The sequence below is a fragment of the Pseudoxanthomonas sacheonensis genome (assembly GCF_010093305.1).
GTDB lineage: Bacteria > Pseudomonadota > Gammaproteobacteria > Xanthomonadales > Xanthomonadaceae > Pseudoxanthomonas_A > Pseudoxanthomonas_A sacheonensis.
Genome location: NZ_PDWS01000011.1, coordinates 57672 through 112028, shown reverse-complemented (window position 1 = coordinate 112028; position 54357 = coordinate 57672). Strand labels below are relative to the sequence as shown.

Annotated in this window: 60 protein-coding genes and 1 tRNA gene (1 of these 61 cut by a window edge); 34 read left to right on the top strand and 27 right to left on the bottom strand. The window is 64.4% G+C overall.

All coding sequences use genetic code 11. The features are described 5' to 3' along the window. Positions 1–593 precede the first annotated feature (593 nt). Positions 594–679 (bottom strand) — tRNA-Leu (locus tag CSC73_RS11100). A 290-nt stretch (positions 680–969) separates the two neighbouring features. Here CSC73_RS11100 and CSC73_RS11095 point away from each other — a divergent pair. After that, on the top strand, positions 970–2418 hold the full coding sequence (locus CSC73_RS11095; RefSeq protein ID WP_163840497.1) for an MFS transporter: 1449 nt from the start codon (positions 970–972) through the stop codon (positions 2416–2418). Between the two features lie 134 nt (positions 2419–2552). Here the strand turns inward: CSC73_RS11095 and CSC73_RS11090 are convergent, their stop codons facing one another. The 14 genes from CSC73_RS11090 to CSC73_RS11025 all read right to left on the bottom strand — a co-directional run bounded on the left by CSC73_RS11090 (position 2553) and on the right by CSC73_RS11025 (position 13197). Then, positions 2553–3140 (bottom strand): cysteine dioxygenase family protein, encoded by a 588-nt coding sequence (locus CSC73_RS11090; RefSeq protein ID WP_163840496.1) that lies wholly within the window; start codon positions 3138–3140, stop codon positions 2553–2555. Between the two features lie 76 nt (positions 3141–3216). Then, complete coding sequence (gene metX, locus CSC73_RS11085) at positions 3217–4329, bottom strand: homoserine O-acetyltransferase MetX (protein ID WP_163840495.1); 1113 nt, start codon at positions 4327–4329, stop codon at positions 3217–3219. 71 nt (positions 4330–4400) lie between these two features. Further along, positions 4401–4826, bottom strand: a complete 426-nt coding sequence (locus tag CSC73_RS11080; protein WP_163840494.1) for an organic hydroperoxide resistance protein — start codon at positions 4824–4826, stop codon at positions 4401–4403. A 123-nt stretch (positions 4827–4949) separates the two neighbouring features. Next, positions 4950–5432, bottom strand: coding sequence for a MarR family winged helix-turn-helix transcriptional regulator (locus CSC73_RS11075; protein WP_163840493.1), 483 nt, complete (start codon positions 5430–5432; stop codon positions 4950–4952). A gap of 250 nt (positions 5433–5682) precedes the next feature. After that, positions 5683–6702: a tetratricopeptide repeat protein gene (locus CSC73_RS11070; RefSeq protein WP_163840492.1), complete on the bottom strand. Its 1020-nt coding sequence runs from the start codon at positions 6700–6702 to the stop codon at positions 5683–5685. Continuing rightward, positions 6702–7121, bottom strand: coding sequence for a cytochrome c-type biogenesis protein (locus CSC73_RS11065; protein WP_163840491.1), 420 nt, complete (start codon positions 7119–7121; stop codon positions 6702–6704). The genes CSC73_RS11070 and CSC73_RS11065 overlap by 1 nt, the downstream gene beginning before the upstream one ends. A 110-nt stretch (positions 7122–7231) precedes the next feature. Next, on the bottom strand, positions 7232–7822 hold the full coding sequence (locus CSC73_RS11060) for a DsbE family thiol:disulfide interchange protein (RefSeq protein ID WP_163840490.1): 591 nt from the start codon (positions 7820–7822) through the stop codon (positions 7232–7234). Further along, a complete protein-coding gene (locus tag CSC73_RS11055; RefSeq protein ID WP_163840489.1) occupies positions 7819–9738 on the bottom strand; it encodes a heme lyase CcmF/NrfE family subunit in 1920 nt (639 codons plus the stop codon). The genes CSC73_RS11060 and CSC73_RS11055 overlap by 4 nt, the downstream gene beginning before the upstream one ends. Beyond that, complete coding sequence (gene ccmE / locus CSC73_RS11050; RefSeq protein ID WP_093280371.1) at positions 9739–10206, bottom strand: cytochrome c maturation protein CcmE; 468 nt, start codon at positions 10204–10206, stop codon at positions 9739–9741. Then, complete coding sequence (gene ccmD, locus CSC73_RS11045) at positions 10203–10367, bottom strand: heme exporter protein CcmD (RefSeq protein WP_163840488.1); 165 nt, start codon at positions 10365–10367, stop codon at positions 10203–10205. Before ccmD ends, ccmE begins: the two co-directional genes overlap by 4 nt. After that, on the bottom strand, positions 10364–11107 hold the full coding sequence (gene ccmC / locus CSC73_RS11040; protein ID WP_163840487.1) for a heme ABC transporter permease CcmC: 744 nt from the start codon (positions 11105–11107) through the stop codon (positions 10364–10366). The genes ccmD and ccmC overlap by 4 nt, the downstream gene beginning before the upstream one ends. Before the next feature lie 13 nt (positions 11108–11120). Then, positions 11121–11804, bottom strand: coding sequence for a heme exporter protein CcmB (gene ccmB, locus CSC73_RS11035; RefSeq protein WP_163840486.1), 684 nt, complete (start codon positions 11802–11804; stop codon positions 11121–11123). 189 nt (positions 11805–11993) lie between these two features. Further along, positions 11994–12644: a heme ABC exporter ATP-binding protein CcmA gene (ccmA, locus tag CSC73_RS11030; protein WP_163840485.1), complete on the bottom strand. Its 651-nt coding sequence runs from the start codon at positions 12642–12644 to the stop codon at positions 11994–11996. Positions 12645–12720: 76 nt separating this feature from the next. Further along, the gene (locus CSC73_RS11025) at positions 12721–13197 is read right to left on the bottom strand and encodes a DUF3293 domain-containing protein (RefSeq protein WP_163840484.1); all 477 of its coding nucleotides are present in this window, start codon (positions 13195–13197) and stop codon (positions 12721–12723) included. A 92-nt stretch (positions 13198–13289) separates the two neighbouring features. Between CSC73_RS11025 and CSC73_RS11020 the strand changes: the two genes are divergently transcribed. The 3 genes from CSC73_RS11020 (at position 13290) to CSC73_RS11010 (ending at position 15941) form a co-directional block, all read left to right on the top strand. Then, the gene (locus CSC73_RS11020) at positions 13290–14438 is read left to right on the top strand and encodes a pyridoxal phosphate-dependent aminotransferase (protein WP_163840483.1); all 1149 of its coding nucleotides are present in this window, start codon (positions 13290–13292) and stop codon (positions 14436–14438) included. Positions 14439–14563: 125 nt separating this feature from the next. Then, entirely contained in the window at positions 14564–15361 is a 798-nt protein-coding gene (locus CSC73_RS11015; RefSeq protein ID WP_163840482.1) for an amidohydrolase, read from the top strand. Positions 15362–15383: 22 nt separating this feature from the next. Then, a complete protein-coding gene (locus CSC73_RS11010) occupies positions 15384–15941 on the top strand; it encodes a DUF488 domain-containing protein (protein WP_163840481.1) in 558 nt (185 codons plus the stop codon). A gap of 74 nt (positions 15942–16015) precedes the next feature. Here the strand turns inward: CSC73_RS11010 and CSC73_RS11005 are convergent, their stop codons facing one another. Genes CSC73_RS11005 through CSC73_RS10995 form a run of 3 tightly spaced genes read right to left on the bottom strand, consistent with a single transcriptional unit; the run spans position 16016 to position 19186 of the window. After that, the gene (locus CSC73_RS11005) at positions 16016–16393 is read right to left on the bottom strand and encodes a hypothetical protein (protein ID WP_163840480.1); all 378 of its coding nucleotides are present in this window, start codon (positions 16391–16393) and stop codon (positions 16016–16018) included. A 30-nt stretch (positions 16394–16423) separates the two neighbouring features. Continuing rightward, entirely contained in the window at positions 16424–18319 is a 1896-nt protein-coding gene (locus CSC73_RS11000) for an ABC transporter ATP-binding protein (RefSeq protein WP_163840479.1), read from the bottom strand. A 48-nt stretch (positions 18320–18367) separates the two neighbouring features. Continuing rightward, positions 18368–19186: a dimethylarginine dimethylaminohydrolase family protein gene (locus CSC73_RS10995; RefSeq protein ID WP_163840478.1), complete on the bottom strand. Its 819-nt coding sequence runs from the start codon at positions 19184–19186 to the stop codon at positions 18368–18370. A gap of 142 nt (positions 19187–19328) precedes the next feature. Between CSC73_RS10995 and CSC73_RS10990 the strand changes: the two genes are divergently transcribed. Beyond that, positions 19329–20843, top strand: a complete 1515-nt coding sequence (locus CSC73_RS10990; RefSeq protein ID WP_163840518.1) for a fumarate hydratase — start codon at positions 19329–19331, stop codon at positions 20841–20843. 175 nt (positions 20844–21018) lie between these two features. Beyond that, positions 21019–21654: a glutathione S-transferase family protein gene (locus CSC73_RS10985; RefSeq protein ID WP_163840477.1), complete on the top strand. Its 636-nt coding sequence runs from the start codon at positions 21019–21021 to the stop codon at positions 21652–21654. Positions 21655–21766: 112 nt separating this feature from the next. On the opposite strand, the gene CSC73_RS10980 is transcribed toward CSC73_RS10985, so the two are convergent. Further along, positions 21767–22885, bottom strand: a complete 1119-nt coding sequence (locus CSC73_RS10980; RefSeq protein ID WP_163840476.1) for a sterol desaturase family protein — start codon at positions 22883–22885, stop codon at positions 21767–21769. Between the two features lie 124 nt (positions 22886–23009). Between CSC73_RS10980 and CSC73_RS10975 the strand changes: the two genes are divergently transcribed. Further along, entirely contained in the window at positions 23010–23450 is a 441-nt protein-coding gene (locus CSC73_RS10975) for a CoA-binding protein (RefSeq protein ID WP_163840475.1), read from the top strand. 61 nt (positions 23451–23511) lie between these two features. On the opposite strand, the gene CSC73_RS10970 is transcribed toward CSC73_RS10975, so the two are convergent. After that, a complete protein-coding gene (locus tag CSC73_RS10970; RefSeq protein WP_163840474.1) occupies positions 23512–24672 on the bottom strand; it encodes a phospholipase A in 1161 nt (386 codons plus the stop codon). A 108-nt stretch (positions 24673–24780) separates the two neighbouring features. Then, complete coding sequence (locus tag CSC73_RS10965; RefSeq protein ID WP_163840473.1) at positions 24781–25266, bottom strand: DUF456 domain-containing protein; 486 nt, start codon at positions 25264–25266, stop codon at positions 24781–24783. A gap of 230 nt (positions 25267–25496) precedes the next feature. Here CSC73_RS10965 and CSC73_RS10960 point away from each other — a divergent pair, with 230 nt between their 5' ends. Next, positions 25497–25706: a cold-shock protein gene (locus CSC73_RS10960; RefSeq protein ID WP_093280354.1), complete on the top strand. Its 210-nt coding sequence runs from the start codon at positions 25497–25499 to the stop codon at positions 25704–25706. Between the two features lie 77 nt (positions 25707–25783). Here the strand turns inward: CSC73_RS10960 and CSC73_RS10955 are convergent, their stop codons facing one another. Continuing rightward, positions 25784–26890, bottom strand: coding sequence for a M35 family metalloendopeptidase (locus CSC73_RS10955; protein ID WP_163840472.1), 1107 nt, complete (start codon positions 26888–26890; stop codon positions 25784–25786). Positions 26891–27072: 182 nt separating this feature from the next. Here CSC73_RS10955 and CSC73_RS10950 point away from each other — a divergent pair, with 182 nt between their 5' ends. Continuing rightward, complete coding sequence (locus CSC73_RS10950) at positions 27073–27720, top strand: hypothetical protein (protein ID WP_163840471.1); 648 nt, start codon at positions 27073–27075, stop codon at positions 27718–27720. Positions 27721–27778: 58 nt separating this feature from the next. Here CSC73_RS10950 and CSC73_RS10945 read toward each other — a convergent pair whose 3' ends face one another. Together CSC73_RS10945 and CSC73_RS10940 are read right to left on the bottom strand one after the other, a co-directional pair. Continuing rightward, a complete protein-coding gene (locus tag CSC73_RS10945; protein ID WP_163840470.1) occupies positions 27779–28243 on the bottom strand; it encodes a glycine zipper 2TM domain-containing protein in 465 nt (154 codons plus the stop codon). A gap of 144 nt (positions 28244–28387) precedes the next feature. Further along, positions 28388–28822 carry a hypothetical protein gene (locus CSC73_RS10940; RefSeq protein WP_163840469.1) on the bottom strand — a complete coding sequence of 145 codons (435 nt, stop codon included), beginning with the start codon at positions 28820–28822 and terminating at the stop codon, positions 28388–28390. 77 nt (positions 28823–28899) lie between these two features. On the opposite strand from CSC73_RS10940, the gene CSC73_RS10935 reads away from it, so the two are divergent. Continuing rightward, positions 28900–29691: a tRNA threonylcarbamoyladenosine dehydratase gene (locus tag CSC73_RS10935; RefSeq protein ID WP_163840468.1), complete on the top strand. Its 792-nt coding sequence runs from the start codon at positions 28900–28902 to the stop codon at positions 29689–29691. A gap of 94 nt (positions 29692–29785) precedes the next feature. On the opposite strand, the gene CSC73_RS10930 is transcribed toward CSC73_RS10935, so the two are convergent. Both CSC73_RS10930 and CSC73_RS10925 read right to left on the bottom strand, forming a co-directional pair. After that, positions 29786–30556: a TatD family hydrolase gene (locus CSC73_RS10930; RefSeq protein ID WP_163840467.1), complete on the bottom strand. Its 771-nt coding sequence runs from the start codon at positions 30554–30556 to the stop codon at positions 29786–29788. A 9-nt stretch (positions 30557–30565) separates the two neighbouring features. Then, entirely contained in the window at positions 30566–30787 is a 222-nt protein-coding gene (locus CSC73_RS10925; protein WP_093280348.1) for a DUF6116 family protein, read from the bottom strand. A 169-nt stretch (positions 30788–30956) separates the two neighbouring features. Here CSC73_RS10925 and CSC73_RS10920 point away from each other — a divergent pair, with 169 nt between their 5' ends. The 6 genes from CSC73_RS10920 to CSC73_RS10895 all read left to right on the top strand — a co-directional run bounded on the left by CSC73_RS10920 (position 30957) and on the right by CSC73_RS10895 (position 37361). After that, positions 30957–31775: a glycine zipper 2TM domain-containing protein gene (locus tag CSC73_RS10920; protein WP_163840466.1), complete on the top strand. Its 819-nt coding sequence runs from the start codon at positions 30957–30959 to the stop codon at positions 31773–31775. Between the two features lie 136 nt (positions 31776–31911). Continuing rightward, positions 31912–33075: an acyl-CoA dehydrogenase family protein gene (locus CSC73_RS10915; protein ID WP_163840465.1), complete on the top strand. Its 1164-nt coding sequence runs from the start codon at positions 31912–31914 to the stop codon at positions 33073–33075. A 182-nt stretch (positions 33076–33257) separates the two neighbouring features. After that, entirely contained in the window at positions 33258–33815 is a 558-nt protein-coding gene (locus CSC73_RS10910) for a GNAT family N-acetyltransferase (RefSeq protein WP_163840464.1), read from the top strand. Beyond that, positions 33812–34453, top strand: coding sequence for a glutathione S-transferase family protein (locus CSC73_RS10905; RefSeq protein WP_163840463.1), 642 nt, complete (start codon positions 33812–33814; stop codon positions 34451–34453). Before CSC73_RS10910 ends, CSC73_RS10905 begins: the two co-directional genes overlap by 4 nt. Before the next feature lie 91 nt (positions 34454–34544). Beyond that, a complete protein-coding gene (locus tag CSC73_RS10900; RefSeq protein ID WP_163840462.1) occupies positions 34545–36806 on the top strand; it encodes a thiamine pyrophosphate-dependent enzyme in 2262 nt (753 codons plus the stop codon). 12 nt (positions 36807–36818) lie between these two features. Beyond that, entirely contained in the window at positions 36819–37361 is a 543-nt protein-coding gene (locus CSC73_RS10895) for an NADPH-dependent FMN reductase (protein ID WP_163840461.1), read from the top strand. Positions 37362–37391: 30 nt separating this feature from the next. On the opposite strand, the gene ygfZ is transcribed toward CSC73_RS10895, so the two are convergent. Further along, a complete protein-coding gene (gene ygfZ / locus CSC73_RS10890; RefSeq protein WP_163840460.1) occupies positions 37392–38258 on the bottom strand; it encodes a CAF17-like 4Fe-4S cluster assembly/insertion protein YgfZ in 867 nt (288 codons plus the stop codon). 39 nt (positions 38259–38297) lie between these two features. On the opposite strand from ygfZ, the gene CSC73_RS18560 reads away from it, so the two are divergent. The 18 genes from CSC73_RS18560 to CSC73_RS10800 all read left to right on the top strand — a co-directional run. Beyond that, positions 38298–38468, top strand: a complete 171-nt coding sequence (locus CSC73_RS18560; protein WP_163840459.1) for a DUF1674 domain-containing protein — start codon at positions 38298–38300, stop codon at positions 38466–38468. Between the two features lie 79 nt (positions 38469–38547). Continuing rightward, the gene (gene sdhC, locus CSC73_RS10880) at positions 38548–38943 is read left to right on the top strand and encodes a succinate dehydrogenase, cytochrome b556 subunit (RefSeq protein ID WP_163840458.1); all 396 of its coding nucleotides are present in this window, start codon (positions 38548–38550) and stop codon (positions 38941–38943) included. Beyond that, the gene (sdhD, locus tag CSC73_RS10875) at positions 38940–39326 is read left to right on the top strand and encodes a succinate dehydrogenase, hydrophobic membrane anchor protein (protein WP_163840457.1); all 387 of its coding nucleotides are present in this window, start codon (positions 38940–38942) and stop codon (positions 39324–39326) included. Before sdhC ends, sdhD begins: the two co-directional genes overlap by 4 nt. Position 39327: 1 nt before the next feature. Further along, positions 39328–41121, top strand: a complete 1794-nt coding sequence (gene sdhA, locus CSC73_RS10870; RefSeq protein ID WP_163840456.1) for a succinate dehydrogenase flavoprotein subunit — start codon at positions 39328–39330, stop codon at positions 41119–41121. Positions 41122–41236: 115 nt separating this feature from the next. Further along, a complete protein-coding gene (locus CSC73_RS10865; RefSeq protein WP_163840455.1) occupies positions 41237–42019 on the top strand; it encodes a succinate dehydrogenase iron-sulfur subunit in 783 nt (260 codons plus the stop codon). Between the two features lie 80 nt (positions 42020–42099). Beyond that, positions 42100–42522 (top strand): MAPEG family protein, encoded by a 423-nt coding sequence (locus tag CSC73_RS10860; protein ID WP_163840454.1) that lies wholly within the window; start codon positions 42100–42102, stop codon positions 42520–42522. After that, a complete protein-coding gene (locus CSC73_RS10855) occupies positions 42519–42773 on the top strand; it encodes an FAD assembly factor SdhE (protein ID WP_163840453.1) in 255 nt (84 codons plus the stop codon). The genes CSC73_RS10860 and CSC73_RS10855 overlap by 4 nt, the downstream gene beginning before the upstream one ends. Next, positions 42724–43176 carry a hypothetical protein gene (locus CSC73_RS10850; protein WP_163840452.1) on the top strand — a complete coding sequence of 151 codons (453 nt, stop codon included), beginning with the start codon at positions 42724–42726 and terminating at the stop codon, positions 43174–43176. Before CSC73_RS10855 ends, CSC73_RS10850 begins: the two co-directional genes overlap by 50 nt. Positions 43177–43182: 6 nt before the next feature. Then, positions 43183–44427, top strand: coding sequence for a lipoprotein-releasing ABC transporter permease subunit (locus tag CSC73_RS10845; RefSeq protein ID WP_163840451.1), 1245 nt, complete (start codon positions 43183–43185; stop codon positions 44425–44427). Continuing rightward, positions 44420–45154 (top strand): lipoprotein-releasing ABC transporter ATP-binding protein LolD, encoded by a 735-nt coding sequence (gene lolD / locus CSC73_RS10840; RefSeq protein WP_163840450.1) that lies wholly within the window; start codon positions 44420–44422, stop codon positions 45152–45154. Before CSC73_RS10845 ends, lolD begins: the two co-directional genes overlap by 8 nt. Positions 45155–45345: 191 nt before the next feature. Continuing rightward, on the top strand, positions 45346–47730 hold the full coding sequence (locus CSC73_RS10835) for a DNA internalization-related competence protein ComEC/Rec2 (protein ID WP_163840449.1): 2385 nt from the start codon (positions 45346–45348) through the stop codon (positions 47728–47730). Positions 47731–47732: 2 nt separating this feature from the next. Next, the gene (locus CSC73_RS10830; RefSeq protein ID WP_093280329.1) at positions 47733–48398 is read left to right on the top strand and encodes a MotA/TolQ/ExbB proton channel family protein; all 666 of its coding nucleotides are present in this window, start codon (positions 47733–47735) and stop codon (positions 48396–48398) included. 8 nt (positions 48399–48406) lie between these two features. Beyond that, positions 48407–48829, top strand: a complete 423-nt coding sequence (locus CSC73_RS10825) for an ExbD/TolR family protein (RefSeq protein WP_163840448.1) — start codon at positions 48407–48409, stop codon at positions 48827–48829. Then, on the top strand, positions 48826–50571 hold the full coding sequence (gene msbA, locus CSC73_RS10820; protein ID WP_163840447.1) for a lipid A export permease/ATP-binding protein MsbA: 1746 nt from the start codon (positions 48826–48828) through the stop codon (positions 50569–50571). Before CSC73_RS10825 ends, msbA begins: the two co-directional genes overlap by 4 nt. Continuing rightward, a complete protein-coding gene (gene lpxK / locus CSC73_RS10815) occupies positions 50568–51590 on the top strand; it encodes a tetraacyldisaccharide 4'-kinase (protein ID WP_163840446.1) in 1023 nt (340 codons plus the stop codon). The genes msbA and lpxK overlap by 4 nt, the downstream gene beginning before the upstream one ends. Positions 51591–51766: 176 nt before the next feature. After that, on the top strand, positions 51767–52552 hold the full coding sequence (gene kdsB / locus CSC73_RS10810; protein ID WP_163840445.1) for a 3-deoxy-manno-octulosonate cytidylyltransferase: 786 nt from the start codon (positions 51767–51769) through the stop codon (positions 52550–52552). Further along, a complete protein-coding gene (locus CSC73_RS10805) occupies positions 52549–53040 on the top strand; it encodes a low molecular weight protein-tyrosine-phosphatase (protein WP_163840444.1) in 492 nt (163 codons plus the stop codon). The genes kdsB and CSC73_RS10805 overlap by 4 nt, the downstream gene beginning before the upstream one ends. Next, positions 53037–54357, top strand: partial view of a redoxin domain-containing protein gene (locus CSC73_RS10800; protein ID WP_163840443.1) — the 5' portion only. 101 nt of this gene lie beyond the right edge of the window; only the first 1321 of its 1422 coding nucleotides appear in the window; the start codon lies at positions 53037–53039; its stop codon lies off the right edge, out of view. Before CSC73_RS10805 ends, CSC73_RS10800 begins: the two co-directional genes overlap by 4 nt.

Below are 54357 nucleotides of genomic sequence, written 5' to 3'. Positions count from 1 at the left end.
GTTCGCTCATGCGAGACGACGTAGAAGATGAATTTTTCGAAGCCATGAGGCGCAGGCGAGAGCCGAATTTATTTTCGCATGCCGCTATGCGGTTGCCGCCTCGCCTTCAACAGTGCGGACGTAATTGTTCAGGGCTGAAAATTTCATCGTCATTGCAGAAAACTCTGTCCGAGTCGCTTGCCGACTAAGTGACTCTGGCGTCGTTTTTTTTCGACGCTTTTTTTGAATGAGTCGGTCCCCTCGTCGTTGTCATCCCGAGCGCAGCGAGGGAGCTGTTTCTACCATCAGCAAAGCGGATCCCTCGCTGCACTCGGGATGGCAGGTCTTCAGCAAAGGGCTAGACAGGCGATGCGGGGAAACCCCCATTCCAGGAATGCCTGCAGAAGTGGGCCGGTCAAAGAGACATCTATACGCCAGGTCAGAAGCCCGAAAAACAAAGGGGCCAGCATCGCCCGCTATCGCGAATAACGCCCCTTCGACATCGGGGATCTCTGAATAGGCTGAGAGGGAAACAGGCTCCGCCCCTACGTGTTGCAAAAAAATCCGGCCGGGCTCTTCAAACAAAAGGCCCAGCCTCGCGGCTAAGCCTTTTTTGGTGCCGAAGGTGGGACTCGAACCCACACGCTTTTAAGGGCGGCGGATTTTGAGTCCGCTGCGTCTACCATTCCGCCACTTCGGCGCGGCCGCGAAGTATAGCGGAGTGCGCGGCGATTGCCCAATGGCGGCGGCGTTGTCGGGTGGGAAGGGCGGGTCCGGATAGGCCGGGATGCTGCACCGCGGGATGCATTCCAGGGAGTATTGGGTATCTTGACAGCGCTGTCAGCCAGCGCCTTGCATGGCGGCCGGCAACGGAACTCCAACATCGCCTAGTATTGCGCGTCGGGCCACGGCCGGGTGCGCTGCATTGCGCTGGGTTTCTCACGCCGTCTCCGACCGACATTACAAACCTTCCGGGAAGACAACAACAATATGGCCACACAACAGACCCGCTGGTCGCAGTTCGGCGTACTCATCACGGTATTTTTCTTCTGGGGATTCGTTGCAGCCAGCAACGACATCCTGATCCCGGTATTCAAGACAGCATTCCATCTCAGTCATGCCCAAAGCCAGTACGTTTCCTTCGCTTTCTATGTTGCCTATACCGTCGGTTCTCTGATCTATTTCTTCGTGTCCAAGCTCATCGGTATGGATGTGCTGAACCGCATCGGCTACAAGAACGGCATTGCGCTTGGACTGGTGATCTCCGCCATCGGCACTTTGCTCTTCTACCCTGCCGCCAATCTGGGTTCGTTCAACCTGATGTTGTCTGGCCTGTTCATCGTGGGATTGGGTTTCTCGCTGCAGCAGATCGCGGCCAATCCGTTGGCGATCGTCATGGGCGACCCGCACACCGGTTCGCAGCGGCTGACCATGGCCGGTGGCGTCAACAACTTCGGCACCACCATCGGGCCGCTGCTGGTCAGTGTGGCGATCTTCGGCAGCGTCGCCGCCGGCGGTACCGAAGCCAGCATCGAAAGCGTGAAGACGCCTTACCTGGTGCTGGGTATCGCGTTCATCCTGGTCGCCGTGTTCCTGAAGTTCTCCTCGGTGCCGGACCGCATCGACCTGGACCAGGTCACCGAGTCCGAAGCCCAGGACAACAGCAAGCTGCTGCATAAATCCTCGGCATTCGGCTACCCGCAGCTGGTGCTGGGCATGCTGGCGATCTTCGTGTACGTGGGCGTGGAGGTTTCCACCGTGGCCAACCTGCCGGCCTACCTGCAGGAAAGCCTGGGCATCTCCACTTCCTCGGTGGCGCCTTATGTGTCGCTGTACTGGGCCAGCCTGATGATCGGCCGCTGGACCGGCGCCGCCGGAGCCTTCAATGTCGGCGCTGGCGCCAAGCGCCTGCTGACCCTGATCCTGCCGTTCCTGGCCTTCGGCGTGTTCCTGGCGGTCAATGCGATAGCCAGGCACGAAGTGTCGCAGTTCCTGGGCTATGTATTCGTCATCGCCTTGATGATCCTGGCCACGCTGGCCAGCCGTGGAAGCCCGGCGCGCATGCTGCTGTATTTCGCGGTCTGCGGCATCGCCGCGTTGCTGATCGGCATGTTCACCACCGGCAAGACCAGCGCGGTGGCCTTCATCAGCGTCGGCCTGTTCTGCAGCACCATGTGGCCCTGCATCTTCGCGCTGTCGATCACCGGACTGGGCAAGCACACCAACCAGGGCAGCAGCCTGCTGATCATGATGATCATGGGCGGCGGCGTCATCAGCGTGCTCCAGGGCCTGGCAGCGGACAAGATCGGCATGCAGATGAGCTATATCGTCGGCGTGGTCTGCTTCGCCTACCTGGCTTTCTATGCGCTGCGCACGGTGGGCATCCTGCGCTCGCAGGGCATCGACCTGGACAAGATAAGCGCGGATGGAGGGCACTGAGACTTGCGGGTTTGCCGGATCGGCGAGCCCGTAGCCTGTTTGGATAGATTGGATTGGCGCCGAGCGGCAAAAGCGTAATTGCTGGGATGACGACGATCTATTTCAGCGAGAGCCGCTGCAATGCAGCCCGGCGATCAGCTCGGCACGATCTGGTCGGTGCCCAGCAGGCGCTCGCCACGGCTCTGCCATTCGGCGTCGTCGCCGGTCGGCGTGAACACCCCGCAGCGGACCATGGTGCGCTGGTAGACATGCAGCGACACGGCGATGGCCTTGTCGCTGGGGTTGCGGATGGTGTGGTACTCGTGCGGCGGAATCAGGCTGCCGGCCGAGCCGGTGCCGGCCTCGATGGTGCCGGCTGCGACGAAGCGGTAGCGGTCGTCGTCGCGCTCGGCCAGTTCGTACTGGGTGATTTCCAGCCGGCCCTTCCAGACGCCTTCCACGCACCACATGCCGGAATGGTCGTGGATCTTGGTGCCCTGGCCGGGCCCCCAGGTCATCGCCACCACGCTGTAGCCGTGTTCGGGGCTGGTGTAGAGCTCGCGGCGCGCGTAGTGGTCGGCGATGGGCTCCAGCACGCATTCGGGTAGGGCCACGTCCTGGTCGCAGATCATTTCGCACAGGGTCTTGCGCAGGGCGTCGGTGATGGCGCGGTCGTCGCCCAGAACGACGGCCGCGTCCAGCGAGGCGATCAGTTTGTCGTGGCCGGGGAAGTCGAGGGTCATGGCGCGGATCCGGCGGAAGGTGTGCGGCCATTTTAGCCGTTACAGTCCGCCGGAGGCCGCTCCCACTTGTTTTGGGCTACAGGGAGTCCAGAAACCCTTGTACGGCCGGCCCGAAGCGCTCGATATCCACCAGGAACGCGTCATGCCCCTGCGGCGATTCCAGCGGCTGGAACTGCGTATCGGCCCCGCCCAGGCGCAAGCCTTCTGCGATCTGCTGCTGTTGTTGCAGGGGGAACAGGATGTCCGTGGTCGCGCCGATGGCCAGCGCTTTTTCCACCTTGATCCGCGCCAGTCCCTGCAGCACGTCGCCACCGGCGACTTCGGCCAGATCGAACCAGTCCATCGAACGGCTGAGGTAGAGATAGCAGTTGGGATCGAAGCGGCGCACGAAGCGGCGCGCATGGCCTTCCAGGTAGCTCTCCACCTGGAATTCCAGGCCGAAGGGCTCTTCGTCGGGACGGTCGGATTCCAGCCGTACCCGGCCGAAGCGGCCATCCCATTCCAGCGCCGAACGGTAGGTGATGACGCCCAGTTTGCGCGCCATGCGCATGCCAGATTCGGGATAGGAGGCGTCGTCGTAGTTGCCGTTGTTCCACTTGGGGTCCAGACGGATCGCCTCGCGCTGCAGCGAACGGATGGCGATGGAGAACGGGAGCGCCTGCGCGCTGCCGGAAATATTGATGTGGGTGCGCGCCAGGCCGGGATGGCGCAACAGGAACGCCAGTGCGGTCATGCCGCCCATGGAATTGCCGATCACGCAGGCCAGTCGTTCGATGCCCAGGCCTTGCACCACTTCGCGCGCGGCATCGGCGCCGTCTTCTATCGATAATTCGGGAAAATCCAGACGGTACAGGCGGCCGGTGGCCGGATCGACCGAAGCCGGACCGGTGGAACCCTTGCAGCTGCCCAGCGAATTCACGCACACCACGAACCAGCAGCCGGTATCGATGGGTTTGCCTGGTCCGACCATCGGTTCCCACCAGCCGGCTTCGGGATTGCCCGCATTGCTGGCGGCGTGGGCATCGGGCGACAAGCCGGTGACGATCAGCACGGCGTTGTCGCGTGCTGCGTTCAGTACGCCCCAGGTTTCGTAGGCAACGCGTGCGCCGCGCAGTTCGCCGCCGCGCTTCATGGGGAAAGGCGAGGGCAGGGGGTGGAAGCGGGTGCCCGGCGGAATGAATTCGGTCATCGAATCAGTTTAGCAGCGCGCCACCCGGTTCGAGCCGGGTGGCGCGCCGTGCGCAACGGCGCTGTGCGGGATCACACCAGCGTCAGCGTCACATCTATGTTGCCGCGGGTGGCGTTCGAGTACGGGCACACTGCGTGGGCCATCTGCACCAGGGATTCGGCCTGTTCGCGCGGCAGGCCGGGCAGCGAGATCTTCAGCTCGACTTCGATGCCGAAGCCATTGGGAATCTGGCCGATGCCGACATTGCCTTCGATGGAAGTATCGGCGGGCAGGGCGATTTTCTCGCGGCCGGCGACGAATTTGAGCGCGCCGATGAAGCAGGCCGAATAACCGGCGGCGAACAGTTGCTCGGGGTTGGTACCGTCGCCGCCAGCGCCGCCCAGTTCGCGCGGGGTGGTCAGTTTGACGTCCAGCACGTTGTCGGAGGAGACGGCACGGCCGTCACGGCCGCCGGTGGCGGTAGCGGTGGCGCGGTAGAGGACTTTTTCGATGGACATGGATAACTCCTGAGTGGTGAGGGGCGGCTTGGAAAGGACCGGCGGCCGCTACTGGTTTGTATTTTGCACTATTAAATAGCGCGCTATATATTTATCGGAAGAGGTTTCATTGGGTTGTCCGTATCAGTCGGTCTGCGTGTTCGCGATCAGGTTGCCGCGCAGCGATTCGAGGCGCGACTTGATCTGTCCAAGCTGGTCGACGCCAAGCGCGGCTGCGCAGAACACGCCTTCCGGAACCTCTGCCGCCCGGGTCTTGAGCGCTTTGCCGCTGCGGCTGAGTGCGATCACCACCTGGCGTTCGTCGTCGGCGGAGCGGGTACGGGTGAGCAGGCCGGAGACTTCCAGACGCTTGAGCAAAGGGGTCAACGTGGCCGAGTCCAGGAACAGGCGCTCGCCGATCTCCGACACCGTCAACTCATCGCGTTCCCACAGCACCAGCATGACCAGGTACTGCGGATAGGTCAGGCCCAGCGGGGCCAGCAGCTTGCGGTACACCTTGTTCATGGCCAGCGAGGCCGAATACAGGGTGAAGCACAACTGGTTGTCCAGCTTCAGCAGCGCGTCGGCGCTGGCTTTTGGGGAGCGGGTGGGGGTCTTGGTTGCCATGTCGCCAATATAAATAGCGCGCTATGTAATTGCAAGCTACTTATTACATCGCACCGACGAACGGCAGTGGAGGCGGTGCGTTTTTCCCTTCTCCCACCGGGAGAAGGTGGCGCGAAGCGACGGATGAGAGAAGCAGAAGTCCGGCCCACGGAAACTGTCCCTCAACCTGAAAGCCCACTCCCTCATCTGCCCTTCGGGCACCTTCTCCCGATGGGAGAAGGAAAAGCAATTTCGCGCTGCTCCGGCGGAGTTACGGGTTCGCGCCGCCCAGCACCAGTTCGACAGGCGCAGTGGCCGGCAGGCTCACGCGCACCGGCTTGGATTCCAGATCTCCTTCCTGGCGCATCGGATCGCCGCTGGCCGACAGGCGCGCGATCAGTTCCACTTCCTTCAACGCGGAAAGTTTCTGCGTGGGCATAGGGCTGTCGCCATCGTCCAGCGTCAGGCTGAGAGGAAGATCCTGCAGGCTGTGTTTTTCCACCGCGACCGGCATCGGCGGACCGCCTGGGATGCGCGCGATCACGAACACGGTGGTGTCGCCGCGCAGGCGTACGCGCGAGGCGAAGTCCGGATCGAGCGCGACCTTCACCGTCAGCGCGTTGGCGGCGGCGGTCTGGGCAGCGGGTTCGGTAGCGGCCGGCAACGGCGACAGGCCGGCTTCGGCACGGGCGGCGTCGATCTGCTTGCGCAAAGTGGCGGCCGTGGACGGATCCACCTGGGAAAGCAGCGGTTCCCAGGTCTTGGCGGCTGCGGCTGGTTGTCCGTTCTGGCGCTGGGAAATACCCAGCAGCCAGGTCGCGCGCTGGTGGCCGGGCTGCTGGGTCAGGGCATGCTTTACCCAGGCGATGGCCTGGCTGTCGAGCTTGCGCTCGGACGACGCGTACAGGCGTGCCTGCGCGGCTTCGACCAGCAGATTCGGATCGTCCGGCAGCAGCTTCACGGCCTGCGCGAAAGCTTCGCTCGATTCGGCCATCTTGCCTTGCGAGGCAAGCGTTTTTCCCAACAGCTGCCAGCCTTCGGGCTGGTTGGGATTGCGTTCGAGTACGGTCCGCAATTCGGCGATGGCCGCATCCAGGGACATAGGTGCTTCGCTGGCGGCTTGCCCGATGGAAGCGGGCGTACCGGTCGCGCGGTACAGGGCGAAGGCCGCCAGGCCCAGCGCCGCAATGCCGCCCAGCACCAGCGTGCGCGAATCGCGCCACAGCGGCCACAGCACGCCGCCCAGCACCGCCACGCTCAGCAACACGGCCAGTGCGATGAAAGTTGCCATCACCACTCCTGATTGTCGTCGTCGGCCATCGTGCCGGCGGCGGCGCTGCGCTTGCGCACGATGCGGAAGACGATGGCGGCGCCTGCCATCAGCAGCAGCGCCGGGCCGAACCACAGCAGCCAGGTGTTGCCGGCGACATCGGGTTTGTACAGCACGAATTCGCCGTAGCGGTCGACCAGGAAGCGCTTGACCTCCGCGTCGGACTTGCCCTGGTTCATCAGGTCCAGAACCTCGCGGCGCAGGTCATGGGCGATCTGGGCATTGGAATCGGCCAGTGATTGGTTCTGGCACATCACGCAGCGCAATTCGGCGGTGAGCTGGTGGAAACGCGTTTCCTGGGCGGCGTCGCGGAACTGCAGCGGGGTCGGGTCGCTGACCTGGGCGAAACAGAGAGTCGAGAACAGCAGCAGCGCCAGCATCGCAATGCTTTGTAGAGCCGAGCTTGCCCGGCTGCTCCTGATCGGAGCAAAAGACAGAAGCAGCCGAGCAAGCTCGGCTCTACAACGATCCAAGGCGGCTAGGATCGTGTTCACTTGCCGGCTTCCGCCTTCTCCAGCGCGGGAATCAGTTCTTCGGCGATGATCTCGTCGGTGATAGCGCCCACGTGCTTCCAGCGAACGATGCCATTGGCGTCCACCAGGAAGGTTTCCGGAGCGCCGTAGATGCCCCAATCGATAGCGTTGCGGCCTTCCTCGTCGGCCACCACCATCAGGTAGGGATTGCCGTACTGCTCCAGCCAGCGCAACGCGTCCTCGCGCGGATCCTTCAGGTTGTAGCCGATGAAGCGCACCCGCTTGGTCAGCGCGAACTTGCTGATCACCGGATGCTCCACACGGCATTCCGGGCACCAGCTGCCCCACACGTTCATCACGAACGGCTGGCCGCGCAATTCGGCCAGGGTGAAACGCTTGCCCGGCTCGTGCAGCAGCGGCAGGTCGAAGGCCGGCGCCGGTTTGCCGATCAGCGGCGAGGGCAGGGCGTCGCGGCCGGCGCGGTCCGATTGCTTCACGCCGTAGTAAAGCAGCCCCATCAGGCCGATGAAGAACAGCGCGATGATCACGCCGGCGAAGACGAACGCACCGGTGTGCGGCTTTTTGGGGGTGGGTGCAGCCTGGTTCATCGCTTGTCCTCGGGTTTGCGGAAACGCCGGTCGGTGGCGGTGACGAAACCGCCCAGCGCCATCAGTCCGGCACCCAGCCAGATCCAGCGCACGAACGGCTTGATATGGATGCGCACCGCGCGCGCCTGGCCGCCCAGCGATTCGCCTAGCGCTACGTAGACGTCGCCGAACACGCCGGGGTGGATACCGACTTCACTCATCACCTGTCCACCGCTGGCGTAGGCGCGCTTCTCGGGATTGAGCAGCACCAGCGGCTGGTCGCCGCGAAGCACCTGCACGTGCCCACGCGTGGCCAGATAGTTGGGGCCTTGCAGTTCGTCCACGCCTTCGTAACGGAACGAGTAGCGTCCGATCCGCTCCGACTGGCCCGGCGTCATCGCCAGCTCGCGCTGCACGTTCAGGCCTTCCACCAGCAACGCGCCGATCAGGAACACGGCAATACCGCCATGCGCCAGAGTCATGCCCAGCATCTCGGCGGTGAAACGGTTGCCCTTGGATTTGAAGCGCGACCACAGGAAGCGCAAGGTGCCGAAAGCGACCCAGGTGGCGGTAGCGATGCCAGCGGCGGTTTTCCACTTGCCCTGCGGCGCGGTGAAGTAGGCGATCGCTCCCAGCGCCAGCGCCAGAACCGCCCAGGGCGCCAGCATGCGCAGCGGCCGGGACATTTCCTCGCGCTGCCAGCGGGTCAGCGGCCCGAACGGCAGCAGCAGCACCAGCGGCGTCATCAACAACAGGAACAGCAGGCCGAAGTAGGGCGGCCCGACCGAGATCTTGCCCAGCCCCAGCGCATCGGCGAGCATCGGATACAGCGTGCCCAGCAGCACCATCGCGCAAGCGCTGGTCAGCAGCACGTTGTTGGCCAGCAGCAGGGTTTCGCGGGAACCGGCGGTGAAGGGCGAGCCCTGCTCCAGCCGCGGCACGCGCAGCGCGTACAGCACCAGCGATCCGCCGATCACCAGCCCAAGGAAGATCAGGACGAACAGTCCGCGCGAAGGGTCGGCGGCGAAGGCATGCACGCTGGTCAGCACGCCGGAGCGCACCAGGAAGGCGCCCAACAGCGACAGCGAGAAAGCGGCGATGGCCAGCAGCAAAGTCCAGCCGCGGAAACTGCCGCGTTTCTCGGTCACCGCCTGCGAGTGAAGCAGCGCTGCACCAGCCAGCCAGGGCATGAAGCTGGCGTTCTCTACCGGATCCCAGAACCACCAGCCGCCCCAGCCCAGTTCGTAGTACGCCCACCAGCTGCCCAGGGCGATGCCGATGGTCAGAAAGCCCCAGGCGATATTGGTCCATGGCCGCGTCCACCGCAGCCATCGGGCATCCACGCTGCCGTCGATCAAGGCGGCGATGGAGAATGCGAACGGCACCACGAAACCCACGTAGCCGACGTACAGCATCGGCGGGTGGATGATCATTCCCACGTCCTGCAGCAACGGGTTGAGGTCGCGGCCTTCCAGCGGCGCTGGCAGCAGGCGGATGAAGGGATTGGAGGTGAAGATCAGGAAGGCCAGGAAGCCCAGGCTGATGAGCCCGATCACGCCCAGCACGCGCGCGATCACGCGTTCGGGAAGCCCGCGCGAGAATTCGGCCACGGCCGCGTTCCACACCGCCAGCACCAGCGTCCACAGCAGCAGCGAACCTTCGTGCGCGCCCCAGACCGCAGTGTAGCGGTACACCATGGGCAGCAGCGAATTGGAATTGTCGGCCACGTACTTGACCGAAAAATCCTGGGTGACGAAGGCCACGGTCAGGACCACGAACGCGCCGAGCACCAGGAACAGTTGCGCGTAGGCGGCAGGGCGGGCGACCGCCATCCAGCCGGCCTTGCCGCGTTGCGCGCCGGCCAGCGGCAGCACGGCCTGCAGGCCCGCGACGAGCAGCGCCAGGATCAGCGCTACCTGGCCGAGTTCGGGCAGCATCTAGCGCTGTTCCGTCGCGGCGGCGGGCGCCTGCACGTCGTGCTTCTTGTGCGCCATGCCCATCTTGTCGGCGACTTCCTTGGGCATGTAGTTCTCATCGTGCTTGGCCAGCACGTCCTCGGCCACGAATACGCCGTCCTTCATGGTCCCCGTGGCCACTACCGCCTGCCCTTCGCGGAACAGGTCGGGAAGGATGCGGTTGTAGACCACCGGCAGCAGCGCATCGCCGTCGGTGACCTTGAAGTGGACTTCGAGCGAGCCGGGAGTGCGTTGGAAGGAGCCTTTTTCCACCATGCCGCCCAGACGGAAGCGCGCACGCTCGCCGGTTTCGCCGCGCAGCACTTCGGCAGGCGTGTAGAGATAGGCGACATTGCGCTGCAAGGCGAACACCACCAGGGTGGTGGCGACGCCCGCCGCAACGACAAGCAACAGCACCCACAACAGGCGGCGGCGACGGACCGGATTCATCGGCTCAGCTCCACGGGTTCGGCGCGCTTGGCTTCGCGTGCTTTGCGCATGCGGGCGGCACGCAGTTCGCGGCGGATCTGCAGATGCGGGACCAGCAGGTCCCAGAGCATCACCACGGCGAATACCGCATAGGCGCCGATCACATAGTTCAGATAGGTCATGGTTGCGCCGCCAGTTTCGCGACCCAGTCCTTGCCGGCCTCGCGCCGCAGATTGTCGGCGCGCGCGCGCGACAGCAGCGAACCCGCGAACCAGAACTGCACGGCCACGAACATCAGCCAGAACGGCAGCTGCATGCTGGGGTCGATCTTGGAGTCGCCGAACAGGCTGATGGTCTGGCCCTGGTGCAGCGAGTTCCACCACACCACCGAATACCTGATCACCGGCAGCAGCGCCACGCCCACGATGGCCAGCAGTCCTGCGGCGCGCGCGGCGGCGCGGCGGTCGTCGATGGCGTGGTACAGGCCGGTCACGCCCAGGTACAGGAACAGCAGGATCAGTTCGGTAGTCAGGCGCGGGTCCCAGTCCCACCAGGTGCCCCACATCGGCTTGCCCCAGATCGAACCGGTGACCAGGGTGATGAGGGTGAAGGCGGCGCCGACCGGCGCGCAGGCCATGGCCAGGATTTCGCACAGTTTGATCCGCCAGATCAGCGCGATGGCCGAATAGACCGCCATCAATCCGAACACCAGCATGCTCATCATCGCGCTGGGCACGTGGATGTAGAAAATGCGGAAGCTGTCGCCCTGCTGATAATCGGCCGGCACTTGGAACGCCTGCCACAGGCCGACGCCCATCAGTATGAAAGCGACGGCATGGCACCACGGCGCCCAGCGGGCCGCGAAGCGGTCGAAGATCGGCGGCGAGCCGAGTTGGTGGAACCAGAGCAGGACGGGATTCATGCGTACGGAAACTTCAATGCAGTGCGATGCGGATCGCCGCCGCAGCGGCCAGGGGCGCCAGTACCAGTGCCAGCACCAGTCCTGCGCCTAGGAAAAGCAGTGCGCCGATGGCGTCCAGGCCTTGCGCGCTGCGGGCGACGCTGCCGGCGCCGAAGATCAGCACGGGGACGTACAGCGGCAACGCCAGCAGAGCGACAAGAATACCAGAGCGCCTCATGCCGACCGTCAGCGCCGCCACCACCGCGCCCAGCAGGCTCAGCAGCGGTGTGCCCAGCGCCAGCGAAGCCAGCAGTACCGGAAGTTGATCGTGGGGAAGATGCAGCAGTTCCCCCAGCAGCGGCGTGGCCAGGATCAGCGGCAGCGCGCTCGTCAGCCAGTGGCTGAGCACGCGCATGGCCACCAGCCAGGCCAGGGGCACGGGAGCCAGGATCCATTGCTCCAGCGAACCGTCCTCGGCATCGCCGCGGAACAGCGTATCCAGCGACAGCAGGCCAGCCAGCAACACGGCCATCCACAGCACGGCCGAGGCCACTTTCCCCAGTGCTTGCGGTTCGCCGCCCAGCGCCAGTGCGAACAGCACCACCACCAGCAGGGCGAACAGGGCCGGCTGGAAGGCATCGCCGCGGCGGCGCCAGAGCAGGCGCAGATCGCGCAGCAGCAGCGCCTTGCCTGCCTGTAGCAGGGAAGGCCCGTTCACGGCCGGTCTCCAGCCGCGGGGGGAAATTGCATTCCCCCCCTTTGGAAAAGGGGGGCAGGGGGGATTTGCTCTTGCTCTTGATGGCAGCCGCCGAGGAAAGTCAAAAGCAAATCCCCCAGTCGTCGGTGGAGCCGGCGCCAGCCCCCTTTTTCAAAGGGGGCAAAAGCGAGTTGAGTGCAATGCAGGACTTCAAGCATTTGCAGCCGCCCCCAGCACCAGCATCCGCGTCCGCACCGGCGGCGCGGCATAGGCGCCATGGGTGGTCACCAGCGCGGCGCCGCCGTCGCGCAAATGCGCGGAAATCATGCGGTTGACCAAGTTGATGCCGTCCAGGTCCAGGTTGGCGTAGGGCTCGTCCAGCAGCCACAGCGGCGCCGGCGACAGCCACAGGCGGGCCAGGGACAGGCGCTTTTTCTGCCCGGCGGAAAGCTGGCGCGCCAGCGTGTCTTCATAACCGGCCAATCCGACCATGCCCAGCGCATCGGCCGGCAACTGGCGCGCCCGGCGCCCATGCAGGCCGCACAGGAAATCCAGGTTCTCCATTGCGTTCAGGTCGGCCTTCAGCGCCGGCAGGTGGCCCAGATAGGCGATGGCGTGCGAGCGCAGGCTGGCCTGGGCGGTGCGGCCGTCGATGTCGATTTCGCCCGAATCCGCGCGCAACAGTCCGGCCAGGACCCGCAGCAAAGTGGTCTTGCCCGCGCCGTTGTCGCCCTGCACCAGCAAGGCCTCGCCCGCGCCGACCGCGAAGTCCAGCGGCCCGAACACCGGCTCGTCGTTGCGCGTGAAAGCGAGTCCGCGTGCGGCGAGCAGCGGTAGGGTGGCGTGCGGGGAAGGGGTCATCTGCGTCCATTGTAACGGCGCGCCCGCTTCAACTGCCTTGCCCGGCTGGCTCAGCGGGTCAGCCCGACAGGTCCGCTCATCCGGCCCAATCGGTGTAGGGCTGGTCGGCCACGCCAGGCGGACGCGGCCACAACATGCGCAGGCGCACCGGTTCGCCGCGTTTCCAGTAAAGCGTGGCGGCCTGGCCGAATTCCCGCGCCCAGGCGTCGCCGGTTTCCACCGGCACATCCAGGACCACCCAGCCGTATTCCACCGCGCCGCCCTGTGCGTTGCTTCCCAGCGAGGAGCAGTGCCGGAAACCGCCATCCCGGATGCGCGCCTGCAGATGCTCGTCGGCTGCCATGTTCTGGGCCACGGTCGCGGCCCCGGGGGCGGGATTCCAGGCGGTGATGAACAGATAGTGTTCGGCGCCGAGCTCGCGTTCGATATCGTCGGCCAGCTGGCCCACGCCGAACAGCCACTCCCTGTGCCCGATGGTCACGAAATAATGGGCCGCGGCATAGGCCGTGGCCAACTGTGCCGTCTGTTCGTCATGAAGCGTGGTTCCGTCCATGGCGTCATCATCCCTGTTCTCCGTCATTGCGTACACTCCCGTTCCGCAAGACTCACTCCCCCGACCCATCCCCACGATCCATGGAACGGCCGATGCCCTTCGAAACCAAGCTGCCCAAAGTGGGCACCACCATATTCACCGTCATGTCCCAACTGGCCGTCGAACACGGCGCGGTCAACCTGGGGCAGGGCTTCCCCGATTTCGCCGTGCCGCAACGGCTGGTGGACGAACTGACCGACGCCATGCGTGCCGGCCACAATCAATACGCGCCCATGACCGGCGTGCCGGCGCTGCGTCAGGCCATCGCCGCCAAGGTATTGCGCTGCTACGGCGCGCAAGTGAACGCCGATACCGAGATCACCGTGACCAGCGGCGCCACCGAGGCGATCTTCAACGCCATCCACGCGGTGGTGCGGCCGGGCGAGGAAGTGATCGTGCTGGATCCGGCCTACGACTGCTATGAACCGGCCATCGACCTGGCCGGAGCCAAGGCGGTGCATGTGGCCCTGGATCCGCAGACTTTCGCGGTGGACTGGCAAAAAGTCCAGGACGCCATCACTCCGCGTACGCGCCTGCTGATGATCAACAGCCCGCACAACCCGTCCGGTGCGATGCTCGGGGAAGACGACCTTCGCCAGCTGGCCGGGATATTGAACGGCACCGATATCTTCCTGGTCTCGGACGAGGTCTACGAGCACATCGTCTTCGACGGCCGCCGCCACGAATCGGTGCTGCGCTACCCGGAACTGGCCGCGCGCGCCTTCGTCGTCTCCAGCTTCGGCAAGACTTACCACTGCACCGGCTGGAAGATCGGTTATGCGATCGCGCCGCCTGCCTTGAGCGCCGAGTTCCGCAAGGTGCATCAGTACAATACTTTCACGAGTTTTTCGCCCGCGCAGTACGCGTTCGCGGCGATGATCCGCGACGAGCCGGAACATTACGAGCAATTGGGCGCGTTCTACCAGGCCAAGCGCGACCGTTTCCGCGAACAGTTGCTGGAGACCAGGCTGAAGCCGCTGCCGGTGCCGGGCGGTTATTTCCAGCTGGTGGACTATTCGGCGGTGAGCGATCTGCCGGACGCGGAATTCGTCAAGTGGCTGACCGTGGAGCACGGAGTCACTGCGATCCCGTTGTCGCCGTTCTATGAAACCCCGCCCGCCGGACAACGTCTGGCGCGGCTGTGTTTCGCCAAGAACGATGCGACGATGGATGCGGCGGTGGAGCGCTTGCTGAAGCTCTGAACGAAGAGGGCGTAGGAGCGACGCGAGTCGCGACTGATACCGTGCGGGCCTTTCAGTCGCGACTCACGTCGCTCCTACGCGTTGCTGCGTAACATCCTACGGCGCCACACAACCAAGGTAACGGCATGCAGGACCTGAGAATCTCACTCGTACAAGGCGCCACCCGCTGGCACGACCCGGACGCCAATCGCGAGTACTACGGCGACCTCATCAATCCGCTGGCCAACGTGACCGATCTGGTGATCCTGCCGGAAACCTTCACCAGCGGGTTCAGCAACGAAGCCATCGACAAGGCCGAAGGCATGGACGGGCCGACGGTGCGGTGGATACGCGAGCAGGCCATCGCATTGGATGCCGCGGTGACCGGCAGCGTGCAGCTGCGTACCGAAGAGGGCGTATTCAACCGCCTGCTATGGGCTACGCCCGATGGCGAACTGCAGTACTACGACAAGCGGCATCTGTTCCGCTACGCCGGCGAGCACAAGCGCTACGCCGCCGGCGAAAAACGCCTGACGGTGGAGTGGAAGGGCTGGCGCATCAATCCGCTGGTCTGCTACGACCTGCGTTTTCCGGTGTATTCGCGCAACCGCTACAACGTGGAGCGCGAGGGCCAACTGGATTTCGATCTGCAGATTTTCGTCGCCAACTGGCCCGCGGCGCGGGCGTACGCGTGGAAGACGTTGCTGCGCGCGCGTGCCATCGAGAATCTCTGCTATGTGGCCGCGGTGAACCGTGTCGGCGTGGACGGCAACGGACTGGAATATTCGGGCGACAGCGCGGTGATCGATTTTCTGGGCCAGCCGCTGATCGAAACGACCGGCGAGGAAGGCGTCGTCAACAGCGTTATCTCCAGCGCAGAGCTGGCCGCGCACCGCGAGCGATTCCCCGCGATGCTGGATGGCGACGCCTTCTCGCTTTCCTGATCGGCCGCCTGTCGATCCGGCGATGAACCGGTCTCTTCCTGCGACCCTGTGGACCATCGGCCATTCGGTTCGACAATGGGAGGAGTTCGTCGCGATGCTGGCTGCGGCGCGCATCGAAATGCTGGTGGACGTACGCCGGTTCGCAGGGTCGCGACGCAATCCCCAGTTCAGCGGCGAGGCGATGGGCGAGGCGCTGGCGAAGGAAGGTATGGAGTATGCACCGATGCCTGAGCTGGGCGGACGTCGCGAAGCGCGCGCTGATTCCCCGAACCTCGCCTGGCGCAATGCGGCCTTCCGTGGCTATGCCGATTACATGGCCACCCCGCCGTACCGGGTGGCGCATGAGCGGCTGGCGGAGCTCGCGCGAAGCAGGCGTACGGCGGTGATGTGCGCCGAGGCCATGTGGTGGCAGTGCCACCGCAGCCTGATTTCCGATGATTTCAAGGCCGGCGGTTGGGAAGTGATCCACCTGTTGTCGCCAGGACGAGAACAGGAACATCCCTATACCTCTGCCGCGCGGATCGTCGATGGCCGGCTGGACTACACATTCCCCGCCGACCCGCAGGCATCGCTGTTCTGAAGGTAGGTCGGGGCTACGCCCCCGACGCTAGGCATGCCGAAAGTACATGCTGTCGGGGGCGTAGCCCCGACCTGCTATTTGCTGAAGGAGAGTTCGAGGGAGGTATAGAAGGGTGCCCGCGGCGGCACGATCAAGGTCTTGCCGGAAACGTATTTGCGCAGGCATATGCCGATCGGCGAGGAACCCTGCAGCCAGGTGCGCACCACCTTGCCCTGCGCGTCGAGTTCCATCACCACCACGAACGGCGACAGATCGGGAGTGGGCGTGGCACAGGCGGCGGTGCCCGCGTCGAGCAGCTCGCCCTGCGATTTCAGCAAGCTCGTCGATGCTTCCGGCGCAAGCGATGCTTCGTCCTTGTCCGCCAGTGCCTTGGCTTCGGCGTATTCCATTACGCGCGTCGCGGAGAGCTGTCCGCTGAGCATCGCCAGCGCGACCAATACGATGGATTTCATTCGTTTTTCCTTCAAGTCCTTGCAACGCTTTCAACGATAGCCCGAAGCCTGCAGCTCGAACAGTTCCGCATAACGCCCGCCCTGGGCCAGCAGTTGTTCGTGGGTGCCGCTGGCTTCCAGTTGGCCCTGTTCCAGTACCAGTATGCGGTCGGCCATGCGCACGCTGGAGAAGCGGTGCGAGATCAGCACGGCGGTGCGGTCGTCCGACAGTTCCTTGAAGCGCTGGAACACTTCGAACTCCGACCGCGCGTCCAACGCCGCGGTGGGTTCGTCCAGGATCATCACCTGCGCATCGCGCATGTAGGCACGGGCGATGGCGATCTTCTGCCATTGGCCGCCGGACAGGTCCACGCCGGTCTTGAAGCGGCGCCCGATCAACTGGTCGTAGCCGTTGGGCAGGGTGGCGATGACCTCGTCGGCCATCGCCCGCCGCGCGGCGTCGCGGATGCGCGCGCCATCGTCCATCGCATCGACCTGGCCTACGCCGATGTTCTCGCCAGCGGTCAGGTTGTAGCGCACGAAATCCTGGAAGATCACCCCGATGTTCGCGCGCAGATCCTCGATGTCGTACTCGCGCAGATCCACGCCGTCCAGCAGGATGCGGCCTTGGTCCGGGTCGTACAGGCGCGCCAGCAGTTTCACCAGCGTGGTCTTGCCCGCACCGTTCTCGCCGACCAGGGCCAGCACTTCGCCGGCCCGCAATTCGAAACTGAGGTTCCGCACCGCCCAGCGTTCGGCGTCGGGGTAACGGAAGCCCACGTTCTCGAACACGAAGCCGCGCGCGATCGGTTTCGGCACGGCGACCGGATTTTCCGGCGAAGTGATTTCAGGCTCGATCTCGAAGAAAGAGAACAAGTCGTCCAGATACAGCGCCTGGCTGGCCACTTGCGAAAACCCGACCAGCAATCCTTCCAGCAATTGCCGCAGGCGCCTGAAGCTGCCGGCCAGGAAGGTCAGATCGCCGATGGTGAAATCGCCGCGCACCGTGCGCCAGGCGATGTAGGCGTAGGCGATGTAGTAACCCAATGTTCCCAGCGCGGCGAACAGCGCGCCCCACACCGCGCGCCGCTTGGCCAGCGAGCGGTTGGCCTTGTAGAACTTGTCGGCCAGCGTGCGGTAGCGCGCGATCAGGAAGTGGTGGAGGTTGAAGATCTTCACCTCCTTGGCGCTTTCCACGCTGGCGCCGGTCTGGCGCACGTATTCCAGTTGCCGGCGTTCCGGCGTCCAGGCGAAGTTGAGCGAATAGCCCATCGCGTTGAAATGCGCCTCGCCGACGAAGGCCGGAATGAGCGCCACCGCCAGCAGTGCGATCAGCCACGGCGCGTAGACCAGCAGGCCGGCGGCGAAGCTGATCACGGTGATCGCGTCCTGCACCTGGCCGAACAGCATGCTCATCAGGTTCATGCGGCCCATGGTCTGGCGGCGCGCGCGGTCCAGCTTGTCCTGCAGGTCGGGGTCCTCGAAGTCCTCCAGGTCCAGCGTGGCCGCGTGCTCCATCAGGCGAATGCTGGTGGCGTTGGTGAACAGCTCCGACAGCAGCGAGTCGGCGTAGCTGACCATGCGCCCCAGCAGGTCCGAAAGAATGGCCAGCGCGAACTCCAGCACCAGCAGCCATAGCAGAGGGTTGAGTTGTCCGCTGCGGTAGGCGTCGCCCAAGGCCTCGAAGCCCAGGCCCAGGCCGACCAGACGCACGGCCTCGTCGATGATCAGCTTGCCGATGTACAGGGTGACGATGGGCAGCAGCGAGCGCACCAGACGCAAGCCCAGGCTGCTGATGGTCAGCCAGGGGCTGGTGGCCCAGATCTGCTTGAGGAACGGCGGCAGATTGCGCATCGCATTGAAGCGCTCGCGCAAGCTGGGACCGGATTTTCCCTGCCTGGAAGAGGCGGCGGCCGGTGCGGCTGGGGCAGGGGTCGGTTCGGCCATGCCGGCATTGTGCCGTGGGCGAGGTGAATTACGAAATCGAAGGGCGGCCTAGGGCTCGTCCAGACGCAGAGTGAGGCACTTGGCCGAGCCTCCCGTCTTCAGGAATTCGCCGAGCGGCGTCTCGATCACTTCGAATCCCGCATCCCCCAGAGCGGTTTTCAACGCGCTGCTGGCGCGGTTGACCACCACGGTCGTGCCGATATTGACGGCATTGCAGGCGAAGGCCAGAGCATCCTGTTCGGAAACGGCGATGCGGCGGGACTCGGGTATGCGCGCTGCGATGGCGCCGATGGCTTCGGCATCGAAGGCGGGCGGGTAGTACAGAAGCCAGCCGCCGGTCAGCGGGCAGAAACAGGTATCCAGGTGATAGAAGCGGGGATCGGACAGGCGCAACGGGATCGCTTCCAGATCGAACATGGCCGCGACTTCCTGCGCGACGCCCGCATCGCTGCGATGGCCATGGCCCAGCCACAGCCTGGGCGCGCCACGGTCCAGCAACGCATCGCCGGCCCCTTCGAAATCCATTCCCACCGGTAGATGGCGAATGGTGAACCCCTGCTGCGCGAACCAATCGGTGAACAAGGCCTCCTCGCCCCGCCGCTGCGCGTGATGGAAGCGGCTGGGTACGAATACATCGTCCAGCACCAGCCCGGCATTGGCGGTGAAAGGCATGTCGGGCAGGCCCTCGCCGGGTGCGACCAGGTCTATCCGCGCCAGATCGGACAGCGTTTCGTGCAGCGCCGCCCATTGCGACTGCGCACGGGCGGGATCGGCGGAGTGCAGATTTCCTTCCATCCAGGGGTTGATCACGTAATCCACCGCGAAATGGGTGGGCGGACACATCAGGAGGCGGGGGTTGGAGGGCATAGGCGATTCCAGCGGTTCATGGGGACGTTGCGGCAATACGGCTTCCGGCGAAATGACGGCCCGCCACTCGGGTAAAATCCGCTACGCAACCCAGCCAGCCACAGAGCCAGTCGTGAGTCCAGATTCCCCAGCTGCGATCGACATTTCGATCAAACAGGAAGACTTCATCCAGAGCGTCGCCGACGCCCTGCAGTACATCAGTTATTACCATCCGGTCGATTACATCCGCAATCTCGCCGCCGCCTACGAGCGCGAGGAATCGGAAGCGGCCAAGGACGCCATCGCCCAGATCCTGATCAATTCGCGTATGTGCGCAGAAGGCCATCGGCCGATTTGCCAGGATACCGGTATCGTCACCGTGTTCCTGGAGATCGGCATGAACGTGCGTTGGGACGACGCCACCATGGGCGTGGAGGACATGGCCAACGAGGGCGTGCGCCGGGCCTACAACCACCCGGACAACAAACTGCGTGCCAGTGTGCTGGCCGATCCGGCCGGCAAGCGCGCCAACACCAAGGACAACACTCCGGCGGTGGTCAACGTGAAGGTGGTTCCGGGCAACACCGTGGATGTCATCGTCGCGGCCAAGGGAGGCGGTTCGGAAGCCAAATCCAAATTCGCCATGCTCAATCCTTCCGACTCCATCGTCGACTGGGTATTGAAGACCGTCCCGACCATGGGCGCCGGCTGGTGCCCGCCGGGCATGCTGGGCATCGGCATCGGTGGCACCGCCGAAAAGGCGATGCTGCTGGCCAAGGAAGCGTTGATGGAACCCATCGACATCACCGATCTGCAGGCGCGCGGCGCCTCCAATCGCGCCGAGGAATTGCGGCTCGAGCTGTACGAAAAGGTCAACGCGCTCGGTATCGGTGCGCAGGGTCTGGGCGGGCTGACCACGGTGCTGGATATCAAGGTGAAGGACTACCCGACCCATGCGGCGAACCTGCCGGTGGCGATGATTCCGAACTGTGCCGCCACCCGCCATGCGCATTTCACGCTGGACGGCAGCGGGCCGGTGATGCTGGACCCGCCGTCGCTGGAAGATTGGCCGAAGCTGACCTACGACGCCAGCAAGGGTCGCCGCGTCAATCTCGATACGCTGACCAAGGAAGACGTCGCCAGCTGGAAGCCGGGCGAGGTGCTGCTGCTCAATGGCAAACTGCTGACCGGCCGCGACGCCGCGCACAAGCGCATGGTCGACATGCTCAACAAGGGCGAGCCGCTGCCGGTGGACCTGAAGGGCCGCTTCATCTACTACGTGGGTCCGGTCGATCCGGTGCGCGATGAGGTGGTAGGTCCGGCCGGTCCGACTACCGCCACGCGCATGGACAAGTTCACCGAACAGGTGCTGGCGCAGACCGGGCTGATGGGCATGGTCGGCAAGGCCGAACGTGGTCCGGCCGCGATAGAAGCGATCAGGAAGCACAAGTCCGCCTACCTCATGGCGGTCGGCGGCGCGGCTTATCTCGTCTCCAAGGCGATCAAGGCGGCCAAGGTCGTCGGCTTCGCCGACCTGGGCATGGAGGCGATCTATGAGTTCGAAGTGCAGGACATGCCGGTGACCGTCGCCGTGGACAGTATCGGCGAATCGGTGCACAAGACCGGGCCGCGGGAGTGGCAGGCGCGGATCGGGAAGATTCCGGTGGTGGTGGAGTGATTTTGTCTTCTTCTCCCCTCGGGAGAAGATGCCCGAAGGGCAGACGCCGCGCAGCAAGCACTCTTGGGGTGTGAGGGTGCGGCAAAGTCCAGATTGTTCACCTCTCATGATTTCGCCGTACCCTCACCCCAACCCCTCTCCCGCTGGAGAGGGGCTCAAATGCTCAGGAGCTTGGATGTCGACGACGCTTTATGGTTCGCGTAGCACCGCCAGCCTGGTTGTGCATTGGCTGCTGATCGAACTCGAGGTTCCGCACACGCTGCACCTGCTCGATTTCGACAAGCAGGAACAGAAATCGGCCGAATACCTGAAACTCAATCCAGCAGGTGTAGTGCCCACGCTGGTGCAGGATGGACAGGTAATCACCGAGGCACCGGCGATCGTCATGCATCTGGCCGACAGCCATCCACAGGCCAGCTTGGCGCCGCAGACGGGTTCGCCCGAACGCGCCCAGTACTACCGCTGGATGCTGTTCATGGCCAATACGCTGCAACCTGCTTACCGGGCGTGGTTCTATCCGCCCGAGATCGCCGGTGCGGACAATGTGGAGGCAGTCAAGCAGCACGCAAGGCAGAAGATCGAAGGCGCCTGGCAGCGCGTTGCCGATCATCTTGAAGCCAACGGCCCGTACATGCTCGGCGAAAAACTGTCCGCCGCCGATTTCCTGCTGACCATGCTGATGCGCTGGTCGCGCAACATGCCCAAGCCGTCGGATACGTGGCCGATCTTGAAGAATTATGCGCAATCCATGAAAGCCAGGCCGGCGTTCAAGGAAGTCTACGCGCGCGAAGGTCTGACCGACTGGACTTGAGCACCGCTTTGTAGAGCCGAGCTTGCTCGGCTGCTTTTGCTCTTCTTGCGAAAGGCAGCCGAGCAAGCTCGGCTCTACAAGGAAAGGCTCAGGGCGACCGGTGCGCCCTTAGTCAATCGACGAAATCGTCGTAGGCCTTCTTTCCGCGGAACGGCATCAGATGCTGTTCCACGATGCCGCGCGGCACGGTTTCCAGCTTCATCACGCCGTATTCCTGCGGCCATTCCTCCTGCTTGCGCGGCAGCTTGAAGGTGCCCATCAGCATGTCGACCAGCGGCAGATGGATGGCGTAGTTGACGTCGATGTATTCCTGCTGGCGCGCATGGTGCCAGTGGTGGTAGCGCGGCAACACCAGCAGATACTCCAGCGGCCCGAAGCGGATGCCAAGGTTGGCGTGCGCAAGCACGGCCTGCAGGCCCACCAGTACCACGTATGCGTTCACTGCCGAAGCCGAGAAGCCCAGGATCAGCAACGGCAGCAGCACCGCGCTGCGGGTCATCACGATTTCCACGAAGTGGATGCGCGAACCCGCCAGCCAGTCCATCTCGCGGCTGGAGTGGTGCACGGCATGGAAACGCCAGAGCCAGGGAATGTTGTGATAGGCCCGATGCAGCAGCGCCTGGGCCAGATCGGCCACGAACACGGCGATCAGGAATTGCGCCCATACCGGCAAGGACTGGATCGCGGCCTTGAGCGCGGGGAACATCGCCAACCCGGCGATGGTCGAGGTCGAGGCGGTGATCAGGATCAGGATGAACTGCACCAGCACATGGCTCATGAAGAAGTAGGCCAGATCGGTGCGCCAGCCGGGCCGCAGCGGAGAGATGTCGCGCTTGCCCAGGAAGCGCTCCATCGGCACGAACACCAGCGCCGAGAAGAACAGCGAGATCACGAACCAGTCCAGCCCCAGCGAATAGGAGGTCTTGCCTATCGAATCGAACTGGACATTGGTTCCGCCCACCAGCACGGCCAAGGTCGCGCTGCCCACCCCGAGCAATGCGACGCGCCGGTTGCGGCCGCGCAGGATGGCGAGCGTACCCAGCAGGAAGGCCGCGACCAGGCCGACCAGTAGAAGGTTGCGGGCGAAGGTTTCGCTGTAGACCGCGCGGAATTCCTTGCTGGTCAGCAGCTCGGGGAAATGGAAACACAGCACGCCGAACAGGCTGAGCAGTCCCAGCAGGGCGGAGGTATAGGCGGTGTAGGAGCGTTTGGGGCGCGGTAAGCTGGACATGCAGGCGGGGCGAGTTCGACGGAGTCCGCGAATAGTCCACCGCCCGCGCGCATCATTCAAGCGCCATTGGATTCTGGCGCGGGCGTCCGCATCTACCAGCTACCTACACATTCCGAAGGTCTACATGCGCGGCGCACTCATCCAGGACCATCGCGAGATCGACCGGCTTCTTTCCGGCATTCGCCGTATCGCGGTATTGGGCATCAAGCCGGAAACCCACGCCGCGCAACCGGCGCACATGATCCCCGCTTATCTGCATCGCGTGGGTTACGAGGTGATTCCGGTCCCGGTCTATTACCCGGAAGTCACCCATATCCTGGGCAAGCCGGTGCTGCGCGCCGTCGCCGACATCAAGGGGCGCGTGGACGTGCTGAACGTATTCCGCAAACCCGGCGACTTGCCGCCGCATCTGCCGGACATCCTGAAAGCGCGTCCGCGTACGGTCTGGCTGCAGAGCGGCATCCGCGACGACGGCTTCGCCGAGTCGCTGCTGCGCAGCGGCATCGACGTGGTGCAGGACCAGTGCCTGATGGTGGAGCACCGGCGCTGGCGCAGCTCGCAATGATCCGGCGCCGGCGCCTGTTACTACATCGGCGCGTACTGCATCGGCGCGCCGGCAAAGCGGTTCAGAACCACTCCAGCAACGAAATGCCCAGGCCCACATAAGTAGCCTTGTGGTTGTAGTCGATCAGACTTTCGCCATAGCCATGGAACAGCTGCAGGTGTCCGCGCAGGGTGCGGTCGATGGGGAAGCCCCAGTCCATCTGCACCGATCCGTGCGAGTCGTCGCCACCGCGCAGCGAATGCCTGCCCAGCAGCGAAAACTCATGGCCGTTCTTGCTGTACACCAGCATCGCGTCGCCGCGGCCGATATAGTTCTGGATGTCGGGGTTGTCGTCGTCGCTGCCGTCCGGAATGCGCCACCAGGGACGCACCACGAAAGCCCAGTTCTCACGGTCCAGCCCCACGTTCAGCATCACCCGGTTCCAGCTGCGCGACAGCGGATCGCTGCGGCCGTTGGACTGATGATTGACGCCGATCGCGGTCATGCGTCCTTTCCAGCCGCCCAGGCTGTAGTTGTTGCGGAACACCAGCATCACTTCCGGTTCGTAGTTGGTCTCGCGGAACGGCCGCGATTCCTCGGCGTTGTAGACCTGCCAGCGCGAACTCTGGGTATAGGCGCCCCACAGGTCGCCGTTGTCGCCGAAAAGATTCTCGGCGAACTTGGTCTTGAAGCTGAGCTGGAACTTGGCCTCCACGCTGGTCAGGTTCTGCGGCTCGGCGACGGTGTTGTCGGGATTCGGCGAGGTGGGCGTCTTGTTGGTGTCGCTGGTCCAGAACGCGGGGAACAGATAGACCGGCTTGTAGGCGCGCATCTGGAACACGCCCAGCTTGGAGTCCTTGGCCAATTCCCAGCGGCTGTCCAATAGCGAACCCTTGCCGGCGTTGGCCAGCGCCTCGGCGTACTGGTCGTCGTGGCCGAACACCGAACCCAGGCGGTGGCGTGCGCGTTCGCGCAGCGACGCGTCGGATTCCGGTGCGCTGGCATTGCGCTCCTGCTTGGCCAGTTCGGCAGCCAGTTCGGCCGCCGCATCGGCGGCCTGCGTATCCCCGGCGCGGCGACCGAGCACGCGGTCGTAGCAGGCCAGCCGGGTCGCATCCGCTTCTATCGCCACGCAGGCTTCCGGTGTGGCGGCGGTGGATTCGGGCTCGTCTTGCGCCATTGCGGTGAACGGGACGGCCATGGCCGATACCAGAAACGTTCGGCGAAAAATTTCGTGCGTCATCCTGAACTCACATTTGCGGCCATGGGGGAAGCCACTTCTCCATCAGTTTCTCTCGTAGCAGCCGCTGCCGCCACCCATGGGCATGCCGCGTGCACGGGTTCTGCCCGCTCAAACGAACCAGGCGAATGCGAACAGGCCCAGCATCGCGAACGCCAGACCCAGCTTCAGCACTGTACCCAGCAGGATGCCCAGCCAGGTCCCCAGGCCGACTTTGGCGGCCTGGCCGATTTCCCGTCCGTGCCACAGTTCGCCCAGCAACGCACCCACGAAGGGGCCGACGAACAGGCCAATGGGGCCGAAAAAGAGGCCGGCGAATGTGCCCAGCACTGCACCAAGCAACGCTTTCCTGCTGGCGCCCACGCGTTTGGCGCCAACCATGGTGGCGAAAAAATCCACGCCTATGGATAGCAGCGTCAACAGCCCCAGTATCACCAGAGTGACCCAGCCGATCTGCTGGAAGCCGCCCGCCCAGGCCGCCAGCAGCATGCCCGCGAACACCAGCGGCAGGCCGGGCAGGGCCGGCAGGATGACCCCGGCGATGCCCACCAAAACCAGGATCACCGCCAACGCGTAGTACAACGACTGTAACTCCAAGAATTTCCCCTAATTAAATCAGTAACTTATATTGATTGTGATAACAGTCAGAATTATTGCATTTTCAGAAATAGCGGGTTACTGTTCAGCCGCTGCGCTTGCCAAGGTCACCGTGCATTGTGGCCTGATGCGGTCGAACCATGTTCCGCTACAACGTTACACGCTTCCTCCTTGCAACCAGCCGCCGGAGCAACGGCGTATCCACCAACCGTTCCAGGGAGTTAGCAGAAATGGCAGATCGCGAAAACGGTACCGTCAAATGGTTCAACGACGCCAAGGGCTTCGGCTTCATCAGCCGCGAAAATGGCGAGGATGTGTTCGTGCACTTCCGCGCCATCCAGAGCCAGGGCTTCAAGAGCCTCAAGGAAGGACAGAAGGTCAGCTTCACCGTCGTCCAGGGGCAGAAAGGCCTGCAAGCCGATGCAGTCGAAGCGCTCTGAGCGCACGAGCCGCGTCTTCGACATAGAAGCGAAACAAAAAAAGCCCGGCATTGCGCCGGGCTTTTTTCTTGGTCGGATCAGTTCTGCTGTGGCGTGTTTTCCGCGAAGTATTCGTGGCTGTCCGCATTCTGGATAGCGCTGGCCGGATCGCTCAATGCCAGGCTCTTGGCGCCGCTCTGACCGTAAACGATATCGTCCGTGCCGGCCACGGCATTGAAGTGGCTGGTTTCATGGATCAGGGTGCCGGCCTTGGAATCGGTGCCGGTCAACGGCGCGTTCCAGAAAGCGCGGCAGACGAAGATTTCGTAGGGGCGGGTTGGGTACACGTAGGCGTAATAGCTCTGGTTGCATCCGCAGTTGATCTTGATCTGGCCCGCATTCTGGTCGAGCGCGGTATCGATGGCGGTGAAATTGCCGCGGACCGTACTGTAGCGGCTGCTGGTGTAGGCACCGAACCAGGTGCCATATCGCGGGCCGGTGGCGCCGGATGCCAGATAGTTCTTGGCGTTCTCGGAATAGTTGCGCGCGGCGATGATCGCGTTGCCCGCGGTGCTGATCTGCGTGGTTGAGCAGCCCACATAGCTCACCCCGTTCACCACGGTGCCGCCGCTGCCAGGTTTGCCCTTGGCTGCCTTTTCCGCCCCCAGCACGTCGCTGCCATCCACCCACAGCTTCAGCGGCTGGCTGCGCATCACCATCGGTGTGCCGCGTTCGCTGCGCAGCATGCTGCCGTCGGAAAGCGACGCGTATTGCAAAGGCGATGCCAGAGTGACTTCGTAGTTTCCGCTCTTGGAAAGATCGTAGGAGGACGAAAGATCCACCACGGTGCGCAGGCTTTGCTGCGGGCGCAGGATCGCGAAATCTTCGGCCTTCGGCAGGCCGCGCTTGACCTGGGCGCCTTCGTAAGCGACGGGCTTTCCGTCCTGGGTAATGCGGAAGAGGCTGGTTTCCGGGAAATCGGACGGTAGCTGCCACTTGGGCACGCGGACCACCTTGTTGCTGGTGTTGGTGATCACGATTTCCACAGCGCCAAGCAGGTCGCCGGCTTGAGCGTTCACGGCCGCAATGCGGACCTGCAATGGATTGAACGGAGCATTTCGTGGAGCGGCTACGGCTACAGCGATTGCGATCGCGGTGGCGAGCACCGTGCTGGTGGCGAGCGTACGACCAAGTGCCTTGTTCATCTGTCAGTCCTTTTATGTAATGGGAATAACACCGTCCGTGCTGCGGACAAAGGAAGATACTGCGAAAAATGATCGTTGTAGTGATGCCGTGCAACACGGATCGCCCGGGATATGATCTGCCGGACAAGCCCGGTCCAGTGGAGGGAATTCATATGATTTCGCGCAAGCATCGGAAAACCCGGATGGTCCTGGTCTTGCTGGCGTTGGCTCTGACCGGTTGCGCGGCGCGTGAAGCAGGTTCCGCGACGGAGAATACAGATCGGTCCGGCGAACCTGCCGCTCCGGAAACGCAGCGTATCCGCGGAGAAGCCTTGGTCGGCAAGGATGGTTATGGATTCACGCCGTGCGGCAGTGGCCAACAGCGCATTCTCACGCTTTCTTCGCAGTCCCGGATTTTCCTGGACCGCTTTCTGGAATCGGGAGGCAAGCTGGAATTCTTTCTGGATGCCTGGGTCAGAGAGAAAGAAGGCAAGCTGGAAGTCGTTGCGATCGAACGTGCGTACACCGAAGGTCCGCGTTGCGATTCCGCGCCGGAAGCGGCGCAATTCGTCGCCAGCGGAACCGAGCCGTTCTGGTCCCTGCGACTCTCGCCGACCGGCTGGCTGCTCGAGCGTCCAGACAGCGCGCCGTTGCAGGCGGTGGCTGCGGCGGAAAAGACCGGCAGCGGCTACGCGTGGGCGTCCGCCTCCCCCAAGGCGCGAGTGGAATTGACGCCGGGTTACTGCGCGGACGGCATGGCCGATGCCGCGTCGGCGTGGCAGGCCAGGATCGAGTTGGGCGATGTGCGGCTTACCGGTTGCGCGCATCGCGGCGAACTGCCGCTGCCATGACGGAGAAGGCCCGCATGGCGGGCCTTCTTCGACAACGATGCAGGTTTGGAATCCCGGGTTAGCGGATCACCACGCGGCCATTGACTACGCGCACGTAGGTGTTTTCACGAACGCCGCCCAGATCGCGCTGGTTGATGACGACCGTGCGGCCGTCGTCCATGCGCACGTGCACATCGTAGGTGTCGCCGGTGGCGCGGTTCTGGATGGCGTTGCCGGCGACGGCGCCGCCGACGGCGCCCGCCACGGTGGCGATGTTCTGGTTGCCCTTGCTGCCGCCGGTCTTGTCGGAGATTTCATGGCCGGCGATCGCGCCGACGATGCCGCCGAGCACGGCGCCGGTCTTGGACGGTGCGGTGCGGCCCGAAGGCACCGTGTCGATACGGGTGACGATGCCGCAGTCGTAGCAGCGCGCCTGCGAGGAAACCGGAGCGGGGCTGCCGTAACCATAGTTGGGGGAAGTAGTGGCGCAGCCGGCCAGCGTCGCGGCGGCCAGCGCACCCATGGCGAGCAATCGAATCTTCATGCGGTTCTCCTTAAGGCATCCAAAGGTTTCGGGACACGGCGCCGGTCCCGGCGCCTGTGGAAGCCATCGTGTTGCGCGGCGCATGAACCGCACGTCAATCCGGTCCCGTAGGCCAGCGGGCCGCGAATTCCCGCCAGCCTTCGTTCAGCCGCGGAAATCCTGATGGCAGGCCTTGCAGTCCTCGCCGATCTTCTGGGTGACGATGCCTTGCGCCGCACAATCGGCAGGCGGTGCAGCGATGGCCGCATTCAACGTGGCGCGCAGCCGGCTGGCATGGCCGACGAAGCGCTGGTCCTGGGCTTCGTCGGGGAACGCCAGTTCCAGGTCGTTGCTGATCGCGCGCAGCGACTGCAGCCGCGGGAGGGTATCGGTTACTGCGCAGCGGCTCTGTTCGCCGTTCTGCTTCAGCAGGCTGGCCTGCTTGTCCATTACGTGCATGACGCTATCCGGAAACGGATCCTGCCGGGCCTGGATCGCGCGCAAAGCCATCACCGTCAGCACCGCTCCCATCACCAGGCCGATCAGGAACAGGAAGAAGTAACGCGATGCGTTGGAGGCTTTTGCGGGTTGGCTGGCCATGCGGCGGGCTCCTTGAGTGATGATGCCCGGAATAGTACGACGCGCGTCACGCATTCCGCCACGTCTACAATAGTGAGATGAAGAACGAATTGCGCGAACGCTTCGCCGGCATCGATCGGCTGTACGGCCAGGGCACGGTGGAAAAATACGCCGGCAGCCGCGTGGCCGTGGTCGGCATGGGAGGTGTGGGTTCCTGGGTGGTGGAGGCGCTGGCCCGCAGCGGCGTGGGTCATCTCACACTGATCGATGCCGACGATATCTGCGTGTCCAACACCAACCGGCAGTTGCCCGCGCTGGAGGGCCAGTACGGACGCAACAAATCCGAAGCCATGGCCGAGCGCTGCCGGGCGATCAATCCGCTGATCGAAGTGGAAGTGGTGCCATCGTTCCTGACCGCCTCCAATCTGGAAGAACTCCTGGACCGCAATTTCGACCTGGTGCTGGATGCCTGCGACAGCTTCCGCACCAAGGTCGAAATGATCGCCTGGTGCCGCCGCCGCAAGTTGCCCATCGTTGTTTCGGGCTCCGCCGGCGGACGGACCGACCCCACCCAGATACGCCTGCGCGATCTGTCCCGTACCGAACACGACGCATTGCTGGCGCTTATCCGCAAGAAACTGCGCAGCGAATTCAATTTTCCGAAGAACCCCGATCGATACTTCGGCGTGCAGGCCGTTTATTCGCTGGAAAACGTGAAGTACCCGCAGGCCGACGGCAGCGTCTGCGGCGTGCGTCCGCAACTCGGTCCCGATGCGGCGCTCAAGCTGGATTGCGGCGCTGGCCTGGGCGCCGCCACGCACATCACCGGCGCGTTCGCGTTCGCCATGGTCGCCAAGGCGTTGGAGCTGCTGAAAAAACCGGGGCCGTAGGAGCGACGTGAGTCGCGATGGATGGTTACCGAGGCTCTATCGCGACTCACGTCGCTCCTACGGCTCCTGCCGCTCCCGCGGTATCCATGATGTCTTACGGCGCGCTGGGCAGATTGAAGAGGCGGCGGGCATTTGCTGCGGTAGCCGCGGCGATTGTTGCGGCATCCTCGCCGCGCAGTTGCGCAATGGTTTCGCAGACGAAGGAAAGCCGCGCCGGTTCATTGCGCTGTCCGCGGATTTCCGCATCGGGTTGGTCCGGCGCATCGGTCTCCAGCAGCAGATGCTCCAGCGGCATTTCCGCCACCAGTCCGCGCAGGCGATTAGCGCGCGCATAGGTTGCCGGGCCGCCGATGCCGACCATGAAACCCAGCTGCCATAGCTGCCTCGCCTGCTCCGGGCTGCCGGAGAAGCTGTGCACAACGCCTCGCAACTTGCCGATGCGTTTGAACGATGCGATGACCGCATCCACCGCGCGCCGCGCATGCACGATCACGGGCAAGTCGAATTCGCGGGCCAGCGCCAGTTGCCCGTCGAAATACAATTGCTGTCCGCTCGCATCCAGGTTCTCGACGAAGAAATCCAACCCGCATTCGCCCACCGCGACCGGCCGCTCGCGTGCGATCCAGTCCCCCAGTTGCTGCAAGTGTTCGGGCCTGTGCGAATCCAGGAACATCGGATGGAGGCCGTAGGCAGGAAACAATCCGGGATGCATTCGGCAGATATCGCGCAGCTGCGGCCAATGCTCGGCATCGACCGCCGGAATCACCTGTTGCATCACGCCGGCGGCGCGGGCGCGATGGATTACCGCTTCACGGTCGGCATCGAACTCCGGCGCGTCCAGGTGGCAATGGCTGTCTACCAGCATGCTTGACGCCTATCTTTGCGCGCCGTCCGAATCTATGACCGTGGGATTTTTCCGGTTTTTCCAGTTGGCCAGCAACAGGGTGCCCAGGCCCAGCAGGATCTCGTCGACCAACGGTATCGGATCGGGGATGAACAGCGTGATCGCGAACAGCGCAGCGGTAATCTTGAACAGGGTCGGGTAACGCAGTTTTCTGGCCCAGTTCAGCAGGGGCAACAAGAGGGGAGTGGCCATTTGCCTGATTCGCAAGTGATGTGACGGAGGACACGCTACCACGAGCCATGGTCCGCGCGCCGGTTCATATTGCGGGCGGTTTGGAGGGGGCGAAACCGGTTGTTGTTCAGCTATGTCGTGCTGCAATTGACTTATCGATAACGCGGGAGCCGCCCGCACGGAGGTTGGCATGAAGAGCAATACCACCACGATCCTGATCGCCACGGGCGCTCTGCTTTTCGGAGGCATCGCCACGGCGGCTTACATGAACAATCGGGAAAAGCCCGACGAGTTCGTCAACGCCACTACCGGCGAGCCGGTGGCCGCCGCCGATACCGCATTGGACCAGGCGCCGCTCGATAACCAGATCGAGCCCAACACCTTGCAATATGCGGAAGTGGTGAAAGTCGACCCGATCACCAACAAGAACAAGATCTACGCCACCGTGATCGGCAGCGAACCGGTGCGGGAAACCACCACCACCAATACCCCGCGCGAAGTATGCGAAGACGTGGTGGTGCAGGAACGCCTGCCCGAACGCGACGGCAACGCCGGCGGCACGGTCGCGGGCGCGGTGATCGGCGGCCTGCTGGGCAACCAGGTGGGCGGCGGCAACGGCAAGAAGGCCGCGACCGCGGCGGGCGCTGTCGTTGGCGGCGTAATCGGCAACAAGGTAGACAGGAACCATGTGGGTGGCCGGGTAGTCAGCCGGACCGAGCGCCAGTGCCATACCGAAAACACCAGCTCCGAGTCCTCGCGCGTGACCGGCTACAACGTGACCTACCGCAATGCCGACGGCACTACCGGCACCATGCGCATGGGCAGCAAGCCCGGCACCCGCATCGCCATGGGCGATACCGACAAGGTGGTGGGCTACGACGTGACCTACCGCTTCGATGGCCAGGAAAAGACCATCCGCATGGATGAGAAGCCGGGCGACCGCCTGCCGGTCATCGATGGCCAGGTCGTTATCCAGACCGCATCCGTGGCGGACGACGGCAAGGGTTGAGCCGCTGCTTCGTCGTATCAACCAGGAAGGCCGGCGATTTCGCCGGCTTTTCCGTTTCTGGTCGGCAAACTTAGGGGTTACGGCGCCGCAGGGGGGCCGAATACAATGGCGGACTGTCCCGAACCGGCTTCCGCGAATGGCTCTGAACCCCTACGACCTGTTTGACATCCGTTCCCTGCTCAGCGAAGAGGAGCGCGCGGTGCAGGACACCGTGGCCCGGTTCACCGACGAGCGCGTGCGCCCGATCATCGGCGATGCCTTCGACCAGGGCTGGTTTCCCAAGGAATTGGTGTCAGAGATCGCCGACCTGGGCCTGTTGGGCTCGTCCCTGCCGGAACAGTACGGCGGCGGCGGTCTGAATGCGGTCAGCTACGGGTTGATCTGCCAGGAGCTGGAGCGGGGCGATTCGGGCATACGCAGCTTCGTCAGCGTGCAGTCCTCGCTGTGCATGTACCCCATCTACGCCTACGGCAGCGAAGAACAGCGCATGCGCTGGCTGCCGGACATGGCCGCGGGCAAGGTCATCGGTTGCTTCGGCCTGACCGAACCGCAGGGCGGCTCGGATCCCGGCGCCATGAAGACCAATGCCAAGCGCGACGGCAGCGACTGGATCCTCAACGGTTCCAAGATGTGGATCACCAACGGCAATTTGGCCGATATCGCCATCGTCTGGGCGCAGACCGAGGACGGCATCCAGGGCTTCGTGGTGGAGAAGGATTTCGCCGGTTTCAAGGCCCAGGAAATCCACAAGAAGATGAGCCTGCGCGCTTCGGTCACCTCGGCGCTGTTCTTCGACAACGTGCGCGTACCCGAAGCCAACCGCCTGCCCAACGTGAAGGGCCTCAAGGGTCCGCTGGGCTGCCTGACCCAGGCCCGCTACGGCATCACCTGGGGGCCGATAGGCGCGGCCATCGCCTGCCTGGACGAAGTGCTGGGCTATACCAAGGAACGCATCCTGTTCGAGCGCCCGGTGGCGGCCACCCAGAGCGCGCAGATCAAGATGGCCGAGATGGCCCGCCGCATCACCCTGGCGCAATTGCTGTCGCTGCAACTGGGCCGGTTGAAGGACGCCGGCAACATGCAGCCGGCGCAAGTGTCGCTGGCCAAGTGGAACAATTGCCGCATGGCCATCGACATCGCCCGCGAATGCCGCGACCTGCTGGGCGGCGCCGGCATCACCACCGAACATGCCGCGATCCGTCATGCCTTGAACCTGGAATCGGTGATCACCTATGAAGGCACGGAGACGGTGCATCAGTTGGTGATCGGGCGGGAGCTGACGGGCATCAACGCGTTCTGATTTTTTATTTTCCTTCTCCCGCTGGGAGAAGGTGCCCGTAGGGCGGATGAAGGAATGGACTGTCAGCTCTACAGATCCGTCGCTGGCGAGTCATTCCCACTCCCTCATCCGTCGCTTCGCGCCACCTTCTCAGCCTTGCACACCCTGCGGGCGCCGATGGGAGAAGGGAACAGCGAGAGTTCATGAGCATCTTTGACCTTCAGCTCGAAACCGAACGGCTAATTCTTCGCCCACCGCAGGCGCAGGACTTCGAGCCATGGGCGGCCTTCATCGCCGACGAGGAATCCGCGCGGCACATCGGCGGCGTGCAACCACGGCCGATCGCATGGCGCGCATTCGCGGCGGTGGTCGGCGGGTGGCATCTGCAGGGTTTCGGGTTCTTCTCGGTGATCGAGAAAGCGACTGGCCAATGGGTCGGTCGCCTGGGCCCCTGGCAGCCGGAAGGCTGGCCCGGTACCGAGGTGGGCTGGAGCATCGCCCGCGAACACTGGGGCAAGGGTTTCGCGCCGGAAGGCGCGCGCGCCGCCACCGATTGGGCATTCGACAACCTGGACTGGGACGAGGTGATCCACACCATCGCCGAGGACAACGCCAATTCGAAGACGGTGGCCGCGAAACTGGGGTCGAGCTTTCTGCGCATGGGCTGGTTGCCCGCGCCGCACGACGCCAAGCCGGTCGAGATCTGGGGACAATCGCGCGAAGAGTGGATGGCCAATCGCAAGAAGGAGAGCAGGGCATGATCACCGTTTACGGCTATTCGGTTTCCGGCAATTGCCACAAGTTGCGCCTGTTGCTGGAACAAATCGGACACGAGTACCGGTGGGTGGAGATCGACAGCTCCCAGGGCGGGACGCGCACGCCGGAATACCTGGCCAAGAACGCCAACGGCAAGGTGCCGATGCTGGAGCTGGAAGACGGCCGCATCCTGGTCGAATCGAATGCCATCCTCTGTTATCTGGCCGAAGGTACCCCGTACCTGCCTTCCGACGCATGGCTGCGCGCGCAGGCGTTGAGCTGGATGTTCTTCGAACAGTACAGCCATGAGCCCTACATCGCCGTGGCGCGCTTCATTCGCGGCTGGACGCCACTCGATTCGCCGCGTCGCGCCGACCTGCCGCGCTTGCGGGAGCGTGGCGTGCAGGCATTGGAAGTGATGGAGAAACACCTTGATTCCGCGCCCTGGTTCACGGGTGCCGAGTACGGTATCGCCGACATCGCACTGTTTGCCTATACCGATGTCGCGCACCATGGCGGCTTCGATCTGGCTCCTTTCCCGGCGCTGCGCGACTGGCTTGCACGCGTGCGTAGCCAGCCCGGATTCGTGGCGATGCCGGAACCGCGGGCAGAGAACGCCGCATTGTTGGCCCACATCGATTGAGCGTAGATCGGGGCTACGCCCCCGACGCCCGGTTTTCCGGGGACGCCGCAAATTGCAGTCGGGCGCGTAGGCCCGGCCTACGGAAATACCAATGACCGCCACACCCATTCCCGCTCGCATGAAGGGCCTCAACCGCGCCGAAATCTGCGATCAGAACTTCACCGAGTTCGTGAACGATTGGAGCGGGCAGGCGCAAGCCCGGCCCGCGTCGCACGAAGCGATCCTCGACGGCAGCGCGTTGGATGCCGGCGCCTTCGCCGAACTGCTGGAATCGCAGCTGGTATCGCGCCATCTGGACCTGATGGCGCGTGTGCTGCGAGTGCAGAACAAGGTCTTCTACACCATCGGCAGTTCCGGCCACGAAGGCAATGCGATGGTCGCGCGTCTGACCCGGCATACCGATCCAGCATTCCTGCATTACCGTTCCGGCGCGTTCATGGCCGAGCGTTTCCGCAAGCTGCCCGGCATGGATCCGATCATGGATTCGGCGCTGTCCTTCGCGGCCAGTTCCGAAGATCCGGCCTCGGGCGGCCGTCACAAAGTATGGGGCTCAAAGCCACTGTGGGTGTTGCCGCAGACTTCCACCATCGCCTCGCACCTGCCCAAGGCGCTGGGTACGGCGGTGGCCATCGAACAGGCCAAGCGCATCGGTCATGCTTCGCCGATTCCCGACGACAGCATCGCTATCTGTTCCTTCGGCGACGCCTCCAGCAATCATGCCGCTGCGCAGACCGCGTTCAACGCCGCGGCGTGGACGTCTTACCAGAAGCTGCCCGCGCCGGTGCTGTTCGTGTGCGAGGACAACGGCATCGGCATATCGGTGAAGACGCCGGGCGGCTGGATCGAACGCAATTTCTCCAAGCGCGACGACCTGGACTATTTCTACGCCGATGGCCTGGACCTGGCCGAAGGCTACGGCCAGGTGCAGGCGGCGGTGGAACATTGCCGCCGCACCCGTCGCCCCACCTTCCTGCATCTGCGCACCACCCGGATCATGGGCCACGCCGGCACCGACTTCGAAATCGAATGGCGCCCCATCGAAGAGCTGGTCGCGGTGGAGGCGGGCGATCCGCTACTGCGCTCGGCGGCCATCGCGCTGGAATCCGGTCTGTATACCAAACAGCAGCTGCTGGCCCTGTACGAAGACATCCGCAAGCGCTGTTTCGCTGCCGCCGACGCGGCCGACAGGACGCCCAAGCTCACCCGCCTGGAAGACGTGGTTGCGCCGCTGGCGCCGTACACGCCGGACAAAGTCATGGCCGAGGCCAAGCGTGCGGACTACGCGGAAAAGCGCCTGCAGGTTTTCGGAAACGCACAGAAGCTGCCCGAAGCGCAACCGCCGCGGCATCTGGCGCTTCTGATCAACAACGCGCTGCACGATCTGTTCTGCAAGTATCCCGAAGCGCTGCTGTTCGGCGAAGACGTGGCGCAGAAGGGCGGCGTCTACACCGTCACCAAGGGCTTGCACAAGGCTTTCAAGAACAGCCGCGTGTTCAATACGCTGCTGGACGAAACCATGATTCTGGGCCTTGCCCAGGGCTACGCCAACCTGGGCATGCTGCCGGTGCCGGAGATCCAGTACCTGGCGTATTTCCACAACGCCTGCGACCAGATCCGCGGCGAGGCGGCGTCGCTGCAGTTCTTCTCCAACAACCAGTACCGCAATCCGATGGTGGTGCGCATGGCCGGGTTGGGTTACCAGCGCGGTTTCGGCGGCCATTTCCACAACGACAATTCCATTGCCGCCTTGCGCGACATTCCGGGGCTGGTGGTCGGTTGTCCTTCGCGCGGCGACGATGCCGCGACCATGCTGCGCACCCTGGCCGCGTTGGCGAAGGTGGACGGACGCGTAAGCATCTTCCTGGAACCGATCGCGCTGTACATGACCAAGGATCTGTACGAAGCCGGCGACGGTCAATGGCTCACGGCTTATCCGGCGCCGGACGAAGCGATGGTGCTGGGGGAAGGCCGCGTCTATCAGGAAGACGCCGATGATCTGGTGATCTTCACCTACGGCAACGGCGTGCCGATGAGCCTGCGCGCGGCGCGGGAAATCGGCAAGAAGCACGGCTGGAAGGTACGCGTGGTCGATCTGCGCTGGCTGGTGCCGCTCAACGAGGGTTTCATCGCCGAACAGGCCAGGACCGCCAAACGCATCCTGATCGTCGACGAAGGCCGTCACTCGGCCGGCGTGGGCGAGGGGGTGATCACCGCCATCGCCGAGGCCGGTTTTGCCGGTCGCCCGTTCCAGCGCGTGGTGGGCGTGGATACCTACACGCCATTGGCGGGCGCCGCTTTGTTGGTGTTGCCGGGCGACGAGGATATCGTGGCAGCCGCAGATCGGCTCGCCTGAGCGAGGATATCCATGACAGCACCCAACATCGCGATCATCATCGGCAGCTTGCGCTCGGCGTCGTTCAATCGCCAACTCGCCGGCGCCGTCGAACGGCTGGCGGCGGACCGGTTCGCGTTCCGCATCCTGCGGATAGACGATCTGCCGCTTTACAACCAGGACCACGATGCCGACTTTCCGGCGGCCGGCCTGCGCTTCAAAGCGGAAATCGAGCAGGCAGATGCGTTGTTGTTCGTCACGCCCGAATACAACAGGTCGATGCCGGGCGTGCTGAAGAACGCGATCGATGTCGCCAGCCGGCCCGCAGGCAGCAAGACTTTTGTCGGCAAACGCGCGGCGATCATCGGCACCTCGCCCGGCGCGCACGGCACGGTGTCCTCGCAGCAGCATCTGCGCAATGTGCTGGCGGCGGTCGACGTGGCCGTGCTGCCGCAGCCCGAGATCGCCATCCAGTTCAAGGAAGGTCTGTTGGATGAGGCCGGGGATATCGTCGACGAGCGCGTGCGCAAACGTCTGCTGTCGTTCCTGGATCGCTTCGAAGCGTGGCTGCGATAGGGCACGCTGTCGGCGTGGGCGCGCGGACGGCTACCGCGCCAATCCGTCCAGCAAGGTGATTTCCCGCAATTGGGCCCCGTCCGCACTCAGCGATCCGGGCTCGCGCTCCAGCGGCAACACGGCCAGCGCCAATGAGGGAGAAGCGGGCAGCACGGATACGATCTGGCCTAAAGGCTTGCTGCCGTCGCTGACGGCGTCGCCGGTTGCCGGCGTAGCATCGGTTTCGAATAGTGCCAACCCGCGTTTGGCCTTGCCCAGGAAATGCGTGCGCGCCACGATTTCCTGGCCCGGATAGCAGCCTTTTTTCACGCTGAAGGCATGCAGACGTTCCAGCGACAGTTGTTGCGGCGTCCATTGCTCGCGTTGCGTCGTAGGCAAGCGCGGAAACCCGGCGCGCAGATCCTGCGCGAACCAACGCGCCTGCAGGTCGGATTCGAGGGCCGGGGCGGCAGTCGGCGACAGGCGCACGGTGCGAGGCTGTTGGTCGCTGCCGTAATCGAGCTCGAGCTCCTCGCCGACAATACCAATCCGCGCACTTTCGGCCGAATCCGGCTTTTGGAAGGCGCCGCTGACCCGCAAGTCGTCCGCCACGGCGATCTTCAACTTTCGTCTGAATACGAAGCGTTGCAACTGCGTAGCGAACTCGCCGGCGTCGGTGTCGGACAGCAACAGCAGGACCCGGTCCTGGGCCGGCTTGAGCAGCGCAAACACCGCAATAACGCGGCCCTTGGGGGTCAGCCAGGCGTTCCACTGCCAGTTTCCGGAGGGCAGCGCGGCTACGTCGTTGGCGAACTGGGCCTGCGCGAAGGCAGCAGCATCCGGCCCGTCGAGCGCGACCACGGCATGGTCGGGCAGGGCGAAGAAAGGCGCGGCGGAGACGGGCAGGTTGTCAGGCAAGGGGGGGAGGATTAAAATTTTGTGCGTTGCGAGAACAACATGATAGGCCAAACCCCTTCCACTCCCGATCCCGTACCCGGAACACAGCAGCCCGAAAGGGGCCCTGTGGAACAGGAAGCGGCAACACCGAAGGAAATCGGTGGTCGCGACGGTCCCGAACCGACGCGTTACGGGGATTGGGAGAAAAACGGACGTTGCATCGATTTCTGATCCACCGGTCATCGAATAACGCCTGCCCAGCCAACGCGGTCCTACGGAGACCGCCCAGCCGAGACAACGAGCCCAGCGAATGGCGACCCGACAACGTCCGCTTTCACCGCACCTGCAGGTGTACCGCTGGCAGATCCAGATGGCGACTTCCATCGTCCATCGGGCTACCGGAATCATCCTCGCCGTTGGCGCGCTGCTCATCGCCGCCGCCCTGCTGGCCCTGGCCAGCGGCCCCGAAGCCTGGGACTGCGTACGCCGGCTGGCCGGCTCGTGGTTCGGATTGGCCGTCCTGTTCGGCTGGACCTGGTCTTTCGCCTATCACCTGCTCAACGGCATCCGCCATCTAGTGCAGGACGCGGGTTTTGGCTTCAGCATTCCGGCCTTCGTGCGCAACGGCTGGCTGTCGGTGATCGGCAGCCTGGTGTTGACCGTCATCGTCTGGGGCGCGGCCGCGTCGAAGGCGGGCTGGCTATGAACCATCGTTACCGCACCCCGTTGAAGGACGTGCGCGGCCTGGGTTCGGCGAAGGAGGGCACGCACCATTTCATCGTGCAACGCCTGACCGCCATCGCGCTGATCTTCCTGGCCTGCTGGTTCCTGTACTTCGCGATAGGGCTGATGCATGCAGACTACCTGACCGCTGCCGACGCGGTGGCCAAGCCGTGGAATGCGACGTTGCTGGTGGCCTTCCTGGCGGCGATGTTCTGGCATGCCCAACTCGGTATGCAGGTGGTCATCGAAGACTACGTGCACAGCCATGGTCTGGCACTGGCCGCGCAGATCGCGGTGCGCTTCATCTGCATCCTTGGCGCGCTGGCCAGCGTTTTCGCCGTGGTCCGCATAGCATTGGGAAGCTGACATGACTTCGGCCTACAAAATCACCGAACACAAATACGACATGGTCGTGGTCGGCGCCGGCGGCGCTGGTTTGCGCGCCACCTTCGGCCTGGCGGCCAAAGGGCTGCAGACCGTCTGCCTGACCAAGGTGTTCCCGACCCGTTCGCACACCGTGGCCGCGCAAGGCGGCATTTCCGCCGCGCTGGGCAACATGGGCGAGGACGACTGGCGCTACCACTTCTACGACACCATCAAGGGTTCGGACTGGCTGGGCGACCAGGACGCGATCGAATACATGTGCCGCGAGGCCATCCCCGCGATCGTCGAGCTGGAACACTACGGAGTTCCCTTCAGCCGTACCGAGGAAGGCAAGATCTACCAGCGCCCGTTCGGCGGCATGACCACCCGCTACGGCGAAGGTCCGCCGGCCCAGCGCACCTGCGCGGCGGCCGACCGCACCGGCCACGCCATGCTGCACACGCTGTACCAGCAGTCGCTGAAGCACGATGCGCGCTTCATGATCGAGTACTTCGCGCTGGACCTGATCTTCGACGAAGAAGGCGCCTGCAAGGGCGTGCTGGCGCTGGACATGGCCGAAGGCACGCTGCACCTGTTCCGCGCCCAGGGTGTGGTGTTGGCGACCGGCGGCTATGGCCGTGCGTACTTCAGCGCGACTTCCGCCCATACCTGCACCGGCGACGGCGGCGGACTGGCGCTGCGCGCGGGCCTGCCGATGCAGGACATGGAATTCGTGCAGTTCCATCCCACCGGCATCTACGGAGCAGGCTGCCTGATCACCGAGGGCGTGCGCGGCGAAGGCGGCATCCTGCGCAACAGCAACGGCGAACGCTTCATGGAGCGCTACGCACCGCACTACAAGGACCTGGCCTCGCGCGACGTGGTGTCGCGCTCGATGACCATCGAAATCCGCGAAGGCAGGGGCGTGGGCGAGCACAAGGACCATATCCTGCTCGACCTGACCCATCTGGGCCCGGAAGTGATCCACGAGAAACTGCCGGGCATCGCCGAGAGCGCGCGCATCTTCGCCGGCGTCGACGTGGCTACCCAGCCGATTCCGGTGCTGCCGACCGTGCACTACAACATGGGCGGCATCCCGACCAACTACCACGGCGAAGTGGTGCGCAAGGTCGGCGACAACCCCGATTCCGTGGTGCCGGGCCTGTACGCCATCGGCGAGGCGGCCTGCGTGTCGGTGCATGGCGCCAACCGCCTGGGTTCCAACTCGCTGCTGGACCTGGTGGTGTTCGGCCGCGCGGTGGCCAACCGCTGCGCCGAGACCATCAAGACCGGCGGTCCGCACAGCAAGCTGGCCGGCGACGCCTGCGACAAGGCGCTGTCGCACCTGGACAAGCTGCGCAACGCCAATGGCGGTACGCCCACTTCGGTGATCCGCGACAACATGCAGCGCACCATGCAGAACGACGCGGCGGTGTTCCGCACCTCCAAGACGCTGAAGGAAGGCTGCGACAAGATGGCCGGGATCTTCGCCTCGTTCGAAGACGTGAAGGTGTCGGACCGTTCGCTGGTCTGGAACTCGGATCTGCTGGAAACCTACGAGCTGCACAACCTGCTGCTGAACGCGGTGGCCACCATCAATTCCGCCGAACAGCGCCACGAAAGCCGCGGCGCGCACGCGCACGAAGACTTCCCCGACCGCGACGATGTCAACTGGCAGAAGCACACCCTGGTCAATGTGGACGAGAAGGGCAAGTGCAGTTTCGATTTCCGCCCGGTGCACATGTACACGTTGAGCAAGGACGTGGACGTGGTGCCGCCGAAGCCGCGCGTTTACTGATGAAGCCGTGAATAGGGAGTCGGGAATCGGGAATCGTGAAAGCGCAGTTCCGCCGCTTTTCGCCTTCCGCTTCCCCCATTCCCGATTCCCCAATCCCCATTCCCGGATCTAAGCAATGGCCGAATTCACACTCCCGAAGAACTCCAAGGTCCAGAAGGGCAAGCACTTCCCGGCCAAGGGCGCAAAGCAGCCGCGCACCTTCAAGGTGTACCGCTGGAACCCGGACGACGATGCGAACCCGCGAACCGACACCTACGAGGTGGATCTGGCCGCGTGCGGGCCGATGGTGTTGGACGCGCTGATCAAGATCAAGAACGAGATCGACCCCACGCTGACCTTCCGCCGTTCCTGCCGCGAGGGCATCTGCGGTTCCTGCGCGATGAACATCGACGGCACCAACACGCTGGCGTGCACCAAGGCCATCGAGGACTGCGGCAAGGCCGAAGTGCCGATCTATCCGCTGCCGCATATGGAGGTGGTCAAGGACCTGGTTCCTGACCTGACCCATTTCTACGCGCAATACGCTTCGATCAAGCCGTGGATCCGCACCCAGACCGCGGCGCCGCCGGATCGCGAGCGCCTGCAGTCGCCGGAAGACCGCAAGCAGCTCGATGGTCTGTACGAATGCATTCTGTGCGCGTGCTGCTCCACCTCCTGCCCCAGCTACTGGTGGAACGGCGAGCGCTACCTGGGTCCGGCGATCCTGCTGCAGGCCTACCGCTGGATCGTCGATTCGCGTGACGAAGATACCGGCGCGCGCCTGGACGACCTGGAAGATCCTTTCCGCCTGTACCGCTGCCACACCATCATGAACTGCGCGCGGACCTGCCCGAAGGGATTGAACCCGGCGCTGGCCATCGCCGAGATCAAGAAGCTGATGTTGGCGCGGCGGGCTTGATGCTTTTCGTTCGTCGGTGCCGCGATTAACGCGGCATCCGATAGCCGAATGGCGGGTCTTGAGCAATCCGGGAGTCGCTTATGAACGGAAAAGAGCTTTTCTTCCCCGTGCTGGCCATGGTTGCATTGACCATGATCGTCTGGGTGCGCCTCTACGCCGTGCGCATCCCCGAGATGCGGCGCCTGCGCATCCATCCCCAGGCGGTGGCCACCTCCGCGCAGAAGTCCGCGCGCCTGGTCGATACCCGTGCCGCCGACAATTTCAGCAACCTGTTCGAAGTGCCGGTATTGTTCTATCTGGCGCTGATCGTGGCCTACCTGACCCAACAAGCGACACCGCTCGTGCTCGGGCTTGCCTGGGGCTTCGTGGCCGGCCGCGTGCTGCATAGTCTGATCCAGTGCAGCTACAACAAGGTCATGCATCGCTTCACTGTGTATGTGCTTTCCACTTGCGTGGTGTGGGTGCTGTGGGCGGTGCTTGCGGTGGGTCTGTTGCGCGGATGAGCGAGGCGGACGAGGTTGAACTGAAGCGCCTGCGCTGGCGCTGCCGGCGCGGCATGCGCGAACTGGACCAGCTGTTCGGGCGCTACCTGGACCGCGAATGGGCGCGCGCTTCCGATGCCGAGCGGGGAGTTTTCCTACGGTTGCTCGATTGTGAAGACGATAAGCTCTGGCGATGGTTCATGGGTTACGAGCAATGTCACGATGACGCACTCGCATCGCTTATCCAGCGCATCCGCCAGCTGCCGCCTTGAATGGCGTCCTTCGCGCTGGCTGATCGGCGCGCTGCTCGCCTTGGGCCTGCTCGCGGCATTGGCGGTATTGACCTGTGGCATGCCGCGCTCGGCGGCTTGGCCGTTGGCGGTGTCTGCGCTGGCTTACGCATGCTGGCGGGCGCGGCGCGAATCAAGATTGCCGAGCCATGCGTTGTTTCTGCCGGGCAACGAGTCGCCGGCGACGTTGGATGGCCTGCCCATCGAGCAGGCGCGGGTGCAGTGGCGCGGCCCCCTGGCATTCCTGCTATGGCAGGACCGGCTGGGCAGGCCGCAGCGCCTGTCCTGGTGGCCGGATACGCTTCCCCCGGCACGCCGACGTGAACTGCGTCTGGCCGCCGGCAGCCTGAATGCTTCGCGGCACCACCGCCAAGTGGCACCATAGCGGTCTATGTTCAAACCCATCCCTGTCGCCATCGGCCTGCGCTACCTGCGCGCCAAACGCCGCAATGGCTTTATCTCCTTCATCTCGCTGGCCTCGATCCTCGGCATCGCCCTGGGCGTGACCGTGCTGATCACCACGCTGTCGGTGATGAGCGGCTTCCAGCGCGAGATCCGCGACCGCATGCTGCAGATGACCGCCCACGCCACGGTCAGCGCCGCCGGCGATGCGATGCAGGACTGGCCGCATGCGGTGGCGGTGGCCAAGCAGGATCCGCGTGTGGAAGGCGCGGCGCCCTACGTGGATATCCAGGCGCTGATCGAAGGCGTGCGCAATCAGCCGGCGATGATCCGCGGCGTTATTCCCGCTGAAGAAAAGAAAGTGTCGGTGCTGGCCGAGAAAATGAAGCGCGGCAGCGTGGATTCGCTCACGCCCGGCTCGTTCAACATCGTGCTGGGCCAGGAGCTTGCAGTGTGGCTGGGCGTCGGCACAGGCGACAGCGTGGTGGTGATGCTGGCCGATGCGCAGTCCACGCCTATGGGCGCGGTGGCGAAGATGAAGCGTTTCAAGGTCAGCGGTGTGTTCGAGGCCGGCTACAACGAAATCGACAAGGGTCTGGCTGTGGTCAACATGTCCGACCTGCAGCGTGTGCTGAAGATGGACGATGGTGTCACCGGCGTGCGGCTGAAGCTTTACGACATGGACCAGTCCTGGAACGTGGCGCGCGACCTGGCCGAGAACCTGCGCGGTCCGTACCGCATCAGCGACTGGACCAGCGAAAACGCCAACTTGTACAGCTCGCTGAAGATGGAGAAGACGGTGATGGGCATTCTGCTGTCGCTGATCATCGCCATGGGCGCATTCAACCTGGTTTCCTCGCAGGTGATGCTGGTCACCGACAAGCAGGCCGATATCGCCATCCTGCGCACGCTGGGCCTGACTCCGCGCGGAGTGATGCAGGTGTTCATGGTGCAGGGCTCATTGATCGGCATCATCGGCACCGTGCTGGGCGTGGTGGGCGGCGTATTGCTGACCATCAATCTGGAATCGATCCTGGGCCTGATCGAGTCCACCTTCAACGTCACTCTGCTGCCGGCCGATGTCTACTACATCACCGGTTTGCCCTACGACCTGCAAGGCGGCGATGTGGCCGTGATCGCGATGATCGCCCTGGCCATGAGTTTCCTGGCCACCCTGTATCCGGCCTGGCGCGCGGCGCGTACCGACCCGGCGGAGGCGCTGCGTTATGAGTAAGTCCTGGGCATTGGAAAGCGGGAGCAAAAGCGCCGCCGGCGAGGTCATGCGCGCCGAGAAGCTGGCCAAGACCTACGCCGAGGGAAAGATGAGGACGCCGGTATTCGACGGCTTGGACCTGTCGGTGCAGGCGGGCGAAACCGTGGCCATCGTCGGCGCGTCGGGCGCGGGCAAGAGCACGCTGCTGCATTTGCTGGGCGGCCTGGATACGCCGACCGCGGGCGAAGTTTACGTGGCGGGGCAGAAGATGTCGGCGCTTTCCAATGCCGCGCGCGGACAACTGCGCAACGGCGCGCTCGGTTTCGTCTACCAGTTCCACCATCTGTTGCCCGAATTCACGGCGCTGGAGAACGTGATGATGCCGGTGATGCTGGGCGGCGCCGATGCCAGCGCCGCCGCGCAGCGCGCCAGGGAATTGCTGCAGCAAGTGGGACTGGGCCACCGCGTCGAACACAAGCCGGGCGAACTTTCCGGCGGCGAGCGCCAACGCGCCGCTGTCGCCCGCGCCCTGGTCAACCAGCCCGCCTGCGTGCTCGGCGACGAGCCTACCGGCAATCTGGACGAGAAGACCGCCGCGACCGTGTTCGAGCTGATGCTGGAACTCAACCGCGCGCAGAAAACCAGCCTGGTGCTGGTGACCCACGACCGACGCCTGGCGCGCAAGCTGGACCGCGTGCTGGAATTGCATGAGGGGCGTCTGCGGGAATTGCCGGCCTCCGACGTCTGAGGCTGTCGCTTTGTAGAGCCGAGCTTGCTCGGCTGCTCTGGGCGTGGAATCAAAAGCAGCCGGGCAAGCTCGGCTCTACAAAGATCGAGGGTCGGCTCTTTCCTACCTGAGCCGAGGGCATGCGCTGATGACGTTGGCTGGCCGAAGCGGTCATCTTCGATCATCCAGACCGATCTGCAACGGATCCCTTCATGTCCACGGGCAACGGAATTGCCTCTGTCTTAAGCGTCGCCAGCGCCATCGCATTGCTTGTGGGCGCCGGTGCCTGCCTGCTGTCGCCGATTCTGCTTCCTTGGCCGATTCTGGCCACCTTCATCGCCACGGGAACGGTGTGGTGGTGGCGCGTACCGCGCTGGCGCTGGCTAGGTCCCTGTCTGGTCGGATTCGGCTGGGCAGGCTTGCAGGCGGCGCTGGTGCTTTCCGCACAGCTTCCGCCATCGTGGGAAAAACGCGATCTGGTCATCGAAGGCCGTATTGACGACCTTCCTCATGCCGAATTGCGGCGCACACGCTTCCGGTTCCGGGTCGATGACGGGAACGCCCAACCGGAACCTTTGCGCGGGAAATTGCTGCAGTTGTCCTGGTACGACGATTTCGATGCGAAGGAGCCCGGGCCGCGAATGCGCCTGCGTGCCGGCGCGCGCTGGAAAATGGTGGTGCAAGTGCGTGCGCCGCGAGGGCTGAGCAATCCGGGCGGGTTCGACAGCGAACGCCATGCGCTTTCCCAACGCATCGCTGCCACGGGATATGTACGCGAAGCCGGATTGGCACGCCAACGGTCGAAGCCGGAAGGAATCGACGCCTGGCGTGAGGATATGTCCGCGCGCATAGGGACAGTCGTGCCTTCCGCTTCCTCGCGCTATGTCCGCGCGCTGGCGTTGGGCGATACGCGCGGCCTGGAGGATCGCGATTGGGAAATCCTGCGCGCCGCCGGAGTGACCCACCTGATCGCGATTTCCGGCTTCCATGTCGGCCTGGTGGCCGGGTTCTTCGCCTTGATCGGCGCGGGGTTGTGGCGATGGGTCCCCGGCTGGGCGCGACGCATACCGCGCCCGCAGGTCGCGGGGCTTGCGGGGCTACTAGGGGCAGTGGGCTACGCCACGCTCGCCGGGTTCGCGTTGCCTACTACGCGCACGGTCCTGATGATCGCGGTGGTGGTGTTGGCCCGGCTTTGGCGGCGTCCGGTAAGAGTGGCCGACTCGCTGGCGCTGGCGATGATCGCGATCCTGCTTTTCGATCCATTGTCGATGCTGGCCGCGGGCTTCTGGCTCAGTTTCGCGGGCGTGGCCTGGTTGGCGTGGTGCCTGCCGCAATCGCAGCACTGGGCGAAAGGATTTCTGTCCGCACAGGGAGCGGCCACGCTGGGGCTGCTGCCGCTGACGGTGGCGTTATTCGGCCAGGCCTCGGCTGTGGGACCTTTAATCAATCTGGTTGCGATTCCCTGGTGGAGTCTGATCGTTGTTCCCCTGTCGCTGATCGGCACTGCGCTGGAGGCCATGCATGCAGGCGCGGGCGGCTGGGCTTGGCGTGCGGCGGCCTGGTGCTTCGATCTGACCTGGCCGCTGTTCACGGCGCTCGCGGAAAGCCGCTTTGCTCTGTGGTGGCTGCCCGAAGCGGCCTGGTACGCCTTGCCGTTGGCCTTGTTGGGCGCGTTCTGGCTGCTGTTGCCGCGCGGCGTGCCGGGCAAGTGGCTGGGCGTACTGCTGTGGTTGCCGCTGCTGTGGCCTGACCTGGAATCGCCGGCGCAAGGCGAAGTGGAACTGCTGGTGATCGATGTTGGCCAGGGCCTGTCGGTGCTGGTCCGCACCGCGGACCACGCGCTGCTGTACGACACGGGTCCGGCGGTACGCGATGGTTTCGACGCCGGCGAGCGTGCGGTCGTGCCGGCATTGCGCGCGCTGGGCGTCGCGCGGCTGGACCGGGTCGTCCTCAGTCATGGGGACAACGATCATGCGGGTGGTTTCGCCTCGGTGAGCGCCTTGCTTCCAATAGGCGACTCGCTGACTCCGGAAGGCTCGCCGGTGCCCGCCAACTCGCCGTGCGTGGCGGAACAGTCGTGGCGATGGGAAGGCGTGGATTTCCGCTTCCTGCATCCGACCCGGCACTTTCCCTATCTCGGCAACGAAGCCAGTTGCGTGCTGCGGATAGAAACCCGGCACGGCGCAGTGTTGCTAACCGGCGACATAGGCGATGTGATCGAACGCGAACTGGTGCGCCGCGACCCGGCCAGCCTCCGCGCCGAGGTGGTGCTGGCAGCGCACCATGGCAGCGGCGGTTCTTCCGATCCGGGCTTCGTTGCGGCCACGGGCGCGCGTCTGGTATTGGTGTCGGCAGGCTTCGCCAACCGTTTCGGCCATCCCAGGCGGGAGGTCGTGGACCGCTGGCAAAGCCACGGCGCCGAAGTGCTGAACACCGCCGACAGCGGCGCGATCCGGCTTTGGCTGGGCGGGCAGGGGCTTCAGCTGCGTGAAAGGCGCAGCGACCAGGCCCGGCTTTGGGATGCGGTGAGGCTGCGGCGGGCGGCTACGCTATCCTATCGGCCTGCGAACGAACGGCCCCGAGTGCCGGAGGACTGAAAGTGCTGGAATTGGTCAAGGCCGGCGGCTGGCCCATGATTCCCTTGTTGCTGCTGGCGGTGTTGGCGCTGGCGATAGTGATCGAGCGGTTCTGGACCCTGCGGCGCAAGGAAGTGCTGCCCCCCAATCTGGGCGAGGAAGTACGCAGCTGGGCCGCGCGCGGCCAGCTGGATCCGGCCCACATCGAATCCCTGCGCCACAACTCGCCGCTGGGCGCCTTGCTGGCCGCGGCGCTGGACATGCGCAACCGCCCGCGCGACCAGATCCGCGAACGCATCGAAGATACCGGCAGGCATCTGGTGCACCGGATGGAGAAGTTCCTGAATACCCTGGGCACCATCGCCGCCGCAGGTCCGTTGCTGGGTCTGCTGGGCACCGTGGTCGGCATGATCCAGATGTTCCTGGGCATCCTGGACCATGGCGTGGGCGATGTGAACCAGCTGGCCGGCGGCATCGGCAAGGCGCTGGTGTGCACGGCCACCGGCATGATCGTGGCGATCCCGGCATTGATGTTCCACCGCTACTTCCGCGGCCGCGTGGCCGGTTATGTGATCGACATGGAACAGCAGGCCACCGCCTTGCTGGACGCACTGGACGCCAGGGCGGTGGTCGCCGCGCGTACCCGGGCGGCTTCGGCCGATTCCGCCGCCGCGACGGCACTGGGCTGAGCCAGCCGATGCGCATCCGCGACGACCGCGCCCACGACGAACCGGAAATCAACCTGATCCCGTTGATCGACGTGATCCTGGTGCTGATCATCTTTTTCGTGATCACCACCACCTTCGACGCGCGTTCCACTCTGCAACTGCAGTTGCCCAACGCAAAAGGCGAACCGACGGCCGAGCAGACCAGGTCGTTGAGCGTGCTGATCAATGCCGAGGGCCGCTACTTCGTGGGCGACCAGGAAGTGCTGCGCACCGACATCGATGCGTTGAAACAGGCCTTGGCCACGGTCGGAGGCAGCGACCGCGCCCGCCCGGTGCTGCTGCGCGCCGATGCGCGCACGCCGCACCAGGCGGTGGTGACCGCGCTCGATGCGCTGGGGCAGCTCGGCTTCCGCACGATCTCCATCGCCACCGCGCCGGAGCAGAAGCGATGAACAAGGCGCTGCCGCCGGTCTGGCCTATCTATAAACGCCTGCTCGGCTACACCGGACGCTACAAATGGTTCCTTGCCGCAGCGCTGCTCGGCATGACCGTGGAAGCATCGGCCGGCTACGGTTTCGTGCGTTTGATGGACCCGCTGGTGAACCGTGGCTTCGTGAAACCCGAACCGTACATGGCGACGTTCCTGCCGCTGGCGATCATCGGGCTGTTCGTGATGCGCAGCCTGGCCACTTTCGTGTCGGATTACGGCATGGCCCGCACCGGGCGCAGCGTGGTGCGCGATCTGCGGGAGCAGGTGCTCTCGAAGTACCTCCGGTTGCCTTCTTCCCATTTCGATGTCGAAGCCACTCCGATAATGGTGAGCCGGCTCAATTTCGATACCGAACAGGTCACCCAGGCCAGCGCCGACGCCTTGAAGACCATAGTGGCCGACAGCCTGACCATCGTCGCCATGTTCGTACTGATGCTGCAGATGAGCGTCAAGGTCACCCTGGCCCTGATCATCATTGCTCCGTTGATAGGCGTGATCGTTTCCTTCGTGGGCAAGCGTTACCGGAAGATCAGCGGCGGCATCCAGGACGGTATGGGCAAGATGGCGCATAGCGCCGAGCAGTCGTTGTCGGCGCAACAGGATGTGAAGGTGCATGGCGCCCAGGCGATCGAGACTTCCCGTTACGCCAAGCTTGCCAACCGGATCCTCGGCCTGAACATGAAGGTCGAAACGACCCGTGCGCTCGCTTCGGGCACAGTCCAATTCCTGGCCGCTTTCGCGTTGGCGGCCATCGTTTGGGTCGCAACGCGCGAAGCCCTGGGCGGCAGATTGAACGCAGGTCAGTTCGTGACCTTGATGACTTCGATGATGGCGATCATTCCCTCCTTGCGCCGCATCACCAGCATCCAGACCCAGATATCGCGCGGAGTAGCCGCGGCCGAGCGTCTTTTCGGAGTGCTGGATGCACCCGAGGAACAGGACCGCGGACAAGTCCCTATTACCCGCGCGCGGGGCGAGCTGGTGTTCGACCGCGTGAGCCTGAGCTACCGGGGCAACGACGGATTGGTGCTCCGCGATATCAGTTTCACCGCGCGGCCCGGCACGATCACCGCCATCGTCGGCCGCTCCGGCAGCGGAAAGACCAGCCTGGTGCGGTTGGTGCCGCGTTTCTACGAGCCGACCGCGGGTGTCGTCACATTGGACGGCGTGCCTCTGGACGAATACAGGCTTGCCGACCTGCGCCGCCAGATCGCATTGGTGGGGCAGAAAGTGATGCTGTTCGACGACAGCATAGGCACCAACATCGCCTACGGGGCGCAGGCGAGCCACGCGGAGCTGCGCGCCGCGGCCGAAGCGGCCAATGCCTGGGAATTCATCGAGCGCCTGCCGCAGCAGATGGATACCGAGATCGGCGAGAACGGCGCCTTGCTTTCCGGCGGGCAGCGCCAGCGCCTGGCCATCGCGCGCGCCATCCTGCGCGATGCGCCGATCCTGATCCTGGACGAAGCCACGGCCGCGCTGGACAACGAATCCGAGCGCCTGGTGCAGAACGCTTTGCAGAAACTGATGCCGGACCGCACCACTCTGGTCATCGCCCACCGCTTGTCCACCATCGAGCACGCAGATCAGGTGCTGGTGCTGGATCACGGCAAGCTGGTGGAGCAGGGCACGCACGCAGAGCTGTTGGCCAGGGGCGGGCTGTATGCGCACCTGCACGGCATGCAATTCCGCGAGGCCGAGTGAGCAAGCTGCAGGATAAGACTCCCGCCTACTGGTACGGCGAAGCGACGCCTCCCTTGTCCGCACGCCTGCTGGCCGGATTGTACGGCGGAGTGGTCGCGTTGCGCGGCAAGCTGTTCCGTGCCGGTGTCCTGCGCAGCCGCAAGGTGTTGGTGCCGGTGGTGGTGGTCGGCAATCTTTCCGTCGGCGGTACCGGCAAAACGCCGCTGACCATCGCCTTGGTGCAGCGATTGCAGAAGGAAGGTTGGAATCCGGGCGTCGCCAGCCGCGGTTACGGGAGGCGCAAGGAAGCCATTGCCGCCTGGGTGGAGGCGGGCACTCCGCCTTCGGAAGGCGGCGACGAACCGGTGCTGATCGCACGCCGTACCGGCGTGAAGGTGCGCGTGGACCGCGACCGCGTCAAAGCCGCGCAGGCGCTCGTCGCGGCCGGCTGCGACGTGATCGTTTGCGACGACGGTCTTCAGCATTACCGGCTGCATCGGGACGTGGAGATAGAAGTGATAGACGGCGGGCGCCGTTACGGAAACGGCCGGCTGCTTCCCGCCGGTCCTCTGCGCGAACCGGCGCAGCGCGGCGCCGAATGCGATTTCCGCGTGGTCAACGGAGGCGACGCCAGTTTCGGCGAGTGGTCCATGCAGCTGCGCGCCGACAATGCGGTGCCATTGCAGGGCGGCCGCAGCCGGCCGCTCACTTCCTTCGGCGGCCACCGCGTGCATGCGGTGGCCGGAATCGGCAACCCGAAGCGGTTTTTCGAGATGCTGCGCGCGCTCGGCATTGGCGTGGTGCCGCATGCGTTCGCCGACCATCATCGTTATGTTCCCGGCGACTTCGATTTCGGCAGCGAGTTGCCGGTGCTGATGACCGAGAAAGATGCGGTCAAGTGCGCCGGCTTCGCCAACGAGTGGTATTTCAGCGTGCCGGTGACCGCGGAGCTGCCGGAGGCGTTCTGGGTGGCGCTGCTGGACAGGTTGTCGGAAAAACGGGCCGGGCACGCTGGCGAAGCAAACTTGGTTCAGAAGTAGAATCCATACCTCACAGACGTCATCCCAGCGAAAGCTGGGATCCATTTTGACTTTGCTTTTGCTTGTTTCTATGTACGGCAAAGAGCCAAATCGAGATCAAGATCAAGATGGATCCCAGCTTTCGCTGGGATGACGAGCAAAAGCAACTACGCTCTTTACAGATACCGGCTCCCGACATGAACGTACCGCTGGATTTCGTCGTCGCCATCCCCGCCCGCTACGCAGCCTCGCGCTTGCCAGGCAAACCGTTGCGCCTGTTGGGCGGCGAGCCCCTGGTCGCGCACGTCGCGCGCCGCGCGCTGGCGGCCGGCGCGCGCGAGGTGTGGGTTGCGGCCGACGATGAGCGTATTGCCGATGCCCTGCGCGACAGCGGCGTGCGCGTGGCCATGACGTCCGCCGCGCACGCATCGGGCAGCGACCGCCTGGCCGAATGCGCCGACATCGCCGGCTGGGCAGACGAGACCCTGGTCGTGAACCTGCAGGGCGATGAACCGTTCGCGCCCGCGCAAGGAATCCGCGCCGTAGCCCGGACCCTGGCTGCCAGCGGTGCGCAGATGGCCACCTTGGCGACGCCGGTGACCGAAGCCGCCGCCCTGTTCGATCCCAATACGGTGAAGCTGGTGCGCACCACAGCCGAAGCGGAGTGGGGCGATGCGCTGTACTTCAGCCGCGCGCCGATCCCCTGGCATCGCGACGCCTTCGCACTGGGCCGCGACGCGTTGCCGCCGGGGCAATGGCTGCGGCATATCGGCATCTACGCTTACTCGGCGGGATTTTTGCGCAAGTTCGCGAAAATGCCGCCCGGGCGGCTGGAACTGATCGAATCTCTGGAACAGCTGCGCGTGCTGGAAGCGGGCTTCCGCATCGCGGTCGCCCTGACGCCCGAACAGTTTCCGCCGGGCGTGGATACGCCCGAAGACCTGGCCCGCGCGGAAGCTTATCTGGCCGATGGTGGACGTTGAAGCTGCTGGTCGTCTGCCTGGGCAACATCTGCCGGTCGCCGCTGGCTGAAGGGGCTTTGCGTGCGCGCCTCGCCGCCTCGCCCCTCGCGGACCGGGTCCAGGTCGACTCGGCCGGGACCGGCGACTGGCATGTCGGCCAGCCGCCCGATCCGCGTGCCGTCGCCTGCGCGCGCGGGCATGGGGTGGATATCTCCATGCTGCGGGCCCGTCAGCTGCGCCAGCGCGATTACGCCGAGTTCGACTGGCTGCTGTGCGCCGATGGGCAGAACGTGCGCGACGCGCTGCGTGAGGCCCCGCCTTCCCAGCGGGACAAAGTGGTTCTGCTGACGGAATGGGCGCGGGTTCACGAGGGATGCGCCGTTCCGGATCCTTATACGGGCGGACCGGCCGAGTTCGAGCACGCTTGGCGACTGGTCGATTCGGCCGCACGGGCGGTCGTGGCCCGCCTGTGCGCGGAGTGGGACTCCGGCATAATCCGAGACCGATGAGCATCGCACCGACCCTCGAGCTTCCCAGCAGCCTGCAATGGCTCAACGCCCCGCGCAGCTCGCTGCACGAGCAGCGGGGGCGCGTGGTGGCGCTGGTCTTCGTCAACGCGGCGTCGGCATGGTCGTGGCAGCGCCTGCGCGATGTCGCCCAGCTGCAGACCCGCTACCAGGGCCGCCTGCAGCCGCTGGCGGTGCATGTGCCGCGTTTCGATTGCGAGCGCGATCCGCAGTACGTGCTGAAACAGCTGCGTCGGCAGGGCGTTGCCTTCCCCATCCTGCACGACGGCGACTGGCATGCGTGGCAGCGGTTCGAAGTGGAGGCCTGGCCCACGGTGCTGTTGATCGACGCCAACGGCCGGATACGCGAGCGGGTGGTCGGGCTGGACTCGATGGCCGAGCTGGAACGGCCGTTGGCGGCGTTGTGCGATGCGCTGCCGATGCCGACCGACGACGACGCCCGCGCGACCACAGAGACCGCCGCCGAGCCGCGCCTGCCCTTGCGTTTCCCAAGCGGCATCGCGGCCACCGGCGATCGCCTGTATGTGGCCGACAGCGGCCACCACCGTATTTTGGAATGCAACCACAGCGGACGCGTGCTGCGCCAGTTCGGCATGGGAACCGCCGATTTCGTCGACGGCGATCTGGAGCAGGCCGCATTCCGGCGCCCGCAAGGCTTGTCGCTGGTGCGCGACGTGCTGTACGTGGCCGATACCGGCAACCATGCCCTGCGCCGCATCATGCTGCGCAGCGGGCGCGTGGATACTCTTTGCGGCAACGGCCGCGCGGGCGAGCCGGTGGAAGGCGTCGTGGCCAATGCGCGCGATATCGCCCTCAATCAGCCCCAGGCGGTATTCGCCACCGACAGCGAAGTGCACCTGGCCCTGGCCGGCGACAACAGGATCTGGACCTATGGCCTGGGCCGTGGCGAACTGACCTGCCGCGCCGGTTCGGGCCAGTTGGAAGTGCGCGACGGCAGTGGGTCGATGGCGGCCTTCGCGCAACCGGTGGCGTTGGCGGCCGTGCAGCAGATGCTTTACGTTTGCGATGCGCTGGGGTCGTCGGTGCGCGCCCTGCAGCTGCGCAACGATATCGTTCAGACCCTGGTAGGCCAGGGCTCCTGGGAATTCGGCGATGCCGACGGTCCGCGCGAACGCGCGCGGCTGCAGAACCCGCAGGCGATCGCCCTCAGCCCGGATTCCCCGCTGCTGTGGATCGCCGACACCGGCAACGGCACCTTGCGCACCCTGCGTTTGGGCGGCGGCGAAATGGCGACCGTGCCGCTGTCGCGGCGCCTGCACGGCGTGGCCGGGCTTTCCA

Excerpts from the sequence above, each read along its gene's own strand:
- CSC73_RS11095 (WP_163840497.1), top strand. The coding sequence starts at position 970 with ATGGCCACACAACAGACCCGCTGGTCGCAGTTCGGCGTACTCATCACG.
- CSC73_RS11090 (WP_163840496.1), bottom strand. The coding sequence starts at position 3,140 with ATGACCCTCGACTTCCCCGGCCACGACAAACTGATCGCCTCGCTGGAC.
- metX (WP_163840495.1), bottom strand. The coding sequence starts at position 4,329 with ATGACCGAATTCATTCCGCCGGGCACCCGCTTCCACCCCCTGCCCTCG.
- CSC73_RS11080 (WP_163840494.1), bottom strand. The coding sequence starts at position 4,826 with ATGTCCATCGAAAAAGTCCTCTACCGCGCCACCGCTACCGCCACCGGC.
- CSC73_RS11075 (WP_163840493.1), bottom strand. The coding sequence starts at position 5,432 with ATGGCAACCAAGACCCCCACCCGCTCCCCAAAAGCCAGCGCCGACGCG.
- CSC73_RS11070 (WP_163840492.1), bottom strand. The coding sequence starts at position 6,702 with ATGGCAACTTTCATCGCACTGGCCGTGTTGCTGAGCGTGGCGGTGCTG.
- CSC73_RS11065 (WP_163840491.1), bottom strand. The coding sequence starts at position 7,121 with ATGCTGGCGCTGCTGCTGTTCTCGACTCTCTGTTTCGCCCAGGTCAGC.
- CSC73_RS11060 (WP_163840490.1), bottom strand. The coding sequence starts at position 7,822 with ATGAACCAGGCTGCACCCACCCCCAAAAAGCCGCACACCGGTGCGTTC.
- CSC73_RS11055 (WP_163840489.1), bottom strand. The coding sequence starts at position 9,738 with ATGCTGCCCGAACTCGGCCAGGTAGCGCTGATCCTGGCGCTGCTCGTC.
- ccmE (WP_093280371.1), bottom strand. The coding sequence starts at position 10,206 with ATGAATCCGGTCCGTCGCCGCCGCCTGTTGTGGGTGCTGTTGCTTGTC.
- ccmD (WP_163840488.1), bottom strand. The coding sequence starts at position 10,367 with ATGACCTATCTGAACTATGTGATCGGCGCCTATGCGGTATTCGCCGTG.
- ccmC (WP_163840487.1), bottom strand. The coding sequence starts at position 11,107 with ATGAATCCCGTCCTGCTCTGGTTCCACCAACTCGGCTCGCCGCCGATC.
- ccmA (WP_163840485.1), bottom strand. The coding sequence starts at position 12,644 with ATGACCCCTTCCCCGCACGCCACCCTACCGCTGCTCGCCGCACGCGGA.
- CSC73_RS11025 (WP_163840484.1), bottom strand. The coding sequence starts at position 13,197 with ATGGACGGAACCACGCTTCATGACGAACAGACGGCACAGTTGGCCACG.
- CSC73_RS11020 (WP_163840483.1), top strand. The coding sequence starts at position 13,290 with ATGCCCTTCGAAACCAAGCTGCCCAAAGTGGGCACCACCATATTCACC.
- CSC73_RS11015 (WP_163840482.1), top strand. The coding sequence starts at position 14,564 with ATGCAGGACCTGAGAATCTCACTCGTACAAGGCGCCACCCGCTGGCAC.
- CSC73_RS11010 (WP_163840481.1), top strand. The coding sequence starts at position 15,384 with ATGAACCGGTCTCTTCCTGCGACCCTGTGGACCATCGGCCATTCGGTT.
- CSC73_RS11005 (WP_163840480.1), bottom strand. The coding sequence starts at position 16,393 with ATGAAATCCATCGTATTGGTCGCGCTGGCGATGCTCAGCGGACAGCTC.
- CSC73_RS11000 (WP_163840479.1), bottom strand. The coding sequence starts at position 18,319 with ATGGCCGAACCGACCCCTGCCCCAGCCGCACCGGCCGCCGCCTCTTCC.
- CSC73_RS10995 (WP_163840478.1), bottom strand. The coding sequence starts at position 19,186 with ATGCCCTCCAACCCCCGCCTCCTGATGTGTCCGCCCACCCATTTCGCG.
- CSC73_RS10985 (WP_163840477.1), top strand. The coding sequence starts at position 21,019 with ATGTCGACGACGCTTTATGGTTCGCGTAGCACCGCCAGCCTGGTTGTG.
- CSC73_RS10980 (WP_163840476.1), bottom strand. The coding sequence starts at position 22,885 with ATGTCCAGCTTACCGCGCCCCAAACGCTCCTACACCGCCTATACCTCC.
- CSC73_RS10975 (WP_163840475.1), top strand. The coding sequence starts at position 23,010 with ATGCGCGGCGCACTCATCCAGGACCATCGCGAGATCGACCGGCTTCTT.
- CSC73_RS10970 (WP_163840474.1), bottom strand. The coding sequence starts at position 24,672 with ATGACGCACGAAATTTTTCGCCGAACGTTTCTGGTATCGGCCATGGCC.
- CSC73_RS10960 (WP_093280354.1), top strand. The coding sequence starts at position 25,497 with ATGGCAGATCGCGAAAACGGTACCGTCAAATGGTTCAACGACGCCAAG.
- CSC73_RS10955 (WP_163840472.1), bottom strand. The coding sequence starts at position 26,890 with ATGAACAAGGCACTTGGTCGTACGCTCGCCACCAGCACGGTGCTCGCC.
- CSC73_RS10950 (WP_163840471.1), top strand. The coding sequence starts at position 27,073 with ATGGTCCTGGTCTTGCTGGCGTTGGCTCTGACCGGTTGCGCGGCGCGT.
- CSC73_RS10945 (WP_163840470.1), bottom strand. The coding sequence starts at position 28,243 with ATGAAGATTCGATTGCTCGCCATGGGTGCGCTGGCCGCCGCGACGCTG.
- CSC73_RS10940 (WP_163840469.1), bottom strand. The coding sequence starts at position 28,822 with ATGGCCAGCCAACCCGCAAAAGCCTCCAACGCATCGCGTTACTTCTTC.
- CSC73_RS10935 (WP_163840468.1), top strand. The coding sequence starts at position 28,900 with ATGAAGAACGAATTGCGCGAACGCTTCGCCGGCATCGATCGGCTGTAC.
- CSC73_RS10930 (WP_163840467.1), bottom strand. The coding sequence starts at position 30,556 with ATGCTGGTAGACAGCCATTGCCACCTGGACGCGCCGGAGTTCGATGCC.
- CSC73_RS10925 (WP_093280348.1), bottom strand. The coding sequence starts at position 30,787 with ATGGCCACTCCCCTCTTGTTGCCCCTGCTGAACTGGGCCAGAAAACTG.
- CSC73_RS10920 (WP_163840466.1), top strand. The coding sequence starts at position 30,957 with ATGAAGAGCAATACCACCACGATCCTGATCGCCACGGGCGCTCTGCTT.
- CSC73_RS10915 (WP_163840465.1), top strand. The coding sequence starts at position 31,912 with ATGGCTCTGAACCCCTACGACCTGTTTGACATCCGTTCCCTGCTCAGC.
- CSC73_RS10910 (WP_163840464.1), top strand. The coding sequence starts at position 33,258 with ATGAGCATCTTTGACCTTCAGCTCGAAACCGAACGGCTAATTCTTCGC.
- CSC73_RS10905 (WP_163840463.1), top strand. The coding sequence starts at position 33,812 with ATGATCACCGTTTACGGCTATTCGGTTTCCGGCAATTGCCACAAGTTG.
- CSC73_RS10900 (WP_163840462.1), top strand. The coding sequence starts at position 34,545 with ATGACCGCCACACCCATTCCCGCTCGCATGAAGGGCCTCAACCGCGCC.
- CSC73_RS10895 (WP_163840461.1), top strand. The coding sequence starts at position 36,819 with ATGACAGCACCCAACATCGCGATCATCATCGGCAGCTTGCGCTCGGCG.
- CSC73_RS18560 (WP_163840459.1), top strand. The coding sequence starts at position 38,298 with ATGATAGGCCAAACCCCTTCCACTCCCGATCCCGTACCCGGAACACAG.
- sdhC (WP_163840458.1), top strand. The coding sequence starts at position 38,548 with ATGGCGACCCGACAACGTCCGCTTTCACCGCACCTGCAGGTGTACCGC.
- sdhD (WP_163840457.1), top strand. The coding sequence starts at position 38,940 with ATGAACCATCGTTACCGCACCCCGTTGAAGGACGTGCGCGGCCTGGGT.
- sdhA (WP_163840456.1), top strand. The coding sequence starts at position 39,328 with ATGACTTCGGCCTACAAAATCACCGAACACAAATACGACATGGTCGTG.
- CSC73_RS10865 (WP_163840455.1), top strand. The coding sequence starts at position 41,237 with ATGGCCGAATTCACACTCCCGAAGAACTCCAAGGTCCAGAAGGGCAAG.
- CSC73_RS10860 (WP_163840454.1), top strand. The coding sequence starts at position 42,100 with ATGAACGGAAAAGAGCTTTTCTTCCCCGTGCTGGCCATGGTTGCATTG.
- CSC73_RS10855 (WP_163840453.1), top strand. The coding sequence starts at position 42,519 with ATGAGCGAGGCGGACGAGGTTGAACTGAAGCGCCTGCGCTGGCGCTGC.
- CSC73_RS10850 (WP_163840452.1), top strand. The coding sequence starts at position 42,724 with ATGACGCACTCGCATCGCTTATCCAGCGCATCCGCCAGCTGCCGCCTT.
- CSC73_RS10845 (WP_163840451.1), top strand. The coding sequence starts at position 43,183 with ATGTTCAAACCCATCCCTGTCGCCATCGGCCTGCGCTACCTGCGCGCC.
- lolD (WP_163840450.1), top strand. The coding sequence starts at position 44,420 with ATGAGTAAGTCCTGGGCATTGGAAAGCGGGAGCAAAAGCGCCGCCGGC.
- CSC73_RS10835 (WP_163840449.1), top strand. The coding sequence starts at position 45,346 with ATGTCCACGGGCAACGGAATTGCCTCTGTCTTAAGCGTCGCCAGCGCC.
- CSC73_RS10825 (WP_163840448.1), top strand. The coding sequence starts at position 48,407 with ATGCGCATCCGCGACGACCGCGCCCACGACGAACCGGAAATCAACCTG.
- msbA (WP_163840447.1), top strand. The coding sequence starts at position 48,826 with ATGAACAAGGCGCTGCCGCCGGTCTGGCCTATCTATAAACGCCTGCTC.
- kdsB (WP_163840445.1), top strand. The coding sequence starts at position 51,767 with ATGAACGTACCGCTGGATTTCGTCGTCGCCATCCCCGCCCGCTACGCA.